Here is a 57,165-nt window from a genome sequence, read left to right as displayed (position 1 = left end):
TACCGCGAATGCGATCGGACTATTATTGTACAGCGAATCGAGCAGCTCCGACTGGTAAGAAGGCGCTGCCGTTTGCCGCGGGCCGCGTCTTCTCGACCAAGCCCAGCCTCCGTACGCGGCTCCCGCGCAGAGAGCCGCCGAGGCGGTCCAAAGCGCCCAAACCTCCAAAGCGGACCATTCGTTCAAAAGGCGGACGTCCTTCCTCCCGCTCGGGAAATTTTATTCGCTTTACAGCCATTATATCGAAAACGGTTTCAATTGGTAAATAAAAATCCATATTTCGGCAGGTTCCGCTGTTCACGATTTTTTCGCGGCCAGCGCCAGGCAAATCCAACCGGCCAAAAAAGCGACGCCGCCGATCGGCGTAATGGCTCCCAAGACGTCGATTCCGCCGAGGGCGAGCGCGTACAGGCTGCCCGAAAACAGAACGATGCCGGCCAGCAGCAGGCGGCAAGCCCAGACGGCGAGTTTTCGGGAGATCAGCTTGTCCGCCAGCGCGGCGACGAGCAGAATGCCGGCAGCGTGGAACATTTGGTACTGGACGCCGGTGTGGTAGATATCCATTTCATGCTCGGTAATCCGGCCTTCCAGGATATGGGCGCCGAACGCGCCGATGGCGACGGCGAGAAAGGCGAAGACGGCTCCGATTTTCACGTAGGCGGTCATGATCAGTCACGCTCCTCATGCAGGATAATAGTCACGCTCCTCTCAGCATAGTGCATCTTGTCGCCGTCTTCAACGCCGCTAAACTTCAAGCGCTTCCAATTCCCGGCAGGATTCGGGAAGGTCCGTGTGGAAATGCTTTCACTCAGAAGGAGGGAGAGCGCAGGTGTACAAAGCCATCATCGTCGACGACGAAGCCGTCGTGCGGAACGGACTCAAGCGGACGATCGACTGGAACGCGCACGGGTTCGAGTTGATCGGGGATTACGAGAACGGCCGCGAGGCCTGGGAAGGGATCGAGCGGGCCAAACCCGATCTCGTCATCTCCGACATCAGCATGCCGTTCATGGACGGACTCGAGCTGACCGGGCTGATCTCCTCGCAGTTCCCTTACATCAAAGTGATCATTCTGACCGGTTACGACGAATTCGAATATGCTAGGCAAGCGATCCGGCTCAAAGTTTCCGACTTTATCCTCAAACCGATCACGGCCGGCGAAATCCGCCTGCTTCTGGACAAGGTCCGTCGGGAGATGGACGAAGAGGCGCGGCGGCACGATGACATCAGCCGTTTGAAGGCCCAGCTGAACCAAAGCCTTCCGCTGCTGAAAGAGAGATTCCTAGAGCGGATGGTCGTGCTGGGCATGGGCAAGTCCCAGATCGAAGAACGTTTCGCCTTCTTCGGCCTCCCGCCGATCCGGCCCGGCTACCTGGTCTTGATCGCCGACGTCGACGATTTCGGAGACCGCATGCAGCAAGGAATCGGGGATTGGGACGGGCTTGACGCCGAGTTCCTCCGCTTCGCCGCGTTCAACATTTTCGGGGAGGTGGCGGCGCGAGAGTCCCTGCTGCTGTTCCGGACGCGGGAAGACCGGATGGCGGCCCTGCTGTCCGGGACGGAAGACGAGGGCGCTCTTTACGAGAAAGCGTACCGCATCGCCGAGGAGGTGAAGCGGCTGATCGAGAAGTACCTCAAATTCACCGTCTCCTTCGGCGTCGGCCGCGCCTGCCGTTCCACCGAACAGCTTCCGGCCGCGTATAAAAGCGCGCTGGCCGCATTGGACTACCGGTTCTTGCTGGGCAAAAACCGCGTACACGGCATATTAGATCTGGAAGGACAATCCCCATCCCCCGCGCCGAGCCCCGACTGGGATCGACGGCTTTCCGCCGCCGTCAAGACGGGCACGGCCGAAGAGGCCGCCCGGCTGATCGAAGAAGGCGTGGCCGAAATGAAAGCGGCGAGAATCCCGATCGATGCCTGCTTCCTGCAGATGCAGAATGCCGTGCTGTCTCTTTTGAAAACGCTTCAGGAACTGCCTGCGGACGCCCAAGGGGACGGGCTCGATCCCCTGACGGTCATGGATGTCTATCGGTTCAAGACGGTGGACGAGGTCAAGGAATGGCTGCAGCAGGCCGTCCGGCAAATCATGTCCGCGATCGCCGCGGGCCGCGGCCACCTCGTCGCCGCGCAAATGCGCCGGGCCGTGGAATACATCGAGTCCCATTACGCCGACGAAAACCTCTCCCTGCAGGATATGTGCCGACACGCGCTGATGAGCACCAGCTATTTCAGCTCCTTGTTCAAGCAGCACACCGGGGAGACGTTCGTGGAATATTTGACCGGCGTCCGGATGGCGAAAGCCAAGGAGCTTCTGCTGCACTCGTCCCTCAAATTCTATGAAATCGCGGAGAAGGTCGGATACGCCGATCCCAACTATTTCAGCTTCCTGTTCAAGAAGAGGACCGGCCGGTCGCCGAAAGAATACCGGGAACAGCAAGGGAAGGAGCCGACCTGACATGCCGGGCCTCCGACTGCTGCACAGTCCGTTGTTTCCGTTCAAAAGCATCCGTTCCAGCATTTCCTTCGCGTTTTCCTGCCTGATCCTCGCTTCCATCGCCGCGACCGCCCTGTTCAGCTACCGCCTCGCGGTAGACGCCGTGCAGCGCAATTCGCAAAGCTACGTGGAGGGGATCATCCAGCAGGTGGGCGCCCGAATCCAGTCCTACGTCGACAACATGGAAAACATCTCGCTTCTCGCCATGTCCAACAAAGACGTGAAGTACTACATTTCCGACAACACCTTCATCGGGCCGGAAGAGCGGCTGCCTTACGAGAAACGGATCTCCGACCTGTTCCAATCGATCCTGTACACCCGCAAGGACATCGCCTCGATCATGGTGTTCGGCTACAACGGGCGATACGTCTCCGATCGCCGGATCACGACGCTGAACCCGAACGTCAAGCTCGAAGATCAAGCCTGGTACCGGAACGCGCGGGAAGCCGGGGGTAAATCCGTCCTGTCCGCTCCGCACGTGCAGAACCTGATCAAGGGCGAATACCGCTGGGTCGTCTCCTTGAGCCGCGAGCTGAAAAGCACCGACGGCATCACCGCCGAAGGGATTTTTCTCGTCGACCTCAACCTCAGCGTCATCGACGACATCTGCAGGCAGATCAATTTGGGCAAAAAAGGCTACGTGTTCATCGCGGATCCGGAAGGCAACATCGTCTACCACCCCCAGCAACAGCTGATCTACAGCAACCTGCTCAGCGAGCCGATCGACGACGTCGTCCGGGCGCCGAGCGGCTCCTCCTTCCTATCGGGCGGCCGCGGGGACAAGCGGATGTACTCCGTGCAGGATGCGGGCTTCGGCTGGAGAATCGTCGGCGTCGCCTATACCGACGAACTGATCGCGGACGCCGGAACGATCCGGCAGACCGTCACGGCTTACGCGCTGGTCGGCCTCGCGGTGTCCCTGCTGCTGTCTTTCCTGCTCTCCCACCGGCTGACGCGTCCGATCAAGAAGCTGCAGGCGGACATGCGATTGGTGGAAAAGGGCAATTTCGACATCCAGACGGAAATCGGGCAGCGCAACGAAATCGGCCAGCTCGGGCGCGCGTTCAACCTGATGGTGTCGCGGATCCGCGATCTGATGCAGGAGATCATCCGGACGCAAGAAAACAAAAGGAAAAACGAGCTCCAGCTGCTGCAAGCCCAGATTAACCCCCATTTCCTGTACAACACGCTGGACTCGATCGTCTGGATGGCCGAACAGAAGCAGCACGAGGAAGTCGTGCTCATGACCTCCGCGCTGGCCAAGCTGTTCCGGGCCGGCATCACGAAGGATCAGGAGCTGGTCCCGATCCGGGTGGAAGCCGAGCATATCTCGAACTATTTGCTGATCCAGAAAATGCGCTACCACGACAAGCTCGATTATTCCATCGACATCCAAGAATCCATCTACGCTTGCAAGACGCTCAAAATCCTGCTTCAGCCGTTCGTCGAGAACGCGATCTACCACGGCATCCGCAACCGGCCGGATATCGGGCACATCGCGATTCGCGGGCGCGAAGAGAACGGCCGCGTCGTCTTCGAAATCGAAGACGACGGCGTCGGCATGACGCCGGAGCAGCTGTCGCGGATCTGGACGCCCGAAGAGGAGATCCGGCGCCGGGGGATCGGGATCCAGAACGTCAATGAACGCATCCGGCTGTTCTTCGGCGGCGATTACGGCGTCCGGATCCGCAGCGAACCCGGCGCCGGCACGCTCGTCACCCTCACGATTCCGAAACTCGGCTGAGAAAGGAAGGATCGCATGCGCAAATCGCGCTATACCGCGGCCTTGATCGTCATCCTGCTCGCCGCGGTATTTTACGGCGCCTACCTGCTGAAGGCGTTCACCGTCTCGGTCCCGCCGACCCGAAACGTGACCGTCGTGCTCAAATCGCTGAACGTCCGTTCCGACTACTGGCAGACCGTGAACGGCGGAGCCCAGGCCGCGGCCAAACAGGCGGGCGCCGCGATCGAGCTGGCGGGACCTCTGCAAGAGACCGACGGGGACGCCCAGATCCAGGCGATCGAAGAAGCCATCCAGCGCAAGCCGCAAGCCATGGTGATCGCTCCCTTCAACGACGAACGCATGCCCGATCTGATCCGGAGAATCCGCCAAGCCGGCATCCGCTTGGTCATCATCGATACGCCGCTGGGCGTGGAACCGCACCCTCCGTTCGTCGGACACGACCATGTGGAGGCGGGGCGTTTGGCCGGACGGAAAGCCGCCGAGTTGACCGGCGGCCGGCCGCGCGTCGCCGTCATGACGGATTTCAGCGCCTCGGCCGTCTCGCTTCAGCGCAAACAAGGAGTCCTCCATGAGCTGTCCGAATATCCGGACAGCTTGTACGGCACGTATTCCGCCGACGATTCCGAGGAGCGGGCTTACGATATCGCCAAGTCCCTGCTCCGCGAGGAGCCGGACTTCAACGCGTTCATCGCGCTGAGCCAGAACACGACGCTGGGCGTCGCCAGAGCCCTCCAGGACACCGGGTACGAGGGGACGGTCAAGCTGGTCGGCTTCGACGGCTCCGTGAGCGAGATCCAGATGCTGGAGGACGGCGCGTTAAACGCGATGATCGTCCAGAAGCCGTTCAACATGGGCTACCTCGGCGTGAAAACCGCCTTGGACGAACTCGCCGGCAAGCGGGTTGAAGACGCGTACATCGAGTCGACGCTCGTGACCCGCGACAACCTGTACGAGCCCGAAATCCAAAAGCTGCTGTTTCCGTTCATCCAGAATCCGTAACGCCGGAAGAGGAGGTTTTGAACATGCGCTTACGTTCCGCCTGGAAGGCCGTTGCCGCCGCAACCGCCGTTGCCGGCGCCGTACTCGCGCTCGCGGGCTGCGCTTCGCCGCCAAGGGAATCCGCCCCGCCGCCACAGCCGAAACGGTCGCTGATCCGTTTCGTGGCTTCCGAATACAGCACGGAAACGAAACCGCTGCTGGAGCAGCTCGTCAAGGAGTTCGAGCTTCGCAACCCGCTCATCGACGTCGAGCTTCAAGTGGCGAACTGGGATATTCTCGACGGCATCTATACGAACATGATCAGCAAAAACCAGCCGCCGGATCTCCTGAACACGAACGTATACGCCCATTTCGCCGACGACGGGCTGCTGAACGATTTGGGCGGTATTTTGTCGCCGGAGCTGAAGGGCAAGCTGCTTCCCCACCTGCTCGACATGGACCGCATGGACGGCAAGCAATACGCGATCCCCTATGTGGCCACGGTCCGGAATCTCTATTACAGCCTCGATTTGTTCCGGCGGGCAGGCATCCGGAATCCGCCTTCCGATTGGTCGGAGCTTCGGGAGGACGCCCGCAAGATCAAAGACGCGACCGGCGCCTCCGGCTTCGGAGTGGATCTGACCGACAACGAAATCCAGGCGTATCTCTCCTACTTCTTCTTGGGAGCCGGCGGAGGGTGGCTGCGGGACGGGAAATGGGCGATCAATTCCCCGGAAAACGTGGAGGGGCTCGCCTATCTGAAGGATTTGCACGACCAAGGGTTAACCGATCCCGAACCGACGGTGACGACCCGCGACGAAAAGCAGCGGATTCTGGGCGAGGGGCAGCTCGGCATGATGATTTCCGGCAACTATTTCACGACGGTCGTGCCCCGGGAGTACCCGAACTTGCAGTGGGGCGTCGGACCGATTCCCGTCAAGGAAGGCCGCCCTCCCCTATCGTTCGGCGTGCACGACGTACTCGTCTCCTTCAAGACCGACCATACCGACCGCGAGGCGCTCTCCAAGTTTCTGGATTTCCTCTACGATGACGGTGCCTACCGGGAAATGGTCCAGCGGGAAGGCTTCCTCCCCGTGACGAAGACGGTGGGAATCGAATTGTCGGCCGGCGACGGCGGAATGAAAGCGAACCTCGAAGCCCTCTCCCGAGCGGAGTTTTACCCCGTGCAGCAGCCGGCTTGGCAAGCCGTGATGGACCGGGCGCGGAAAATGGGGGACGCCGTGCTGTACGGCCGGCTGTCCCCGAAGGAAGCTTTGGACCAGCTCCAACGGTTCGCGGTGGATCGAAGCGCGAAGTAGCTGGACGGAAATCGGAAAATAACCAAGAATTCCTGGAAAATATTCGATAGAGACGCGGAACCCTCCCGATTATGATGGACGCAGACGCCGCATTCGGCGTGAATCGATCCGATCTGGGAGGGTTTTCCGTTTCATGAGAAACCGTAGAAAAATCGGCGTCATCAGTCTCGCGATCCTGCTCGTCGCCATGCTGCTCGCCGCATGCGGACAGAAGAAAGGCGACACCGCCTCGCCGTCCGCCTCGCAGCCCGCGGCCTCGCCCCCCGCTTCGTCCGCTTCCGCGTCCGCATCTGCCCCTGCCGATTCCGGCACGAAGCTGACCGGCGACTTCGAAGTCCAATACTTCGTCGGCGGTTACGGCGACAAATGGTGGAACAAGGTCATCGACGACTTCGCCAAAGCCAACCCGGGCCTGAACGTCATCAAATCCGGCGGCCCGCAAATCAACGAACAGATGAAGCCCCGCTGGATCGGCGGCAACCCGCCCGATTTCATCTACATCGACGGCGCGGGCCTGAACGATCGCCAGATGGTCGAAGACGGCCAGCTCGAGGACTTGACCGATTGGTTCAAGACCGCCAAAAACGTCGACGGCGACTTGATCGGCGACATCCTCGCGCAAGCTCCCCAGCAATACGGCGGCAAAATCTACAACATCCCGCTCGTGCTGAACTCCTGGGGCATTTTCTGGGACAAAGCGCTGTTCAAGGAAAAAGGCTGGACCGAGCCGCAAGACTTCCAGCAGTTCCTGCAAGTCGGCGATCAGATCAAGGCGGCCGGCATCAACCCGTTCATCCACACCGGCAAATACCCGTACTACATCAACGGCGCGTTCCTGTACCCGGCGATCGTGTCGGCGAACAACAACGATCCGAGCATCCTGCAGGACATGGCCGCCAACAAGCCGGAGGCGTTCCGGAGCCCGGCCGTGCTCGCCGCGCTGAACAAAATCGTCCAGCTGCGCGACAAAGGCTTCATCGACAAGGCTTCGGTGCAGATCAACCACACCGATTCCCAAATGCTGTTCCTGCAGCATAAGGACGCGTTCATCCCGAACGGCCTCTGGCTGCCGAACGAGATGAGCAAAGATATCCCGAGCGGCTTCGATTTCGGTTTCATTCCGTCGATCACCCAGGATCCGGGCGGCAAAGTCGTCGCCAACACCTCCACGGCCACCGTCGCGGTAGCGGCGAAAGCCAAAAACAAGGAAGCGGCCAAAGCGTTCCTGCAATTCATCTTCTCGAAGGCGCAGGCTTCCCAGTGGGCCGAGCTGAGCGGCGCTCCTTCCAATATCAAAGGCGACATCAGCGCCTCGAACGCGCCGAACTACGTCAAAGACGCCGCGAAATACTTGACGGACCCGAACACGGTCGTCATCCCGACGATCACGTACAACGCGGACGTCGACAAGGCGATGATGGACGCGACCCTCGCGCTGACGATCGGCAAAATCACGCCGGAGGAATGGGTCAAACGCGTTTCGGACGCCGCGGCCAAAGTGAAGTAATCCGGACTTCGGCCGGCATGGGGATGGCGGACGCCCTTTGGGGCGCCGTCATCCTTTCTCCATCTTCCTTCAAGGGGCGATTCTAACGATGCGTACAGGGACAGCCAAGGCGCAGCGGTACGGGTTCATCGCCGCGTTCACCCTTCCCGCCTTCGCGTTTTTCTGCATTTTCACGATCTATCCGGTCCTTCAGGCGCTTTACTACTCCTTGTTCGATTGGTCGGGCATGTCCGAACACAAAACGTTCGTAGGGCTGGACAATTTCAAAGCGATGTTCCGGGATCCGATCGTGTGGCGTTCCGTCGGCAACGATTATTTCCTCGTGGCCGGCAAGGTGATCGGCATCATGGCGCTCGCCACCTTCTTCGCCGTCGCGCTGACGCGGTTCCGGTTCAAGCTGTCCGGCTTTTTCCGTTCGATCTTCTTCATCCCGAACGTCATCTCCGTCGTCGTCATCGGGGTGTTGTGGAACTTCATTTACAACCCGCAAATCGGCTTCTTGAACGCCTTCTTATCTCTGTTCACCAAGGAGAAGGTGGACATCGCGTGGCTCGGCTTTCCCGCCCACACGATCTGGATGCTGCTTCCTCCGGCGATCTGGGCGGGCATCGGCTTCTACATGATTCTCATCATCGCCGCGATCCAGAACATCCCTTCCTCCCTCTATGAGGCTTCCGACATGGAAGGCGCCGGGCAATGGAGCCAGTTCCGTTCGATCACGCTGCCGCTCGTGTGGGAACAGGTCAAAGTGTCGATCATCCATATCACCATGACGACCTTGAACGGCTCCTTCATCATCGTCTGGATCATGACGGAAGGCGGCCCCGACAACAGCACGCAGGTCATGGGCTCGTACATGTACCAGATGGCGTTCCGGCAATTCCATTTCGGCTTCGGCGCCGCGATCGGCGTGCTCATTCTCGTCGTTTCGCTGATCACGACGATCGTCCTGCAGCGGCTCATGCGCCAGGAAACGATCGAACTTGGGTAAAAGGAGGAAACCGCACGTGGAAACCGGCATCCGCAACCCCGTCCTGAAAGTCGTCTTTTACGCGATCCTCCTCCTGTGGAGCGTTTCCGTCATTTATCCGCTCATCTGGACCGTGCTCGACGCGCTGAAAGACAACGAGCAATTTTTCTTGAACGCGCCTTGGTCGCTGCCCCGCCTCCCGCTCCTGTGGGATAACTTCGCCTACGTGTGGAACCATTACCATTTCGACCGGTATTTCGTGAACTCCCTGGTCGTCACCGTCGGCTCGACCTTGCTCGGCTTGATCCTATCCGCGACGACGGCTTACGTGCTGGCCCGATATCCGTTCAGGGGAAGCGGCCTGCTATACCTGCTCTATATCTCGTCCATGATGGTTCCGTTCATCTTGGCTTTGATTCCGTTGTTTTTCCTAATGAACTCCTTCCATCTGATCAACAAACCGATCGGCCTTATTCTCGTCTACGCTTCGAGCCAGTTCGCTTTCGGCATTTTCGTGCTGGTCGGCTTCTTCAAATCTCTGCCCAAAGAGCTGGAGGAATCGTCCGTCATCGACGGCGCCTCGCATTTCGGCACGTTTTTCCGGGTCATGCTGCCGCTCTCGCAGCCCGGACTGATCACGATCGCCATCGTAAACGTATTGAATATCTGGAACGAATACATCATCGGGACGATTCTGATCAATGACCCGCAACAATATACGCTGCCGGTCGAAATCGCCGTCATGCAGAAAGAGATGCAGTACCGCACCGAATGGGGTCCCCTGTTCGCCGGGTTGCTCTTCACGATCGTGCCGGTCTTGATCGTCTATATCGCCTTCCAACGCAAAATCGCCAGCGGGATCACGGCCGGGGCGATCAAATAGGCGCCTTGTCGCGAAAAAACTCCTTGATCGCTCTATGGAAGCGAATCAAGGAGTTTTTCGTTAATCGGGATAACGAATGATTATTTCGCCGGGCAGCTATACACTTTTTTCGCGACGCTTCTCGCTTTGTCGGTCATCTTGACCGTAACTTCCTTCGTCGTTTCGTTGCCGGCTACGTCGAAGGCCGTGATCTTGTAAGTATCCCCGCAGGTATTGAGCTCGAGCGTTCCGGTCCATTTGCCGTCCTTGCCGACTTCCACGACGTTGCCGCCGATGGAAACCTTCACTTTATCGTTGTCCGATGCCGTTCCGCTAACGGTAAGCTTGGCTTCTTCCGAAATTTCGGGCAGCTTGGTGTCGACCGTCAGGGTCGGAGGCTTCGTGTCGATGTATGTGGTGTAGACCGATTTGCCGCCTTCGAGAATTTTGGAGGAGAATCCCATATCCGTGAAAAGGAATGTCTGGCCTCTCGTAGCCGGGATATTTTTGATCTTATTGAGGTAATCTCCGACTTCGGACGTGACCAGTCCGGCGTTCACCGCACCTTGGATATAGTTGTCCGGCCACTTGGGTCCCGCCTTCGGACTCACGCCGATGAATTTCATGATGAACGCTTCCGCTTCCGCTGCCGTCAGTAAGCCGTTCGGATCGAAGGTCGAGTTCGTCCTGCCGATGACCTGACCGTTCTCTTCCACCATCTGCTTGGCCACGGCGATATAACCGCTTGCCCAACTATTGGCCGAGACATCCTCGAATGACGGAGCCCCCTTCAGCAATGCGGCTTGCTGTTCCTTGCCGAATGCCCTGACGATCATCGTAACCATTTCTGCCCGTGTGATCGAGTCGCCCAGCGCGAGATCGCCGTCCGTCCTCCCCGACACAATTTTTAGCGCTTGCATCCGTTCCGCGGCTTCCTTCAATTGATCTTCCGTGAACGTACCGACAGCCGACGCCTGACGCGGCACGAACCAGGCCACTGCGATCGCCGCCGCAACGAGCACAACCAGCGACCCTTTCCAAAGAGCCTTTCTTTTCATGAGAACAACCTCTCCCCTGACCGTTGATTGAAATACTTTCCTTGTAACTTTATCGGAATTTTCCATTTCTTTTTGCAGTCCGGGAACGGGCTGTTACCGTACATCCTTCGGAACTCCGTGAATATACTGAATAACACGCTGCAATCCGCGCACAGGGAGGTGGCCGGTGATGAAGCAGTCCTCGTTTATTTTGTCGCGCGAAGATTGGTCCCTGCACCGCAAGGGTTACCAGGATCAGGCCCGGCATCAGCAGAAAGTCCGGGAAGCGATCAAGCAGAACCTGCCCGACCTGTTGTCCGAAGAAAGCATCATCTTATCGGACGGACGCCAGATCATCAAAATCCCCATCCGCAGCTTGGATGAGTATCGATTCGTATTCAACTACAACAAGAAGAAGCACGTCGGACAAGGCGACGGCGACAGCCGGGTCGGGGACGTCATCGGGACCGATCCCGCGCCGCAGAGCGGCAAGGGCGAAGGCGCCGGCGATCAGCCGGGCGACGACGTGGTGGAGGCGGAAATCTCCATCGCGGAGCTGGAAACCATGCTGTTCGAGGAGTTGGAGCTGCCGTACTTGAAGCGCAAGGACCAGGATCAGATCGAAATCCGTGACGTGCGGTTCAATGACGTCCGCAAGAAAGGCATCCTCTCCAACATCGACAAGAAGCGGACCATCCTCGAAAACCTGCGCCGCAACGCGCGGGAGGGCCATCCAGAAATCTCCGGCATCACGCCGGACGACCTCAGGTTCAAGACGTGGGAGGAAATCGTCAAACCCCAGAACAACGCGGTCATCCTGGCGATGATGGACACTTCGGGCAGCATGGGCTCGTTCGAAAAGTATTGCGCGCGCTCGTTCTTTTTCTGGATGAACCGTTTCTTGCGCCGCCAATACGAAAAAGTGGAGATCGTGTTCATCGCGCACCATACGGAAGCCAAAGAGGTGTCGGAGGAGGAGTTCTTCACGCGCGGCGAGAGCGGCGGCACGATCTGCTCGTCCGCCTATATTAAAGCGCTGGAGATCATCGATTCGCGGTACCCGCCTTCGCTGTACAATATTTATCCGTTCCATTTCTCGGACGGCGACAACCTGACAAGCGACAACGAGCGCTGCGTGAAGCTGATCCGGGAGCTGCTGACGCGGGCGAACATTTTCGGTTACGGGGAAGTGAACCAGTACAACCGTTCGAGCACGCTGATGTCGGCCTACAAGCACATCGAGCAGGAGCAGTTCCTGTACTACGTGATTAGGGATAAGGCGGAGATTTATAACGCGCTCAAGACGTTCTTCCGCAAGCGGGAGGCGGCGGGGTAAGTGATATAGGACCAAAGAAAACAACCCGTCCCCAATAAAAAACAGGTCAATTATGGTGATTTCTAACCATAATTGACCTGTTTCATGTAGGTAATGAGGTTCAACTATCTTTCCTCTCTACATAGATGAAGATATTGACCGAATTCAGGGAATGAATCCCAATTTCTCGAAAGGTCGTCCTTTTTATCATCCTTAACAAGAAAATCATAGTGTAATATTTGACCGCTTATCACAAAAGTAAATCTCCATCAATGTTACACCTTCCCGTCTCTTTCCTTTCTACATAAATACATGTATTCACCAAACTCGGGATACTTTTCCCAGTTTGATTCAACACCCCCATTTACCTCCACTTCCCGACTCTCGTTCGTTAAGAAGTTGTCCTCGGCTAATAAGCTATATCCATTTTCCTCAAACCTAAAAATTTTCCGACCCATTTCATTATCGGTATCCCCTTCATACTCCCAAAAGTAGCCGCCCCTCAGAAACAGTCTTCCTGGCTCAACTTCCTTGAAATCATACCGTAAATATTGACGCAACATATCATCCAAAAAAATAATAGACACCCATTCATTCGCTATATCAATAATATATATCGCATTTTCACCTTTGCTTATTATTGCGCTATACGGCTGACGCTTATGATGGCATTCTCTCGCTGTTTCCTCATCAATGATCTTCCACGGCTTTTTTTTAGCCAATGCCCATTTGGTGCAATAAGACAAAGATAATGGCATTTAATTATTCACCTTCGCTTATTCTGAACTGGTACTTCTCGCTATATTGGAACTATTAATTTATTGGAGAATTAGTGCATATACTCTCGTTTAAAATCTCTATAAATTAAAAACGCATCAGCTAATATTTCTTTCAATTCATCGTAGTTACGGAATATCGGCTTCCTCACTTTGTCATTTTCCAGACCATCTAGTTGTTCTTTTAATATTCCCCATGTCCCACCCATCTTAAGCTCAGAATTTTTCCATACAGACCATATAAATTCTGCTACACCATATTTCAAAGAGATTTTAAATTGAAACTTATAATCATCATGTACTTCCGTAATCTTAAAGAAATTTTCCTTCTTATTAAACGAAGCCTCGTACCCTAATTCATTAATAATAGTTGCTACTTGGTTACTTTCATAATTCTCAAAACTTTCACTAACATTAAATTGATATTTTGCGGCTAGACTCTTATATCTTTCAATAAATTTGATCTTCTCAAAAGCGTATTGAGTCTCTTTATCTAACATATTTACTCCTCCCTAAACCTGATTTCAATTCCATACTTATTTTTAGCCAAGTCTAGGCGGACAGGTATGACCTTGTCAGCCAATCATGGATCGATAATTTCTGCACTGAGCATCACCCATTATTGATATTCAACCGTACCTAAAAATCTCAAGTAATTCGATAGAATGATTGCTTCGGAAATTGCACCAGTATATTGAAAATTATACAGTAAAACTACTTCATTAAAATCATTCGGCAATCCTTGTTGCGCTATAACAGAAAATTTCGGAATAATCGGAAGACTGGACATTCCCAACCCAAAGAGATACGAATCCTTCTTTTTCCATGTTAAGCCTCCTCTAAGGCTTTTTATAAGCGTCCGCATTTCGGCGATTTGTTCGCTCGTTACCGGCAAGCATTGAATTGTCTCCGACACTATATCTATCGGTATTTAATCATAAAGTTGCGTTTGTTTTGAAAAATCCACAAGAAAACGAAGATAACAAAAAAACAGGTCAATCATGGTGGTATCTGACCATAATCGACCTGTTAAATGAACGGAAAAGCGCTATTTAGGTGATAAAATTCAAGCATTTTGATGGGTGTACAATCAAAATGACGAAATCTTTTATACGGGTATTACATGGGTTATATGTGTTATTGGTTGAATGATGGATTCATTCGGCACTGGGTAGCCGCCACTTATCATGTTATTAGAGAACTGGAATTTCCACCTCATCACCTGGCGACTTATCCAACTGAATACTAGGTGCACTAGGATTTGACTTCCTTAGGTTGAAGACTTGTACTTTTGTTAATGGCGGAGTAAAGAAATTTCCTTGTTAGAAAATCCATCTTCAAGTAATCTTTGATATAAATTACTAATAAATTCTTTCCATTCACGTAGGGTGGATTCGGACACAGCATCTTTTGATTGGAGGAGACGATAACCGTCTGCACGGTAGAACATTAGCAGACCAGTCCCAAAATCACAATTATCATTGCCCAATATAGCTTTTGGTACTTCTGTAATTCTGCGCCATCGAATGTTTTCTTATTCATCATCGATTTATCAGTTGGCTTATTTATTTTTTTAACCGTAAAGATAAAATTAATTGCTCAATGCCCTCTGAGATTACTTCAAATGAATTTCGTTCGTAGTCCTCAAGTTTTACAGAACCATCTTGGTTATCAACTACAACAATAAGCCCGTTGCCTTCTATGCCAATAGGAATTTTCTCGATTTTGTTATTGTGGTTGCTTTTGTAACCCGAAAGTAAGTTGCTGTAAGATTCTAAATCCGCTTTTGGCAGTACGGACTCTAGCTTTATATAGTGGTCTTTAATAAACCCATCTAAATCAGCAAACCAATATGAATTAAAATACTCAACGACAGACCCATGAATTTTAATACCTAATTTTTCTTCTAGTAAACTAAAATCATTAGTCACATTCTTTTCGACAGGTCTCCAAGAGATGTATTCATCCTCGTCAACTTCTCCAACATAAATAAGAGAATCAACTTCTACGTCGAATGGTGTTTTAAATAAAAAATCTAGCCCCTCGTCTGCGACAGTCTTCCTTACTGAAAAATATTGTTTCATAGCTTCCTTTATAGACAAAAATATCACCCTTTACTTGTTCGAAAATTTTTCTAGTAATTCAGCATTTTGGCTATCACTACCCCAAATTCCTGCTTCTTTTTCAGCATTGTGTATACCGCCCGAACCTGCGGAAAATGTTCTCTGAACTGCTTATCATTAATAGGTGAAAAGTCTAATTCTATCCTCTGCTTATTGGCTTTACTTATACTTTCAGGATACTTCTCTTGCACTTCTTTCCAGTAATAGTCCTTATCCCGTAACCATCCTTCTGAATTTGTACCGTTCTTTCCTTTACCTACGTATGGCATTTCCACGGTTAGTCTAGGGTCAGCAGTATATTTAGCTTCAAGTTTACTTAAATCAGCATCTCGGTATGTTCTAATGGGGTGGTCAGGATTACCCGTCCCCTTGGCTCGTACCTGGGCGGATTATTTTCGTGCGATCAGGAGATCAACTTCAGTCCCACTGCGGCGATCAAGATCATGGCCATGAACAGAATGCGGCGCCATTCCCTCGATTCGCCGAAAAACAGCATGCCGACCAGCGTTCCGCCAACGGTGCCGATCCCCGTCCAAATGGCGTAGGCCGTGCCCATCGGCAGGCTCCTCATGGCGAAGCTCAGACAAACGAAACTTAGAATGATACCCGCGCAGAAAAGAAAATAGGCCTTCGCATCGCGATCGCGCTTGATCCGGTTCATCCCGAGCACGCTCACGACTTCGAACACGCCGGCAACGAGCAACGAAATCCAAGCCATTACCGCGCCGCCTCCTTCGTTTCGGACGGCCCGCCGATGAACTTCAACCCGATGACCCCCGCAAGCAACATCGCGATCAACAGGATCTTCGCCAATTGAACCGGTTCGTCGAATAGGATCATTTCGGCAAGCACCGTGCCTGCCGTCCCAAGACCGGTAAATACGGCATAAACCGTACCTACGGGCAAACGGGCCGAAGCGGAAATGATCAGGTAAAACGATATCACAAGGGCGGCAACCGTTGCCCCCCACGACACCGCATCGTCTGCATGCTTGAATCCGATGACCCAAAGCACTTCGAAAAACGCGCCGACGAAAATGGAAATCCAACTGCGGTTCATGTTGCGTACCTCCTCTAGCTGTTCCTTATCCCTCGCCAGTAGACGTACCAAGATGCGTCGAGCCTCTTGAGGGAACGTTCCATGTCTCCGTACAGCATTTCGACGAACATGCCGTCCAGGACGGCCGTAAAAGCGACGGTAGCACGCTCTGCCGAAACGTCGGGATGCATTTCGCCGGCGCTTGCCGCGGACTCGAAGAACGGTTCGAGCAGAGTGCCCATGGCGTCGAGATGATGATTGCAATACTCCACGATCTCCTGCCTCAGATGACGGGGGGGAAAGAAGGCCATCCGCAGAAAAAACTTCGTGTCGTCTTCCCGCTCGTACCGCTTTCGGTAACCGTCCAAAAAACCGTACAGCACCTTTTCCAACGGCAACGGATTCTGCTTCAAATACTCCTCGACGAAAAGCATCTCCCTCGCGGCAACGTCCCGGAATACGGCGAAAAACAACTCGTCTTTTCCCGTGAAATAATTGTAAAGCGATTGTTTTTTAATCCCAACCTCGGCGGAGATGTCGGCGAGTGAAGCACCCTCGTACCCGCCTCGGGTAAAGTGTCTAAGCGCTACTTCTCGAATTTTATCTGAAGTCAATCCAATCAACCCCTTACGAACGTTCGTCAGTTTATTAAACCACAATAGATCGCAATCTTCAAGGGGGTTCGTTCAACCGATCTTGGGACTCCGAGCCGTGAAAAAAGCGATCGCTCAGGGGAAGGGCGATCGCTTTCCGTTCTTTAGGATTCTCGCGCGGCGGCTCAGTGATACGCGGGCGTCTCGATGCCGCACGGCCCCCCGTCCGGGTTGCTTTCCAGCGTAAGCTCCGCGCCGTCCGCCCGGTACAGCGGATTGTACCAGTGGGAAATGCGGAAAGCCGACGCGTTGGCATAGTGCGAGATGAACGAGCGGCGGAAGCGGTCCTGCGATTTGTTGCGGTATGAGCCATGAATCAGGTTGCCGTTGAAAAACAAAACGTCTCCCGGCTCCATGAGAGCCGGTACCGGCTTCTCGTCTCTCGGAGGTTTTACGTAGTGGGTCGTGAACGATTCCGCGGCGTCCGACAGCTCGGGACAGACGATCTCGTACGCGTTCGTCTTGGGGACGAGCAGCATGCAGCCGTTCTCCTCGTCGCAGCGGTCCACCGCGGTCCAGGCGGCGATGCAGTTGCCCGGCTCGACCTTCAGATAGAAGTTGTCTTGGTGCAGAGCCTGGCCCCGCGACCCGGGAGGCTTGTAATAGAACATGCTTTGCGCCGCCAGCGCTTCTTCGCCGTACAAATCCTCGACGATCGCGAAGATCCCCGGATGCAGCATGTACTTCATGCCGACAGGATGAAAGCGATGGGGATGCATGACGCGCGGATAACGCTTGAGCGGATCGGAACGTTCCCCGTCCCGCATCGGCTCGAAATGGCCCGGCACCGTGGTATGGCTGATCTCCTCGAACGCCGATTTGATTTCATCCAGCTCTTCGGAGCAAAGAACGCCCCTGACGATCAAGTAACCTTCCGTCTCGAATCGCGTGCGCTGCTCGGGGCTAAGCGCCCTCAACGCGCGGTGGCTCATGGCGGCAGCCTCCCTTGTCTGGTTTCAACCCGATTGTAAAGGGGGGAAGCGGTCCCGGGGAAGTCGCGTTTCGGTCGAAAAGTGTTTGAATTCTGCTATCCGGGTAGCGGTCCTCGCTTCGATCGGCTACGATGGGAGTATGCTCATACGGCGAATGGGATGGAGGCCGAATACGGTGGACCTGGGGAAACCTGACTTGAACCGTATCATCGCGGGCCATTTCGACGAAAACGAATCGTATGAAATCCGTCGTCCGAACGGGATGGACGAATGGCTCATCGCGTTTACGCTGGACGGCGAAGGCTTCTTCCGGACCCCGTCCGGCACGCAGGTTTGCGGCGCCGGCGAGTTCGTTCTGCTCCGGCGGGAAGTTCCCCATGTCTACGGCACGGGCCGCACCGGGCGGTGGCATTTCCTGTGGGCTCATTTCTCCCGAATCCGGGAAACCTCGCTTTTTCCCGAAGGCGACGCCCTCATCGTTTCCATCATGGAAGGAATGCGCGCTCGGATGGCGCAATCGTTTCACGACCTGGTCCGGGATGTTCGCGGAGGGGGCGCCTATAGGCAGGAACGCTGCGAAAACTTGATCGTCGGCATTCTGCTGCTGGCCGCGGAGGAGTTGGCGGATGGCCGGGATCCCAGGGTGCGGCAGGTCGCCCGCATGCTGTCGGCCCGGCTCGCCGACGCCCCGTCGATCAACGAGCTCGCGTCCGCCGTCGGCTTGTCCGCATCCCGCCTGTCCCACCTTTTCAAGGCGGAGACGGGGCAGTCCATCGTGGAAATGCTGAACGGCATCCGACTGCAGCAAGCCGCTCTCCTGATGCTGCATGCCGGACGCACCGCCGGGGAAGCGGCCTTCAACGTCGGCTTCGGCAGCTACAACCATTTTGCCGCGCTTTTCAAAAAACGCTACGGCATGAGCCCGGCCGCGTACCGCCGCCGCGGCGGCACCGCGTGAAGTTGACCGTGCAACGCTACGCTTAAAATGGGAATCAAGAGGTGGGAATGAATGGTGCAGTGGCTGATCGGTTTGGCCGGCAGTACGGGGATCGCGGGGATCGCCTACGCCAAACGGTCGCTCTCCGGCTCCGGCTTTTTTGCGGCGGTCGTCCTGGGCACGGCGATGTACGCGCTCGGAAGCGCGGTCTGGTTCGGCTCCCTCATTACCTTCTTCATTTCGTCCACGTTATGGTCCAAGTGGAAAAAACGCGCGAAAGAACGAGCCGAAAGCGGTTATGAGAAATCCGGAAGGCGCGACGCCGGCCAGGTATTCGCGAACGGAGGGCTGGGTTTGCTGCTCTGCGCGGCCCATTGGGCGTGGCCGCATCCGCTCTGGTGGTACGCCTTTCTCGGCGTCATGGCATCGGTCAACGCCGATACTTGGGCCACGGAAATCGGCGGCTTAAGCCGGACGCCGCCGAGATCGATCAAGACGGGCCGGCGCGTCCCGCCCGGAACGTCCGGAGGCGTCACTGGCCTCGGCTTCGGCGCTTCGCTGGCCGGGGGCCTGTTCATCGGCGCCGTCGCCTGGGCGTTGTGGCTGGCGGTGCCCGGCCCATCCGCGCCGGATGCGGCAGCGGCGCCGTTTCGACCGGCCGCCTGGATCGGAATCGCCGGGCTGGCCGGCATCATCGGGTCGTTGGCCGATTCGTGGATCGGCGCGACGTGGCAACAGATGTACCGCTGCGCCGAATGCGGCCGCGAAATCGAACAAGCCCGCCACTGCGGCAAGCCGGCAATGCGAATCCGCGGCCGCGCCGGCTGGAACAACGACGCCGTCAACGTCGCCAGTTCGCTGGCGGGCGGCTTATCCGCCGCCCTGCTGGCGCTGGCCTTCGGTTGAGCCTGATCCTTTCGCCCGAGATTCCCCTATCGTACGGTCGGAATCGGAGCGATTGCGAATGGCGATTCCGGGCGTTCGCGAATTCCTTCTCCAGTTCCATGCCGAGGCGAATGGCCACCTTCCTTGAAGCCGCTTGGTGAACCGGCATATTGGCGCAAATCCGCGGCAATTTCAGCGTATCCAATCCGGATTTCAATACCGCCTCGGCTGCTTCCGCTCCGCAACCTTGTTCCCAGCAGTCCGCATGAATGATGTATCCCAGATCGTATTCCGGTTCCCCGTCGATCTCCGAAATTCGGATATAAAAAATAAGAAGATGGCTTCCGTCTTCACGGAAGTCATCTTTTCGATTCGGGAATTTGTGTATACTACAATCAAAACCATCGTGGAAGAAGGATGAAAGAAGGTTCGTTCTCGTGAATATTTTCATTTTAGGCGCTACTGGACGAGTTGGAAGTCAAATCGTTGCTTATGCCTTGCAGGACAGACATCATGTTACGGCATTGGTTCGCACTCCGGAAAAGATTCAAATCAACAATGAAAATTTATCAATTCTTCAAGGAAATGTTTTAAATAAAGAGGATATCGTACTCGCCATGCATGGGATTGATGTCGTGATTAGTGCGCTGAATACGGAAGGGACAACCACTCTATCAGAGAGTATGCCCTTTATTATCGAAGCAATGGAACACGAACGTATACAACGAATTATAACGATAGGAACTGCAGGCATTCTGCAAAGCAGAACGACCCCGAATTCACTGCGTTATCAATCAAGCGAATCCAAGCGCAAATCAGTCCGTGCAGCGACGGAGCATCATAAAGTTTACGATATGCTTAAACAATCGATGCTAAAATGGACGATTGTCTGTCCTACGTATTTGCCTGACGGAGAACGATTAGGCAAATATCGCGTGGAGCGTGATTATTTACCTGAGGGTGGAGTCGAAATATCCGTGTCGGATACAGCGGAATTTACGTTTAGTCAGATAAATGCTAGCGATTATATAGAGTCACGAGTAGGTATCGCTTACTAATATAGAGACGGCCTGTGATTTAAATGATGCAATGGAATGAATTGTTTTAGATGTAGGGAATCGCGTCTTTCAACCTATCGAGCGGAGAAGTCAGGCGATCCCCGGGCGTCAGGACGCGATCGAGGATGCGTTTCTCGAAATGGGCGAATCCGCTGTCCCGCTCTCTCGGCCGGGCGAGCGTAATGGGAACGTCCAGCCCGATACGCCCCTCCTCGATCAGGATGACGCGGTCGGCCAAGGCGACGGCTTCGCTGACCTCATGCGTGACCAGCAGCGCGGTGAAACGCTGCCGTTCCCACAATCGTTCGATCAGCTGCTGCATTTCGATGCGCGTCAGCGCGTCGAGCGCGCCAAGCGGTTCATCGAACAGCAGAATCCGCGGCTGGCCGGCTAAAGCCCGGGCCAGGGCGACCCTCTGCCGCTGTCCGCCGGACAACGCCTGGGGCCATTCGCCCGCGCGATCCTCCAAACCGACGAGCCGCAAGGCTTCGCGGGCCTTATGTTCGGCGTCTTTGGAGGATAAGCCGCGGATCCCGATTTTGACGTTGTCCAGCACCGACTTCCACGGCAGCAGCCGGGCATCCTGGAACATGACGCGGATCGCCGGGTCGATGCCGTCCGCCTCCCGGCCTCCCCGCAGCAGCTTGCCGCCGCTGACGGTCTCGAGTCCGGCGACCAGGCGAAGCAGCGTGCTCTTGCCGCATCCGCTGCGTCCGACGATGGCGACGAACTCTCCTTCGCCGACGTTCAACCGAATATCCCGGAGCACGGTCCGATCATCGAAACGTTTGACGACGCCTTCCAGCCGAATGGCTTCCGGTCCGCGCCCGCCGGATTCGGGGGAAGACGCCTCCCCGGTTCCGTCCGCGGCTGCCGGAAATCCTCGGCGAAGGCCGCTTATGCCGCTTGGCGCGCGCCCGATGGGGTCCGGAAATGCGGATGCCATTGCAGCCACCTCCTCTCCAGCCATTTGGCGATCATGTCGGACAATTTGCCCAGCAGCGCGTATAGGATGATGCTGAGCACGACGACGTCCATTTGGAAAAACTCCCGCGCGTTCATCGCCAGATAGCCGATCCCTTCATCGGCGGAAATCGTCTCGGAAACGATCAGCGTGAGCCACATGATGCCGAGCGCGAAACGGAACCCGACGAGGATGGAGGGCAAAGCTCCCGGGAGAATGACTTTGCGGTACAGTTCGCCTCGGCCGAGTCCGTACACCTTCCCCATTTCGACCAGCCCCGGGTCGATGGACCGGATGCCGTGCAGGGTATTCAGGTACATCGGGAACGAAACGCCCAGCGCCACCAGAAAGATTTTCCCTTCCTCGCCGATGCCGAACCAGACGATCACCAGCGGAATCAAGGCGAGATGCGGGACGTTGCGGATCATCTGGATCGACGAATCGGTCAGCTTCTCCGCAAGCGACGCCACGCCGTTCAATAAGCCGAGCGCGAAACCGATGCCGCCGCCGATGGCGAATCCGATCAAAGCGCGGCCGGTGCTGACGCCAAGCGCGCGAGCGAGCTCTCCGCTCCCGATCAGCCGGATGCCGGCTTCCAGCACTTGCACCGGCGTCGGCAGGACGCGGCTCGAAATCCACCCCGCGCTGCCCGCCAGCTGCCATACCGCCAAGGCCAAGAGGGGTACGATCCAAGGCAGCCAAACTTCCCCGGAAAGCCTTCCCCGTATTTTCCGTCCGGATAACAAACGCATCGAACCGCCTCCTTAATGCGCCGAAGCTCTAGGGGTCGGCAGCACCTCGTTCGCGATCAGTTCCCCGAAAGGGCTGATGGAGCTGGGGCCGGCCGGAGCGGAGCGTTCCAGGTCCAGACGGGGGAACAGCAGATCGGCGACGCGGTATGCTTCCTCGAGATGCGGGTAACCGGAGAAGATGAACGTCTCGATCCCGAGCGCCTCATACTCCCGCATCCGTTCGGCGACCGTTGCCGGATCGCCGACGAGCGCCGTGCCGGCGCCGCCCCGGACCAAGCCGATGCCGGCCCATAGGTTGGGGCTGATCTCCAGCGCCGAGCGGTTGCCGAGGTGCAGGCGGCTCATCCGCTGCTGGCCGACGGAATCGAAACGGGCGAAAATTTTCTGCGCTTCCGCCACCGTGCGGTCGTCCAGATGCCGGATCAGCTCGTCGGCCGCCCGCCAGGCGGCTTCTTCCGTCTCCCGTACGATCACGTGAAGCCGGATGCCGAATCGGACCTGGCGGCCGCGTTCGGCGGCGAGCTTGCGCACTTGGGCGATTTTCTCCGCGACGTCGCGGGGCGGTTCGCCCCAAGTCAAGTACACGTCCACGTGATCGGCTGCCACTTTCTGGGCAGCCGGGGAAGAGCCGCCGAACCATAGGGGAGGATGCGGTTTCTGGATGGCGGGGTACAGCACGCGGCCGCCCTCGATTCGCAGGTGTTTCCCTTCGTGACGGACCGTCTCGCCCGCAAGCTCGCGGCGCCATACGTCCAGGAATTCGTCCGTCAGGTCATAGCGGGCGTCATGGCCCAGGAAGAGACCGTCCCCCGCGAGCTCGACCGGGTCTCCTCCGGCGACGACATTGATGAGCAGCCGTCCGCCGGAAATCCGGTCGAACGTCGCCGACATGCGGGCGGCAACCGTCGGCGACATCAAGCCGGGTCGGACGGCGACGAGGAATTTCAGCCGCTTGGTCTCATGGATCAGCGATGCCGCCGCCACCCAGGGGTCCTCGCAAGAGCTGCCCGTCGGGATCAGCACGCCTTCGAAGCCGAGCCGGTCGGCCGCCGCGGCGATTTGCCGCATGTAATCTCCGTCGACCGCCCGGGCTCCGTCCGAAGTTCCGAGATAGCGGCCGTCCCCATGGGTCGGAATGAACCAGAATACTTTCATGTCGCACCCTCCTTGGATATCCGATCGGTATGAACGGGCATTACTTCTTCGCCGCAATCACGGCTTCATTGATGTTGATCGCCGTCGGAATCAGCTTCAGGTCATGGAACGCATCCGCGATTTTTTGCTGCGCGTCGATGACCGGCTGATCGATCGGCAGCACGCCGTACTGGCGTCGGCCTGCCGCAAGCTCCAGCGACGGGACGTCGATGCCGAGCTGCGGCGACAGCAGTTCGGCCAGTTCCTTCTGGTTCGCTTTCGCCCATGCATCGATCGTGTCCGCTTCCTTCAGCAGCGTGTCGATCACGTCCGGGTATTTCTCGGCGAAGGATCGCGACGCCAAATAATACTCATGGTTGGATACGAGGTCGGTGCCGTCCGCCAGCAAGCGGCCTCCGGTCGCCGTCTGCGCCGCGGCGAGGAACGGATCCCAGATGACCCAGGCATCCACGTTGCCGCTCTCGAACGCGGCGCGCCCGTCAGCCGGGGGAAGGAAGACGGTATCGATATCCTTGTAGTCCACGCCGGCTTTTTCCAACAGTTTCACGAGCAAATAATGCACGTTAGAGCCTTTGTTAAGAGCGACCTTCTTGCCTTTCAAGTCCGCCACGGACTGGATCGGAGAGTCTTTCGGCACCAGAATGCCTTCCGATTTCGGGCTTGCCGGCTCATGGGCCAGGTACACGAGCGGGGCGCCGGCCGCTTGCGCGAATACCGGCGGCGCTTCTCCGGTATGGCCGATGTCGATGCTGCCGACGTTCAGCGCCTCGAGCAATTGCGGGCCGCCGGGAAATTCGGTCCATTCGATCTTGATGCCCTGTTCGGCCAGCTTTTTGTCCAGGGCGCCGTCGGCTTTCAGAATATTGATCGTTCCGTATTTCTGGTAGCCGATCCGGACGGTAATGTCCCGCGTCTGCGTCTGAGCGGAGGAAGCCGGGCTGGACGCGGCGCCTCCGGATCCGCCGGAAGACGGAGGATCCCCCGCGGCTTTCCCGTCCGCGGAGGCGCCGCATGCCGATGCGACCAGCGCCAGCGCGATCAAGACGGCCGCCAGCCAGAAACTTCGGGGATGGGAATGAGATTGGCTTGCGGTTTTCCCCCGCGTAAAAGAACGAATCGTCACGTGCGAACACTCCTTTTCTCAGTCGATCGGAGCCGGAAATAAAGACAAAAGCTTCCCAACGCCCGCATGACGATTGCGTCAGCGAGGATCGGGAAGCCTCCGGTGAACCGGTCGCGCCTTAAATTCCTTAATTCCGATCAAATAACTATGATTAATGGCCTTATATTACCATCCGAACTTATTCCGCGTCAATGGCCTAACTCAGAAAAATGTCGGGATTCAGCGACGGAATCTTCATACGGAGATCCGTCCGCAACCAGCAGCCCGGCGATCCGTTCGGCTTCCGCCAGCGCTTCGTTCCGTCTGGCGTCGGCCCGGGATTTATCTTGATCCATGCCTTCCATGCGGATCGTCCGGATCCAGTCCACGCCGATGAAGGACAATACGGCGGACAAATACCGGCTGCCGTGCTCGAACTCCTTCAGCGGCCCCTCGCTGTACACGTCCCCGCTGGATTGGATCAAAACCGCCTTTTTGCCGGACAACAACGGGATCGGTCCTTCCGGCGTGTAGCGGAACGTTTTGCGGGCGACTTTGATCGTGTCCACGTAGGCTTTCAGCAGGGGAGGAATCCCGAAGTTCCATAACGGATAGGCGAAAACGTACGTGTCGGCGGCGATGAATTGATCGGTGAACCGAAACACGTTCCGGACGATCTCCTGCTCCTCCGCCGGCAATTCCGAGACATCGGCTCCTGCGGCCAACCGGCTCCTCGCCTGCAGAAAATGCCCGTCGATCAGCGGGATCGGCTCGCGATAAACGTCGATTTCGGCAATCTGCGCCTGCGGGTTCAATTTCCGCACCGCCTCCATCAGAGCGCGGCCGACACGCAGGCTATTCGATGCTTCCTCCTTCTTGGGATTCGCGGAGATGTACAGAAAGCTTCTCATTCGTACCACCTCATATACGGGATTTTGACGGATGGAATCAACCTTGCGATACGATCGCGATGCCGATGAACGTCAGCGCGATGCCTCCCCATTGGTGAAGGGCGGGACGTTCCTTCGCGATCAGGACTCCCCATAACAGCGTAAACACCGCAAAAAGGGACGCGGCGGTGATGACGATCGATGTCTGAGCCTCCCGCAATCCGACGTTGTAGCAGACGATCGCCAGAGCGTCGAGAACGCCGACGGCGCAGAGAAGGCCCCATACGTTCCCCCGGGGACGGTTGAATCGCCGTTTCGCGAGGAACGCGGCCAGCGGCAGCAACACGGACGCTTGGAGACGCCCGATCCATACGGTCGCCATTCCTCCGATCGCCAGGGCGGGATCCCGCATGCCGTAAAAGGCGACTCCGAGCAGCAAAGCGGCGCCTGCCGCCCATAAGGCTCCCCGCGTTGGAGAAACGCGCGGGTTCCGTTCGCCTGCGGAGGCGGACCCCGCCAACGTCACGCCGATCACGCCGGCCAGCGTCAGGAGAATGCCGCACAACACCAATGGACTTACGCGTTCGCCGAACATCAGGGCGATCGCCGCCGTAACGGCCGAAAAGCTGGACGCGACCGGAGCGACCACGACCGTCAGCCCGACCTGCAAGCCTCGATAGAGAAACAGTATGCCGGCCAAGTCTAACAGCATCCACACGCTGGCGGAAAGGACGTGGGATCCGGAGTCGATCCATCGCCATTCCTGAAAGGCAATCATCATGACGGTTAGCAGAACGAACCCGGTCAACTGCATCACCCATAACGTCGTGTACGCGCCGACCCGTTTGCTCGATCGGGCCGCCATGAAGTCCGCGGTTCCGAACAGCAAGCCGGAGACCAGCCCCCACAGCACGCCTCCCATAGCATCTCCCTCCATTTTATTTGCGGATTCAAATATTGCTAACACAATAAATACCAATTTTTATTTGCGCAGTCAAGTACTTTTTCCTATAATGGGGTCATCCACATCGAACGGGGGAATCGCGATTGAGCAAGCTCCGGGAAGATCAACTGGCGGTTTGGAGGGCGTTCGTCAACGCGCATGCCGGGGTCATACGGCGGATCGAGAAAGATTTGGCGGAGCGGCATCAGGTTCCGCTCATCTGGTATGACGTGCTCGTCGCTCTGTATCAATCGCCGGGGAAGAAGCTTCGGATGACCGAGCTCGCGGACAAAGTGGTGCTGACGCCCAGCGGATTGACCCGGCTCGTGGAAAGGCTGGAGAAGGAAGGGCTCGTTCGGCGGGAAAGAACGGAAGAAGACCGGCGGGGTTCGTACACGGTGCTGACCCGCGAAGGGAAGCGGGCGTTCCTGAAAGCTTGGCCGACGTACGAACAGGGCATCCGGGAGTACTTCATCCAAGTATTGACGGAAGAGGAGTGCCGAATCATCGGAGACGGCTTGTCCCGAATCTATCAATCCAGCCGATTATAAGCCAGCGCCAGAGGCTTTTCGATAGTTTCCGGCCTTGAATCCCATCGCCGATAGCCGAATACTTTTCCTGATAGAGGAAAAAATGATGCAAGGTGGTGAATTCGGCGATGGCGTTCCTGCTGATTTCCGTTGCGATTTTCAATGGCGTCGCGTTTTTGATGCCGAAGCGTTTGAGGCGCACCGACATGTTCGTCGTTGCTTTGTTCGGGCTCACGTTCCAGAACTTTGTCGATATGTTCGTCAACGTGAAGTATGATTTGTACGGCTTTTTTCAAAAAGGAGTAGACTGGCCCTCCCTTATCCCCATGTTAGGCTTGTTCCCCTCCGCGATCCTGATCTTTTTCAACTATTATCCTTGGAATCATAGGATACGTTCCGTCCTTTATGTCGGTATGGCGACGGCGTTTCTGGTTGGCTTCGAATATTTGTCGCTGCTGACGGATTATTTTTACTACAACGGGTGGAAGCTTTGGTGGTCCGTTATCGAATATCCATTGCTGCTGTATATCAATATCGCGTTTTATAAGATATACAGAACCTTGACGAGGCCTGACGACGCGCGCTGAGCTCCCGCGCTTAGAACAAAATAACTGCATTTCAGCTCTTAGCCCTCGCCTTAAGCAACTAAGCAGCTTTAACATTTTGCCGTGTCGAAAAAAAAACGGCGGACGAGGAACGGATCCTCGCCGCCGCATTGTTCGGCAGGCGCATCGGTTATGCCTTGCGCATATACGCCCTTACGGTGAGCGGAGCGAACACCGCCACGATGATCGCGGCCCCGGCCAAGGAGATGGCCACGTCTTGGCCGAACGTGCCGGCTCCCGTCAGTTCGCGAACGGCCGAGACGAGATGGGAAATCGGATTAATGTTCACGAACCACTGAAGCCAGTCCGGCATCGTGTCGACCGGCACGAAGGCGTTGGAGAGAAACGTCAGCGGAAACAAGATGATCATCGAGATGCCTTGCACGCTCGAAGCCGAACGCGCCAGCACGCCGAAGAAAGCGAAAATCCAGCTGACCCCCCAGGAGCAGACGATGACGAGAAGACCTGCGATCGCCACGCTCCCGAGGCCGCCTTCCGCCCGGAAGCCCATGAGGTATCCCATGATGAACGTCAGCACGGTCGCGATGGCATAGCGGACCGTATCGGCGAGCAACGCCCCCGCCAGCGGAGCGATGCGCGCGATCGGCAGCGACTTGAAGCGGTCGAATACGCCTTTGTCCATGTCTTCGCGAAGCTGGACGCCGGTCACGATCGATGTTCCGATGACCGTTTGCACGAGAATGCCGGGAATGATGACCGGCAAATAGCTGTGCACGTCGCCGGAGATCGCGCCTCCGAAGATATAGGTAAACATTAAGGTGAACAGGATCGGCTGCAGCGTAACGTCGAACAATTGCTCGGGCGTATGCCGGATTTTCAGCAGCCCGCGATAAGCCATCGTGAGCGAGTTGCGGATCGTCTGGTAGAAGCTCGGCCGGTTTTTAAGCCTCATCGTCGCGGCGGATGGGATTCCTGCATGATTCATGCCAATACCTCCTCGGGTTCGGCTTCGTGAGACGCCGAATTCTCGTTCTCTTTCACGCCATGGCCGGTGATCGTCAGGAACACTTCGTCAAGCGTCGGTTTCAACACGCTGATCTCGGCCAGATGGATGCCTGCCGTACGCAGGGCGATCAGCAAATCGGTGACTTTGTCGGCGTCCGACATCGGAGCGGTGATTTTCCCCGCTTCCGCGGACAGGGCGGCCTTCACGCCGAGCGTGTGCTCCACCAGCCTTTTGGCGCCGTCGACTTCGTGTGCCCGCTGCACCCTCAGGTGAAGCGACGAAGTGCCGACGGACGCTTTCAGTTCATCCGCCGTGCCTTCGGCCACGACGTGCCCGCGGTCGATCACGGCGATCCGGTCGGCCAGTTGGTCCGCTTCATCAAGGTACTGCGTAGTCAGCAAGACGGTGGAGCCCGTCTTCACCAGCCGGCGGATCGTCTCCCACATCTGCGCCCGCGTGCGCGGGTCGAGCCCGGTCGTCGGTTCGTCCAGGAAGATCAGCGGAGGCTGCGCGATCAGGCTCGCCGCCAAGTCCAGCCGCCGGCGCATGCCGCCGGAGAAGTTTTTGAGCGGCCGTTTGGCCGCTTCCGTGAGGCCGAATTCCTCGAGCAGCTCGGAGGCTTTCCGCCGCGCCTCGCCGCGTCCCAGCCCGAGCAGCCGGGAGAAGATGATCAGGTTCTCCGTTGCGCTGAGCGATTCGTCCACCGAAGCGTACTGCCCGGTGACCCCGATCAATTGGCGGACGATTTGCGGCTCCTTCTTCACGTCGTATCCGAAAATGCTCGCCGAACCCGCGTCCGGCCGCAGCAGCGTAGCCAACATCCGGATGGTCGTCGTTTTGCCGGCGCCGTTCGGGCCCAGCACCGCGTAAATCGTCCCGGCGCGGACCTGCAAATCCACGCCGTCCACCGCCCGGTTGTCGCCGAACGTTTTGACGAGCCCGCGCGCTTCGACGGCCCACTCTCCTCGGCCCAGGGTTTTGTTTTCTTTCACCATGGTTTCCTCCCTCGTTTCATTTCACAAGGGAATCCTAACAAGCGATTGTGAATGGAATATGAATTGGACGGCATGATCCAATTCCGTCATGAAGGAGGACTGCGGTGAGCGGTCTAAGCGCGGAAGTAAAAGATGCATTGGTTCGATACTTGAGAGAGGAAATGCAAGCTTGCGCCATCATCCTGTTCGGTTCGGCTGCGCAGGAGCGTCTGCGCGCGGACAGCGACGTCGATCTCGCCTTTCTCGGCGACCGCTCCTACGCCCCCTGCGATCTTTTTATGGCCGCAGGCGATCTGGCGTCGATTACGGGACGGGATGTCGATTTGATCGACTTTCGGCAAGGCAGTACGGTCCTGCTTGCCTATAAAAACAAAAAAGGAACGGGCCTTAAACGGGGCCGTTCCTGATTTTCTTCCGTTGTCCGATTCGCTTCCGTCGCTCAAGAGGGGCATGAGGCGGCTAAGGGACACAGCGGACGCTACTGGGGTCAATCCGCGAATATTCGTTTTCTAACGGACACCGTTGCGCTTATTTGGGGCAAATTACCGAACTTGGACGCGATTCGTTGCCAATAAGGGCTGCGGTGTCCGTTACGATTCGAGATTGACCGTTTCTCGTAAAATAACGGCTCCGGTGTCCGTTAGGTTCAGCGCCAGCCGCTCCAGTGCCACAACGGTTGCAGAATCATCGTTCTCCGTCTCTCGCCATATGGCTATAAAGCTCCCCGGTTGCCATGTTCATGTCGGTCTCCGGCTTCAGCCGGTTCTCGAAACCTGCAATCCGCCGGCTCCAGATCTTTTCGGCGTCCATTCACTCGGCAGGACGTACGACATATTGTTTTCCAGCCGCCGCTTGCCATTCCGCGCCGCTCGCGCCATATGCCGCCGTCTTCACGGCGGCGCCGCCTTCGGACACGCGGACCGGAACGCCGGCTTCCACGCGACAGCGTGCATCCGTACCATCCTGAGCGCGGATGACCGCCTCCGTCAGCTTACCCTCCGACCACCGGAGGTCGACCTCGTATCCCCCTCTGGCCCGGAGCCCGGTCGCCTCGCCGGCCGGCCAAGCTTTCGGAAGCGCCGGCAGCAGCCGGATGGCGCCCGCATGGCTCTGCAGCAGCATCTCCGCGATGCCGGCTGTCGCGCCGAAGTTGCCGTCGATCTGGAAAGGCGGGTGGTTGTCGAACAGATTGGGCAGCGTGGAGTGGGCAAGCAGCGCCCGGATATTCTCGTACGCGGTGTCCCCGTTTTCCAGCCGGGCCCAGAAATTGATGATCCAAGCCCGGCTCCAGCCGGTATGCCCGCCGCCGTTCGCCAGCCGCCGCTCCAAGGTAACCTGCGCGGCGGCCGCCCATTCGGGCGTGCCGCTCACCGTGATCCGGCTGCCCGGGTGCAGCGCGAACAGATGGGAAATATGGCGATGCCCGGGCTCCGCCTCCTCGTAGTCCTCCATCCATTCCATCAGCTGCCCGTGACGCCCGATCGAAGGCTCGGGCAGCCGGCTCCTCGCTTCCGCCAGCGCTCCCCGGAAATCGGCGTCCTCCTGCAGCAGCTCGGACGCGCCGATGCAAGCCGAGAACAGTTCGAACAGGATCTGGCTATCCATCGACGGCCCCATGCAGAGGGTTCCGGATTGTCCGTTCGGCAATACGTACGTATTCTCCGGCGAAACGGAAGGGTTCGTGACGAGCCGGCCGTCCGGCGTCTCCACGAGGAAATCCAGGAAAAACTCCGCCGCTTCCTTCATGACTGGATATGCCCGCTTCAAGAACGCGGTGTCCCGGCTGAAAGCGTAATGCTCCCACAGGTGCAGGCACAGCCAGGCGGCGCCCATCGGCCAGTACGTCGCGGGCAGCCAAATATCCTGCGGGGCGGTATCGCCCCAGAGATCCGTATTGTGATGGGCGACGAAGCCGCGGCAGCCGTACATCGCCCGCGCCGTCCGCCGTCCGGGTTCCCGCATCCGCTCGATCAGGTCGAACAGCGGCTCGTGGCACTCGGCCAGATTGCACGTTTCGGCAGGCCAATAGTTCATCTGCGTGTTGATATTGATCGTGAATTTGCTGTCCCAAGGCGGCAGCATCGACTCGTTCCATATCCCTTGCAAATTGGCGGGGAGCGAACCCGGTCGGCTGCTGGATTGGAGCAAATACCGGCCGAAATGGAACAGCAGCGCCGCCAGCCCCGGATCGTCGTGCCCTTGCTTCACCCGTTCCAGCCGAGCGTCGACCGGCAGGGCCTCCAACGATTCCTCGCAATCCAAACGGAAAGCGACCCGGCCCGAAAGAGAAGCGAAGTCCCGGACGTGGCGGTCTCTCAGGTTTTCATAATCTGATGAACTCGCGGCGTCCAAAACTTCCAGAACGGCGCGTTCCGGATCGGCATGACGGAACGTCGTGGCTGCCGCCGCGAGCAGCAGCACGCTGTCCGCCTGCTCGACCGACAGGAACTCCCCGAGGATCCGAATCCGGCCGCCTTGCGGGATGGCCCGCACGCCGAGCCGGAAGTCCACGCCGCCCCCGCCTCCTGCGTTCCCCCGCATGATCAGCGTATCCGATCCCGAACGGACCAGTTCGTCGAAATAACGGTCATTAGGGCCTCGTGTCAGCCGGAGTTTAAACGAGATGCTGCCGGGCCGATCCGCTGCATACCGGAATGCCACGACGGCATCCGGCTCGCTGGCGAACGCCTCCCGTTCAAAGCGGACATCGCCGCGCCGATAGCGGACTCGCGCCACGCCGTCCGTGAGGTCCAGTTCTCTGCGATAATCGGTTGCCTCGCTTTGGTCGGCGAAGGTGAGGTTCAGATCGGCGAGCGGCAAATAGTGCCGCTGCGACTCCGGTACGCCGGACAATGCCAGGGCGGTCAGCTCGTGCGCTTCGTCCAGCCGCCCTTGGGCGATCGCTTGCCGGATTTCTTCCAAATGAGACAACGCGTCCGGGTTATTGCGGTCCCGGGGGCCGCCATACCAGAGGCTGTCTTCGTTCAACGCGATCCTATCCTGCGACGGATGCCCGAATACCATGGCGCCCAGCTTGCCGTTGCCGATCGGCAGCGCTTCTTCCCATTCGCCCGCCGGTTTGTCGAACCACAGCTCCGTTTTCCGAATACCCAAACTTATCGCCCCCTGTAGACAACGTTGCCTAAGATTCGCCTTTCCGTTCAACGATCCTTAGCTCTTGGCTTACAGCTCCAAGATCGCTTTGATCACGCCGGTCTCCGGCTCCAGCCAGCTCTCGAAATCCGCGATCATATGCGCCAGATCCGATCGGTGCGTGACGTAACGGCCGATGTCGATCAAGCCCGAGCGCACGGTTTCGATCACGTGCCGGAAATCCTCGCGGGTCGCGTTCCGGCTGCCCATCAGCGTCAATTCGCGCTTGTGGAACTCCGGATCGCGGAACGTCAGGTCCGCCTTCACCAGGCCGACGAATACCAGCCTGCCTCCGTGCGCGACCCGTTCGAACGCACCCTCCATCGAACGGACGTTGCCCGTGGCGTCGAACGCGGCCGTCGGCAGCTCTCCCCCGGTCAGTTCGGCCAACCGATCCTGACCTTCCCGCAAGGCATGGACGGTTTCGTCCGCCCCGGCCCAAGAACGGCAAAACGCCAGCCGCTCGTCATTTATATCCATGGCGATCACCCGGGCGCCTGCCGCTTTGGCGAAGGCCATGACGCCCAGCCCGATCGGGCCCGCCCCGATGACCAAGACATCCTCTCCCGGCAACAGCCCGGCGCGGCGAACCGCGTGGGCTCCGATCGCCAGCGGCTCCAGCATCGCGGCTTGATCCCAAGTCAAACCTTCCGTCTTGACGAGATGGGTCGCCGGGACGGCGATCCGCTCCCGCATGCCGCCGTCTGCGTGTACCCCGAGCACCTTCATCCGGGTGCAGCAGTTCGTCTTCCCGTTCCGGCAGGCGACGCAGCTCCCGCAATGGAGATAAGGAATGACGCTGACGGGATCTCCCGCGCGCAAGCCTTCGCCGTTCTCGCCGATCCGCTCGATCACGCCGGCGAGCTCGTGCCCGAGAATTCGCGGATACTCGAAGAAAGGCTGGTTTCCTTGATACGCGTGCAAGTCCGTGCCGCAAATCCCGACCCGGCGAATGCGCACGATCGCCTCGCCAAGACCCGCTTCCGGCTCCGGCAAGTCATCGCGGAGACGGAACGACCCGATTTCCTCGCAGACGATCCCTCTCATTCCGCACGCTCCTTCCGGACTCCGGCGGAAGCGTCATGATATTCCGGACGGCCGCTGGGCCAACTCATGTTATGGATAGGCGCCAGGATACCCAGTACATTCGCAAGCAAATCTTCGTCTAGCGGCTCTTCCGTCCATTGCGCGTTACGAACGATATGGTCCGGGTTCGCCGTGCTGACGAGCGTGGTCGGAATCCGCTCGTTCGAGGTGGAGAACTGCACGGCCAGCTTGGCGATGTCGGCGCCTTGGGACGCGCAGAATTCCGCGGCTTTCCGGCAAATCTCCTTCACTTCCGGTGCGGCGGGATGCCAATCCGGCGCGCCCCGCGTGCCGAGCAGCCCCATCGACAACGGCGACGCGTTGACCAGGCCGATGCCGCGTTCTTCCAACATCGGCAGCAAACCGAGCAGCGAAGTATCGTTCAGCGAATAGTGGCAGTACGAGAGGATGGCGTCCGCGTCCGCCCGGGACAGCATCGTCTCGAACAACCGCAGCGGCAGCCCGCTGATGCCGCCGAACCGGATTTTCCCCTGCTCCTTCAAACGGTCCAAAGCGGGAATCGCTTCCTCCAGCACGATGTCCCCCGGCACGAATTCGATGTCGTGCAGGAATAGGAGATCGACGTATTCCACGTGCAGTCTCTGCAAGCTTTCCTCGACGCTGCTCAAAATCCGTTTCGCGGAAAAATCGAACTCGTCGGTTCCGTAGCGTCCCGCCTTGGTGGACAGCAAATAGCGGTCGCGCGGGATACCCTTGAGCGCCTGGCCCAACACGGTTTCGGCTTTCGTCAGCCCGTAATACGGGGACACGTCGATGTAGTTGATGCCGGCGTCGATCGCCGCATGCACCGCGCGGATGCCTTCCCCGTCGTCCGTTTCCCGGAACACCGAGCCGAGCGAAGAAGCGCCGAAGCTAAGTGCGGAAACCTCCAGTCCCGTACGTCCCAGCTTGCGGGTTTTCATTAGAGGATCACCCCGTCTTTGAAAATGGCGATTTCGCGGAAACCGTTCGTTTCATTATGCGTCCGTACTTCACCCGAAGCCAGCCGAAGCAGGTATGTCCACAACTCGTCGGTCAACTCCGGCATGGCGGCGCCTTCCAGCAGCCGGCCGGCGTTGAAATCGATCCAACCCTTCTTCCGCTGCGCCAGCTCGGAATTCGTGGAAATTTTCACCGTCGGAACGGGTCCGCCGAACGGCGTGCCGCGGCCGGTCGTGAACAGCACGATTTGCGCGCCGGCCGCGGTCAGCGCGGTCACCGACACGAGATCGTTGCCCGGCGCCTCCAGCAGGTTCAGTCCGGGACGGCTCACCCGCTCGCCGTAAGCGACGACGTCCGTGACGATCGCATGGCCGCCTTTCTGCGTGCAGCCGAGCGACTTCTCCTCCAGCGTGCTGATGCCGCCCGCTTTGTTGCCCGGAGAAGGATTCTCGTAGATTTCCTGGTTGTGGCGGATGAAATATTGCTTGAAGCCGTTAATAAGCGACACGATGCCGCCGAACACCCGCTCGTCGGCGGCGCGGTTCATCAGAATGGTCTCGGCGCCGAACATTTCGGGCACTTCCGTCAGGATCGCCGTGCCCCCTCCGGCGGTCACGCGGTCGGCGATCGTGCCGACGAGCGGATTGGCCGTAATGCCCGAGAAACCGTCCGAGCCTCCGCATTTCAGCCCGATTTTCAGTTTGGAGACGGGAACGGGTTGACGCTTGAATGTCTCCGCGTATTCCGCGAGCTCCTCGAGGAGCTCGAGCCCGCGGCCCAGCTCGTCTTCCTCTTCCTGCGACTTCATGAATTTGATCCGACTCGGATCGTAATCCCCGATCGCCTGCTTGAACGAATCGATCTGGTTGTTCTCGCAGCCGAGCCCTACGACCAGCACGCCGGCCGCGTTCGGGTGATTAACCAGGGAGGCCAGCAGCTTCTGGGTGTAGGTCAGGTCGTCTCCCAACTGGGAGCACCCGAACGGATGGGCGAAATGGTACACCCCGTCGACCCGGCATTGGAAGGCGGAATCCCCCCGTTTGGCCAAAATCTCGCACGTCTTGTTGATGCACCCGACCGTGTTCAAGATCCAGATCTCGTTGCGGATGCCGACGTCCCCGTTCTCCCGGACGTATCCCATGAAAGTTTGGCCGCCCTTCGGCTCCGCGGCCGGCGGATGGGCGGAAGGTTCATAGCGGTACTCCAGGATCCCGCTGAGCCCGGTTCCCAAGTTATGCGTATGCACCCAGGTTCCCGGCTTCAGATCTTCCTTGGCCTTGCCGATGGAATAACCGAACTTCCTCACGTCCTCGCCGCGTTTCACCGCCGCCGTCAATACTTTATGGCCTTTCGGCACCTCATCGGCCACGGTCAGCGCCGTGCCGTCCTCCAGCGTCAACGTTTCCCCCGGCGCGAACGGCCGCAAGGCGACCACGACCTGGTCCTGCGGCGACAATCTGATCCAATCGCTCATCTGCCGATCCTCCCGTCAGTTCCATTCCCGGATGATGCCCGCCAACGCTTCCGCCGCACCGTTCCAAACGTTCAAATCCCGTCCCCACAGCGCTTCGTCCGCCAGAAGCCCGCGAATCGCCTGCTCCTCCGAGGCGGATTCCTCCCAGACGGAGGCGATCCGCTCGAGCGCGGCGGCGTCATCCCGAACCTTGTACGGCACACCGCCGAGCGAAGTTCCTTCGAAGCTCCCGTCTTCGCGCCGTTTCACCCGGTAGTAACGCAGCAGTCCCGCCCAGCCGCGGAGCAGCAAGTCCGGGAGCGGCTCGCCGCGGTCGGCGTACGAAGCGAGCGTCGGCAGCAGCCGCGTTTTGAATTTGCTCAGGCTGTTCATCGCGATATCGGCCAGGCGGTGGCGGATAAACGGATTGGCGAAACGCTCGAACACCGAATCGGCGTAAGCCGTCACTTCAGCCGACGGACCCGGGAGCGATGGAACGATCGATCGGTACACCGCGTCCCGCACGGCCGCTCCAAGCTCCGGGTGCTGCAGCAGCTCCCCGACGGTCTCGACTCCGTGCAGCAAGCCAAGCGGAGTCATCCACGTGTGGGCCCCGTTCAATATCCGGACCTTGCGCAGCTGGAACGCGGACAAATCGTTCGTCCAATGGACGTTCAGCCCGGCCTTGCGGAACGGGAGCACGTCCTCCCATTCCGGCCCGCCTTCGATCGCCCACAAGTGATAGGGCTCGGCGGTCACGAGCAAGTCGTCGCGGTACCCCCATTCCGAGAACCACGCCTCGGCCTGCTCTTCCGGCGGGTACCCGGTCACGATCCGGTCCACGAGGGAGTTCAGGAAGCGATTCCGTTTCACGACCCAATCCTTGAACGCCTGGGAATATCCCCAGTCATCCGCATAGCGGAGCACCGCGTCCCGAAGCGCATCCCCGTTCCGGTCCAGCAGCTCGCAAGGCAGGAATAGCAGACCGCTGCCCGCTGCATCCCTAAGCGCTTCGAACCGGGCGTGCAGCAGGAACGCGATTTTCCCGGGAAACGATTCGATCGCGCCGCCCGCCGCGGGAAGCGGCTCCGGACGATAGACGAGTCCGGCTTCGGTCGTGTTGGAGAATACGATCTTCAGATCGGGACTTACGGCGATTCGGACCAGCTTCTCCCATTCGGAATAAGGATCGAACGCCTCCGAGAACACGGAAACGATTTCTTTGCGCTCCACCGTTTTCCCGTCTTCCAAACCGCGGGTCACCAGCGTATATACGCCGTCTTGCCCGGCGAGTTTATCGATTTTGGCTTTACCGGAGGGCCGGGGCTGAACGACGGCGATCGCCCCGTCGAACAAGCCTTGGTTCCGGCACGTCTGGATCATCCAATCCGCGAACCCGCGGAGGAAATTGCCCTCCCCGATTTGCAGAACCCGGATGGGGCTTTGCAGCGCTTCATCGCTCCGGACCTTGTCATCTCCCGTAAGCAAGGATCGATTCAATGCTTTCATAGACGATAGAACTCCTTCGCGTTTAATCCGAACAGCTTGGCTTTCTCTTCCTCTCCCCAGGCGTCCGGCAGCGACCGAAGCAGCACGTCCATCGCTTCGTCGTATTCCGCGGCCATGAGGCAGACCGGCCAGTCGCTTCCGAACATCACTCTGTCCGGGCCGAAAGCCTCCGCCGCAAGCCGCACGTAAGGCACGAAATCTTCCGGACGCCAGCGCTCGGGATCGGCTTCCGTCACCATGCCGGACAGCTTGCAAAACAACCCGGGAAACCTTGCGAGCTCCCGGATTTGCTCGCTCCACGGCGTGAAGACGCCCGAGCGGATGTCCGGCTTGGCGATATGGTCGATCACCGCACGCAGTCCCGGCACCTGGCGCAGCAAATTCAAAGTCGGTTCCAATTGGCTGCTTCGCACGAGCAGGTCGATCGGAACGCCTTCCTCCGCGTAGCCGCGCAGCGCGTTTACGAATTCGGGCGCGAGGATGCGGTTCGCGTCGGGCATCTCCTGGATCATGATCCGGAATCCGACGAATTTCGGACGGCTCCGAAAACTTTCGAAGTGCTCGCGATGGCGCGGATCGAACAAGTCCAGCCAGCCGACGACCCCCAGAATCGCCGGTTCGGCTTCCGCCAGCGTCAGGATATAATCCGTCTCCTCCAGCGTCGGCGCCGCCTGAACGACGACGCTGCCGTCGATGTCATGGTCCCGTAAATGAGGGGCCAAATGCTCCGGCAAAAAGTCGCGGTACAGCACCGGAATGTCGGGCGTGATCCACCCGTAGTCGCCGCGGCTGATTTTCCAGTAATGCTGATGGGCGTCGATCCTCATGGACCAAGACCTCTCTTCCGAATCGGAATGGAAAACGCTCTCCCTTTCATTGTAGCAACCGAAAATGCTATTCAAATAACGGATCATTGCCACTTTGTATCTTTTTTTGATATTCTGAAAGCGAAAAGCCGAGAGAGGAAGCGACTTCGATGACCGCCTACAGAAAACCGTTTTTCGGGGATCCGCTGTTTCCTTTCCAGATCGTGCACAAAGACAAAAAAAGCCCGGAAAAAGAGCTGCCGGACCATTTGCACGACCGTTATGAACTCGTTTACGTTTACGCGGGCCAAGGAACGTTCTTTATCGATAAAACCCTCTACGAGAAAAAGCCCGGAGACCTGTTTCTGATCCCGGGCAACACGATCCACCGTTCTTTCCCCGATCCGGAGGACCCGATCGTCTCCACCGCTTTGTTCTTCGCGCCGGGGATGGCGCTCGCCGAATCGTTCGACGACGGGTACTCCAACTTGCGCTGCTTCGAGGCCGCCAGAACCCGGAAACGTTATAAAATGGCGCTGCCCGCTGAAATGCGGGAGACCGCGGAAAAGCTGCTCGACGAAATCGAAGAGGAGCTACGGCAAGCGCGGCTCGGTTACCGGCAGGCGGTCCGCATCCAGCTGCAGCGGCTGCTGCTTTTGTTGAACCGGCACGCGGCGGAGGGTTGGCCGGACGAAGGGAGCGACCGCCGGCTCGGCCCCTCCTGGCTGCGCGAAGCGCTTCGGGAGATCGACGACGGATTGGGCCGCGACCTCGGACTGTCCAAGCTCGCGAAGGCCGCATCCGTCGCCCCTTCGCATTTTTCCCGCGTCTTCAAGCAGTACACCGGCATGAACGTGACGGATTACGTGAACGCGAAGCGGATCGTCCGCGCCAAAGACTTGCTCTTGCGGTCGGAGGCGGGCGTCGGCGAGATCGCCGAAGCGTGCGGCTTCGAAAGCCTGCCCCACTTCCACCGCGTGTTCAAGTCGCTGACTGGCGTTACGCCTAAAACCTACCGGCGCGAGAAAACAATGCACTAATCGCGGTAGAACGGCGGGCGCAGGAAGGTCGAACGGCGCCCGCCGCTCCCGATCGCGGGAACCCGCGACGCTCAATAATACGTGCGCAAGTCGATTTTGCGGCCCGACTTCGCGCTGTCGATGGCGCCGAACACCATGGCCAGGCTTTTGATGTTGTCGCGGCAGTCGGTTTCGGCCTTGCGGCCTTCCGAGAGCGCGGCGAACATTTCGTCGAGGCACCCTTCGTGGCCGGCCCGGCCTTTCCATTCCATGGGAGCTTCCACCCGTTTGTAGTCCCGAATGAATTTTTCCGTTTGATCGCCGGGCGCCACCACTTCCGCGTATGGAACGCCGGTGCCGTCCCAGATCGCCGTGCCCGTCTCGCCGTTCAAGCGCCAAGCCGCGTCCCAGGAGGTCGGAGCGCCTTCCGCGCACCAGGAACCGCGATACGAGAAGACGGAACCGTCCGACATTTCGAAAATGCAGACGGCGGACGCGTTCCCGGCGTACCAGGAACCCGGCGGGTTGAACTCATGGCAATACACCGACACGGGATCGGCGCCCGTCAGAAACCGCGCCTCGTCGAACGTATGGATCGCCATGTCCAGGATGAGCGGGCTGTCCATCGCGTCGCGGAAGCCGCCGAAATGCGCCCCGATGAAAAACTCGGCGCCGATGTAACCGACCCTGCCGATCGCGCCCCGCGCGACCAAATCCCGCAACGCGCGGATCGGGGCCGAGTAACGGCGGTTCTGCATGACCGAGTAAGACCGCCCGGTCCGGTCGGAGATCGCGATCAGCTCGCGCGCCTCGGCCATCGACTCGGCCATCGGCTTTTCCCCGAACACGTCGGCCCCCGTCTGCATCGCCGTCGAGCAGACCGTGTAGTGGCTGGCCGGAATCGTCACGTCGAAGACGAGATTGGCTCCGGTGTCCGCCAGCGCCTCTTTCAAATCCTTGTATACTCCGCACTCAAGTCCGTGTCGCTCGGCCATCGCCCTGGCGTTTTCCGGCACGATGTCCACCAGTCCGACGATCCGCGCATCCTCCCGCGACAGCGCCGTTTTTACCCAGGCGTTGGCCATGCCTCCGCATCCGGCTACAACAATCCGATAGTCACTCATTGGTTAAGCGGCCTCCTCTCAACGTCTCCACTTTAGTGCAAGCCGCTTCCGGGCGCAAGTCGGAATCTCATTCGCCTCCGCGTAGGCTTAACCTTCGTCGACGCTGCGTTGTGGTCCCGTTAAGTCGGCCGCACCGACTTAAACCCGCGCAACGCCCCCCTACCGGAAATACAGCGACAGCGGCTGAATGCCGAGCTTCTTGAGCGCCTCCGCCGCCAGCTTCGCCAGCCCGATCGCCCCCCGCTCCTGAAAATGCGTGTTGTCCTCCACGCCGTTCGGGAACCGGATGAATTCGCCCGGCGCGCCCCACATGAACACGGACTTCGTCGCCTCCGGGCCCAGCTTCTCGAACCATTCCCGCGACACCTCCGCCATGTCCAGCAGCGGCACCTCCTCCTCCGCGGCCAGCTCCCGCATGGCCGTCAAGTAGTCGCCGTGCGTGTCGGCCAAGCTGCCGTCCTCCGCGAAGAAGCGCCGGTGGATCGACGTCGCGAGAATCGGGATGGCCTTTCTCTCCTTCGCCGCCTCGATATATTTCCGCAAATGGTCCTTATAGGCGGTAAAAGGCTCCGTCCGCCGTTCTTCGTCCTTTTTCTGGTCGTTGTGCCCGAACTGCACGATCAAATAGTCATAGGGCTTGATCGTGGCCAAGATGGCGTCCAGCCGACCTTCGGCGATGAAGCTTTTCGAGCTCCGGCCCGACGCCGCATGGTTCCACACGGCCGCGTCCGCCTTGAATACGTGCGGCAGCATCTGCCCCCAGCCGCTGTACGGATACCCGTCGGCCGGCTGGTTCGTCGCGGTGGAATCGCCCGCGATATAGACGGTGCATACCTGCTGCGCAGGCGCGACTTCCAACGCATTCAGCCGCGGCGCCAACCCGCTGAACGCAAGCCGCAGCGTCCCGTCCGTTACGGGGACGGAGAACCGGATCCACTCGAAATGGCCGGCCGGCGTCCGCTGCCGATGGACGAGCAGCTGCCCTGCCGACCCCTTGATCGTCGTGTCCGTCTCGAACGCGGCGTCTCCGATCAGCGCGCCGACGGTATAAATTCCGTCCGGCACTTGGACCGCGAACGCCGCGCCGAACGGAATGCAGAAATCCCGGCTCAGCGCCGCAGGCTCTCCCCGGTCCCGGAACGATACCGCGCCCGAGCCGGCCTCGTAGAACCCGTATCCCCGACCGCGCTCGAACGCGGCTCCGTCCGCGACTTTGACATACCCTTCCGTCTCCGGCCCCGCGCCGAAATCGAATTTCCAACTTTCCGCCATTTCGACTCTCTCCTCTGCCTTGTCGATCCTCGAATTTTTCAGACCCGCTTGTTCGCAACTTCCATTATCGTACCGCAAACGTCCCGCCATATAGCGAGAAGATTCCGTGTTTCTTGTTCAAAATTCCGGTATTTCGCGGTTGACGGCGCTTACATAGGGTGACATAATTTGTTCACCTTCAATTCTATTTTCTAAACCGACATGGGAGAAACCGGACATGCCGCTGCGGACCTTCGATTTCAAACATTTGAAAATCCGAAACAAGCTGTCCCTGCTGATCGCGTTCGTGGTGGCCGTGTCGTTCGCGTTCGCCGCCATCGTGCAGCAATATGCCTTCTCGATTTACGACCGCCAGCTGTACGGGAAATCGTCCCAAGTGCTGAATCTCTCCTCGAGCGCCATCGAGACGGAGCTTCGGCGCATCGAGCAAATTTCCTACAATATCATCGCGGACGCCCAAATGCAGTCCTTGCTCAAATCGATCAAAGACAGCGAGGTCGATTACGACCGTCTCGTGCTCCGCCAGAAAGTCACGGATCGGCTGATCTCCTATGCGGGGTCGGAGTTCTCCATCTTTTCGATGATCCTGTTCGACGCCGAAGGCGGGGAAAACCAAGCCGGCAACGTGAGCCCGATCTCCGCCGAGAAGAAGATCAGGATGCAGCAGATCGCCAAGGAAGGCGAAGGACAGACGCGCTGGATGTTCCCCGACGCTTCGGATCCCGCGCTTATCCTGACCCGGGAAATCCGCTCGCACCAGAACACGCAGTTCGATCTGAAGGATCTGGGCACCATCGTCATCCGGATCAATATCCAGGAAATCGTGCGCACGATGGCGGAGGAGAACGGCGACCTCCTCATCCTGTCAGGCAAAGACCTGATCTACCCGCCCTCCCCCCTGCTCAGCCCGGCGGAGCTGCAAAACGAGCTGGGCCGCGCCAGCGGTTATTTCTCGCGCTCCGTCGATTCCGAGGAATATTTCGTCTCCTTCAGCCGCTCGTCGCGTTCGGGCTGGACCTATGTCAACTTGACTCCGTATCGGGAAATTTTCGAAGGGGTCTTGTTCCTGAAGCGGCTCGTCATCGGGGTATTCGCGGGCATTTTCGTGCTCGTCTTCCTGATCGGGATCCGGTTTTCCCGCAGCCTGACCCGCCCGATCGATAATTTGATGGGCCGGATGAAGCTGGCGGAGAAAGGCAATTTCGAGGAAGCTTATCTCCCCCAGCCCGAACCCGCGCCGTTGGCCATGGATGAAATCGGTCTGCTGCACCGGACGTTCCGCCTCATGATGGAACGGATCAATACGCTGATCACCGAGAACTATTCCAACCGCCTGCTGTTGAAGGAAACCGAATTCAAGGCGCTGCAAGCGCAGATCAATCCCCATTTTCTCTATAACACGCTGGAATCGATCAATTGGCTGGCCAAAATGAACCGGCAAACGCAAATCTCCCGAATGGTCGAAGCGCTCGGGTACCTGTTCCGCCATTCGATCGGCATGAAAGAGCCGATGCTTGCGGTGGCCGACGAAATCGAAATCGTCCAGCACTACGTCACGATCCAGAAATACCGCTTCGAGGAGCGGCTGGTCTTCTCGCTCGACGTGCCGGTGAAATACCGCTCCGCCTCCATCCCGAAGCTGACCCTGCAGCCTCTGATCGAGAACGCGATCCACTACGCCTTGGAGCCGAGCGTCGAGCCCGTCCATATTGCCGTAGGCGCTTTCGAGACGGAGGACGGATTCGCCCTATACGTGGAGGACGACGGGCCGGGTCTGCCGGCGGATACGCTGGATCGGCTGCGAAGCGGAGAGCTCAAGACCAAAGGCAAAGGAATCGGCCTGCTGAACATCGACGAAAGGATCAAGCTCGCTTACGGAGAATCTTACGGCCTGCGCATCGACGGCCGGCCGGGCTCCGGCGCCCGGATCGTCGCGCTGCTGCCCTGGGCCAGGGAGGATAACCCATGAACCGAGTGCTGCTCGTTGACGACGAAAGAATCATCCTGGAAGGCATTTCCCAAATGGTCGACTGGCAGGCGCACGGCGCCGTGCTGGAAGGAACGGCGAAAAACGGGACGGAAGCCTATGCGCGCATCCAAGCCACGAACCCCGACATCGTGATCAGCGATATCCGCATGCCGGGCATGGACGGTCTGGAGCTCGTTGCCCGCGCCAGCGAGTCCCATCCGCACATCAAGTTCATCATCCTCTCCGGCTTCGGGGAGTTCGAATACGCCTCCAAGGCGATGCAATACGGCGTCAAGCACTATTTGCTGAAGCCGACCAACGAAGCCAAAATCGCGGAGGCGCTGACCGAGGTTGGCGAGGAGCTGGATCGCGAGCGCCATCGCCAATCGTTCGTCGCGGGCATGAAGCACCGTTTCGAGAAAGTGCTTCCCCATGTCAAAGAACAGGTATTGAAAGAATTCGTGACCAACAAAACCTACGGCAAACGCGACTGGGACTATTACAGCGAGCTGTTCGAATTCGGCATGGACCTGCAGGTGCGCCTGCTGCTGTTCCAGCTGGAAGGAGACTACGATCATGAGCACCTGTTCGCGGTCAAGAACATCGCGCAGGACATTTTGCGAACGACCCTGCTCGGCACGACGATCGGCCACCATGCACTCATCCTCATCGAAGACGCCATGCCGCCGGATGAACTGCAAGCCAAAATCGGCGAGATCCGGCACGTTTTCCAGGGCTATTACCGCATGGACGCGACGATCGCGTTAAGCGAGGCCGGTCCGATCTCCCGCGCCCGGGCGTTGTATAGGGAAACGCTCCATTCCCTCAAATACCGTTTCTACCTGGACGAAGGCGGGCTGATTACGCCCCGGGACACCGGCTGGTATGCGGAGAGCGGATCGCGCGCGCCCGAGTTCGACGAAGAACGCCTCATCCTGCCCGTCCGATCCGGCAACGTGGAGGACGCCATGGCGGCGCTGTCGGAATTTTTCCACGAGCTGAAACAAGCGCAGCTCGAAACCGAAGTCACCTTGTCCTACGTCATCGGAACGTACATGTCCTTGATCCGGCTGGCCGAGCCCGAGCGCGTCAACGCTTGCTACCAGCGGATTCCCGAGCTTGTCCAAGCCAAATCCCTGCAGGCGGCGCAAGCTTTCCTCGAGGAGACGGTGCGCGAAATCGCGGAAACCCGTTACGATCGCAACAAAGCCAAGTATACCGCCATCGTGCGCAAAATGATCGGGATCGTCGAGGAGAACCTGCATAACGCCGCGTTGTCCCTCCAAATGGTCGCCGGCGAGATGCTCTACATGAATCCCGATTATCTCGGCAAGTTGTTCAAGAAAGAAACGGGCGAGAAATTTTCCAATTACGTGATGAAAACGAGGATCCGGCTGGCCGAGGAACGGATGGCGGAGAATCCGGACCTGAAGGTGTTCGAACTGGCCGAAAGTTTGGGCTTCGGCGACAATCCGCAGTACTTCAGCCAAGTGTTCAAGAAATTCACGGGCCGAACCCCTTCCGAATACCTCAAGTCCTGACATCACACCTCGATCTGGGAGGGCATGGCACATGAGACGCTCGCTTCTCGCATCGGCTGCCTTGATGATGACGGCGGGTCAACTCGCCGCTTGCGGATGGTTGGGCGCGGGACAGCCGGATTCCTCCGCTTCGTCCGGCCGGTACGAGCCATCCGCCTTGATTCCGGTCAGCCGGGATCCCGTCACGCTGCGCGTCGCCTGGTGGGGCGGCCAAAACCGCAACGAATACACCCTGAAGGTCATCGAACGGTACGAGTCGGAGCACCCGAACGTCAAAATCCAGGCGGAGTACGCTTCCTTCGACGACCAATGGAAGAAGCTCGCCCCTCAAGCCGCGGCGGGCGTATTGCCCGATGTCATCCAGATGGACATCTCGTATTTGACGCAGTACGCGGAACATGGGCAATTGGCGGACTTGTCGCCCTATGCGGAGAACGGGTTGATCGATCTTCGGGACATCGGCGAGAACACGCTGTCCGGCGGCAGGGTAGACGGCAGATTGTATGCCCTGCCGATCGGCTCCAACGCTTTGATGGCCGCGGCGGACATCGGCATGCTGGAAAAGGCCGGCGTTGCCGTGCCGCAATCGGATTGGTCCTGGGACGACTTCTCCCGGCTCGGATCTGCGCTCGGATCCCAAGGAAAGCTGCTGACGTCCGACCTTCGGCACGACGTGTTTTTTCCGTTCTATCTGAGAAGCCAAGGCCAGCATATGTACGCGGCCGACGGCAAGGCGCTCGGCTATGCGGACGACAAGTACTTCGTCGATTTCTACCGGATGTACGCCGACTGGTACGATCGCGGATTCCTGCTTTCCCTCGACAAGCTCGCTCACAAGAAAGGCATGCCGGAAGACGGGGAGATGGAGCTCGGAAAAGCAGCCTTCGCGTTCGAATGGTCCAACCAGTATATTTTGTCGTCCGCGGTCGCGGGGCGCCCGCTTCGGATCCTTCCCGTGCCGGGATGGAACGAGAACCGGGCGCTATACCTGAAACCCAGCATGTATTTATCCATTGCCGCGAATTCCAAGGCGAAAGAAGAAGCGGCCGAATTCATCGATTTCTGGGTGAACGACATCGAAGCGAACAAAATCATCTTGGGCGAGCGCGGCGTTCCGGTGTCCTTCAAGGTGAAAGAAGCTTTGAAACCGTACCTGCCCCCGGAGCAAACCGAGGTGTTCGATTTCGTATCGTGGGCCGAGCGGCAAGGCAGTCCGATGGATCCGCCGTCACCGGCGGGCGCGGTGGAGGTGGACAAGCTGCTCAACTCGACGGTCGAAGAAATGCTGTTCGGCAAATCGACGGTCGAGGAAGCCGCGAAACGGTTCCGCGAGGAAGCGAATGCGATTCTTGCGGGGAACGGGGAGTAATTCGCCGTTGCTCATTGCGAAGGCTCTATATTTAAAGCCTGCTTATACCCGGCCAGTGCCATGAAGTGCCGAAATACACCTGATGAATACGTGACAGGAATTTTGTCCGTCTTGAAACACGAATGGCGGTGCAGGGATCGTCTCCCCTAAGCACCGCCATTTCTTCGTCGTCGGCAGGTTTAAGCGGTGGTCGGCCGCCATTCCGGCGCCGCGGCGACCGCCGCACGTTCATATTGCTCCAACAGCCGATCGAAGATGGCGTCCCAAGATTGGGTGAGCGCATACCGCCTGCCGTTCCGTCCCATGGCGGCAAGCGTGTCGGCAGCCCCCAGCAGCTCCCGAATGCCGCTGGCCAGCGCCTCCGCGCAACGCGGCGCGCATAGTCTCCCCGTCACGCCGTCGCGCACGATCTCCTGCACGCCTCCCGAACGCACGCTCAGCACGGGCAGCCCCGAAGCGTGCGCCTCCAGCACGACGTTGCCGAACGTTTCCGTTCCGGACGGAAACACGAGCAGATCCGAGGATGCATAGGCCTCCGCCAACGATTCCCCCGCTAGGAATCCCGCGAACGTCGTGTTTTTCGGCATGCGCTGACGAAGCATCTCCTCCAACGGACCTTCTCCGACAATGAGCCAACGGATGCGGCCGGCGAGATCCTCCGGCAGCATGGCGGCGGCATCGGGCAGCAGGTCCAGGTCTTTCTCGGGCGCGAGTCGCCCCGCATAGAGGAGAACGTAAGGCTCCCGTATCCCGTACCGGCCGCGCAGCCCGGCGTTTCGTCTGCCCGGGTGGAACAGCGCGTTGTCCACGCCGCGCTTCCACAACTCCACGGGCCCGATCCCGTGCCGGAGCAGGTGCTGCCGCGTTTCCTCCGAAGGCGCGAACGTCAGCCGGCAGGTACGGTGAAACCAACGAAGGTACCGCCAGATCCACCTGCCGGCGAATCCCAGACGGTAATAGGACAAGTAACGGTCGAAGTGGGTATGGTAGGAGGCGACGCGGGGGATGCCCAGCTTCTTGCCGTAATGCAGGCCGCACAGGCCCATGTTGAACGGAGTCGCGAGATGGAGCAGATCGGGGCGGAATTGCCGGAGCCGCTTGCCGACGGCATGCGGGAAAGGAAACGCCATCCGGCAATCCGGATAGAGGAAAAAAGGAAGGCTCGCGAAACGGTGGATCGGGTCGGCGTCCGCCGCTTCGCCTTCGCCATCCGGAACGAACACCTCGAAAGGAACGCTTCTCCGTTCCAGATGGCGCGTCAGCCGCCCCAACGTCATCGCGACCCCATTGACTTGAGGCAGGTAAGTGTCGGAAAACAGGGCAATCCGCACGGTTACCACTCCCTCTAACCCAGGCTGCCTCCATGCTATCCTACCGGCGTCAGCGCAAGATTAACGGAGCTTTCGGGGAAATTCAAATCCATGCGGTCCGGGCCGGCCGGGGCGAGGCTATCCGACCATTTTCAGCAAATAGATGACGACGGCCATCGTGAACATGCTGAACACCGTCGAGGAAAAGACGGCTTGCGACGCGAACTGGGGCTGGTTGTCGTATTCGACGGCCAGCAGCACGCTGCTCACCGACGTCGGTACGGCGCAGGACAGCACGAGCGCCTGGGCCATCGTTCCGTGGTACCCCATCGCGAGGACGAGCAAGTACCCGATGACCGGACCCGCGCATAGGCGCAGAACGTTGGACAGGAGCACGTCCGAGAAATCGAACTTCCATTTCATGCTGCCTAACTGAATCCCCAGCGTGACCAAAGCGATCGCGACGTACGCGTCCGCGACATAGCCGATCGGAATCGACAACGCCTGGGGCACGGGGACGCGGAACCCTTTCATCAGGAAGGCGGCCGGGATGACGTACAGAGAAGGAAGCGTCAGCACCGACCGAAGCGAATCCCGGAGCGTCCCCCTCCCTGAAGCCGCGTTCATGACGCCGTACGTATTGCCCAAAATGTTCTGCGCGATCATGACGATCACCTGGATCGACATCGAAAACGGATCGTTGCCGAAATAGAGCTGGTTGAGCGGAATCGCGTAATTCCCGCTGTTGTACAGCAGAACGCTGTTTCTCATCGCCTGCTTTCTCCCGTCTCCCTGTTTTCGGATCCGGCTTGCCGCTTCGACCGCGAGCAGCAGGCAGGCGAGGAACAGGACGAGAAACAGCAGCACTTGCCCGGCCACGGCCGGCGAAAGATGCGACTCGTAAATCAGCTTGAAAATGACGACCGGGGTAAACAGATGGAAGGTGAGTTTCGACAGCGTCTTCAGATCCAGCGGGAAGATCCGGCCCAGCAGCATGCCGACCCCGATGATCAGCGCCAGCGGCAAAATATTGCGTGTCAGGATGAATTCGAATTCGCGCATGGAAGGCACTTCACTTTCGGTTCGGAGTCGCCAATAATCCGGAGTGGCGCTGCAATTCCGCGTAATACCCATCCTGCCGAAGCAGATCGCCGTGCGTTCCCTGCTCGACGATGCGGCCGTCCCGCATGACGAGAATCCGGTCGGCATGCCGGATGGTCGAAAGCCGGTGGGCGATGATGAGCGTCGTTCTTCCTTCGGACGCTTTGTCCAGCGCTTGCTTGATCAGCCGTTCCGTATAGGAGTCCATGTGGGCCGTCGCCTCGTCGAGCACGAGGATTTTCGGCTGGAACACCAGCACGCGGGCGAACGAAATCAGCTGGCGCTCCCCGGCGGACAAGCCGCTGCCGCGTTCGGACAGCCTCGTGTCGTACCCGTGGCTGAGCCGGGAAATCAGCCCGTCGGCCCCGACCTCGCGGCACGCTTCGATGACGGTTTCCCTAGAAATCTCCTCGCGGAACAGCCGTACGTTGTCCAACACCGTTCCGGAGAACAGGAACGGATCCTGCTGGACCAGCCCGACCGCCCGGTGCAGCTGCTCCTGCGGGATCTGACGGATATCCATGCCGTCGATCCGCACGCTGCCTTGGCTGACGTCGTAAAACCGCAGCAGCAGGCTGACCAGCGAGCTTTTGCCCGCGCCCGTCGTCCCGACGATGCCGATGAATTCCCCGGGACGGATATGCAGATCCACGTCTTCCAGCACGTACCGTCCCTCGGCGTATCCGAAGCGGATCCGGTCGAAGTCGACTCGTCCTTTCATCGTTTCGGGTCTGAGCTCAAGCGCGTCGGCCGGCGCCGGATCCCGGATTTCCGGCTGCACCGAGAACAGCCGCCACAGCCGATCCAAGGACACGAGCGTCGACTGCAGCGTGTTCCATTGCTGCGTGATCTGGTTGATCGGCTGGAAAAACTGCCGGACGTAGCTGATGAAAGCGTACAACACCCCGAATTCGATCTCCCGGTGCAGTACGGCGCGTCCGCCCAGCCAAACCATGAATGCCACGGATACGTTGCCCAGCACGTCGAACGTCCGGTTGAACAAGATGGTGGAACGGACTTCCTTCAGGTTGGCGCGTAAATACTGGTCGTTTTGATCCTGGAATCGCCCGCTCTGCTCCTTCTGCTGGTGGAACGCCTGGATGAGCCCCATGCCGGCCAAGTTCTCCGCCGTGAAGGCGATCAGGCGGGACAATTGGGCGCGGCTTCGCTGATAGGCGGTCCGGAGAAACTTGCGGTACACGACGGCGATGCCGGCGATGATCGGACACAGGATCAGGCAGAACAGCGCGAGCCGGACGTCCAAAGCGAACATGAGGGCGAAAATCATCACGATGGACAAGCCGTCCCGGACGAGGCTAAGCAGCACCTGCGTGAAAAACTGGTTGATCGTCTCCGTGTCGCTCGATTCGTTCGTCACGAGGCTGCCGATCGGATGGCGGTCGAAGAACGACATGCCTTGCCGCGTGATATGGCGGAACAAATCTTTGCGCAGCTGCGCCACGACGCCTTGCCCGGCCCGCTGGAACAAATTCGCCTGCAGGAAGCTGAACACGAAGCCGACGACGGAGAGCAAGGCGTAGGACACCCCGATCCAGATCAGCGTGCGGACCGCCGCTTCGCCCCGGGGAAGCGTGTCGTCGATCGCGTACTTCACCAGCCAAGGCTGAAGCAGGTCCGCTCCGATCGCCAGGAACGTGCAGAGAAAACCCGTCAGGAAAACGAACCGGTAAGGCCGCGCATACCGCAGCAAAGTCCGGAAAGCTTGCTGCCGGCCGGCGGCCGGTTGTTCTCGGTCAGCCATGGGCCTCCTCCTCCCCCTGCATCGCGTACAGCGAAGCATATAGGCCTTGCCGCTTCAGCAGCTCTTCGTGGCTGCCCCGTTCCGCGATCCGCCCTTCGTCCAGCACGATGATCTCGTCGGCATGGCGGACGGCGCTGATCCGGTGGGCGATAATGAGCGTCGTCCGGCCCTTGCGGTGCTGCCGCAGGTTCCGGATGATCGTGCTCTCGGTGATCGTATCCACGGCGCTCACGCTGTCGTCCAGGATCAGGATCGGCGCGTCCTTGAACAGGCCGCGGGCCAGGCTCGTTCGCTGCCGCTGCCCGCCGGACAAGGTGAGGCCCCGCTCCCCGAGAGCGGTTTCGAACCGGTCCGGGAACGCCTCGATATTCCGGTATACGTCCGCGATTTTGGCCGCTTCTTCCACATCGGCGATGTCCGCGCGCCGGTCATGGAAAGCGATGTTTTCGCGGATCGTCGTGCTGAACAGAAATCCGTCCTGCGGCACGTAAGCGACGTTGGTCCGCAGGCTCTCGACCGTGACGCCGCGGATGTCGCGGCCTTCGATGAACACCGTGCCCGAAGGCGGGTCGTAAATGCGCAGCAGCAGCTTCACCAGCGTCGTTTTGCCGCTGCCGGTTTTCCCTACGATGCCGAGCGTCGCGCCCGGACGGACGCACAGCGAAACGTTTTTCAGGACGGGCGTCTCCGAGCCGGGATAGGCGAACGTCAGGTCCCTCACTTCGATCTCCCCGGCCTCCGGCGGCAGCGGCTTCGCTCCGGGAGCCTCCCGGATTTCCGGCTCCTCGGACAGCAGGCGGTTCAGCCGTTCGAGCGAAGCGCGCGCGCGCTGAAAGTTGTTGATGACGTTGCCGATCTGCTGCAGCGGCGTCACGATCATTTTCAAATAAAACGCCAAAGCGACGAAATCGCCGAGCGACATCGTCTTGTGGGCGACCATCACGCCCCCGTATCCAAGTGCTAATGCGAGCGACAACGCGCCGGAGAACGGCAGGGCGGATTGGAACAGCGACGTGACTTTCACGAGCCGCAGCTGGTTTTCCCGGATGCGGTCCACGGTTTCGCCGAACCGCCGCCGCGCGACGTCTTCGGCCGCGAACGTTTTGGTGATTTTGACGCCGCCGAACTGTTCTTCCGCCGACTCCGTCATCGCCGCCAGCGACTCCTGGACTTTCCCCGAACGTTTGCGGATCCGGGGACCGAAGTACACGACCAGGAAAGGGATGGCGAGCAGCGGCAGCAGGCAGATGCCCGCCGCTTGCAGCGGGATCCGGCTGGCCGACATCACGATCAGCGTCGTGACCAGCAGCACGCTCGCGTTCGTCAGTTGGTTCAAGCTGTTGGCGATGGCTTCCCGGACCGCCGTGACGTCGTTCATCATGTAGCTGAGCAGCTTGCCGGTGCTGTTCCCGGAGAAGTAGGTTTCTCCCAAGCCCGTGAATTGCCGGAAAAGTCTCTGTCTAGCGGAGTGTTCGAATTTTCGGCCCAACCGGTGGTTGATATACTGGCCGACGCCGAACGCCGCTCCGTAGAAGACGCCGATGCCCAGCAGCACCAAGCTGTAGTCGGACACGCCGGCGAACGACAGCTCTTCGGCTTGCATATGGTCGGCGAATTCCCCCAGCACTTTCGGAAAAAAAGCCTGGGCTACGTTCGCGACGCCGATGAATGCCGCCGCTAACGCATACCACCCGGCGTGGGCTTGGACGTGGCGAAGCAATAAGGCGCCGGTCTGCAATTTGCGCACGGGTACCCGGCCCTCCCCTCGAAAGAAACTTTGACCATGGCCCATGGTACTCCTGTAAACGCTCTCGCGCAAGACAATGAATGCCATTTGCATAAAAAGGAAAAAGCGATCCTCCCCGCGGGGAGATCGCTCTGATGGGCCGTGCGGCCCGGATTATTTCGCGAAAACGTGATGGCCGATTTCTTTGACGACCGTCACCTTTTTCAATTTGCCCGGCTCCCGTTTCGGATTGAAGAAATAGACGGCTCCGGGAACGTTGTTTTCTCCGGACAATGCAGCTTTGGCCGCTTGAAGGCTCTCCTTGGAAGGAGTCGTCTTGTCCAACTGCCCGTTCCCCGCGGGAGAGAATTGGCTGGGCGCGTAGATGACGCCTTTCACCGTGTCCGGGTAGTCGTCGGAATGGACCCGGTTCAATACGACGGAGGCGACGGCCAGCTTCCCTTCGTAGGGCTCGTCTCCGGCTTCTGCCTCCACCAGCTTGGCCAGCAGGGCGAGTTCGGCCGGATCGACGGAGACTTCCGGTTCGGCTTTCGGCGCTGCGGCTTCCTGGATTTCGCCGGCGGCCTTAAACTCCGGCACCACGACTTTCAGGCGCTGTCCGATTTGCAGCTCGTCGCCGGTCAACCCGTTCAGGGCTTGAAGGGCTTCCGCCGTCGTTCCGTAAGTCTGCGCCAAGCTCCAGAGCGAGTCTCCGCCGGCTACGACATGCTCCGGCACGGGTTCGATGTCGGCGAGCCGCTCGTCCGCCCGCCATCCGACCTTTGCATGCATGGCCTCGGCGAGGATGCGAAGCGGAAAATAGGCGTTCCCGTCCTTCTCCCGGACGGCTCCCGGCAGGACGTACGGCTTCCCGTTAAACGTGACGGCCGCGGAACCGACCCGGAAACCGATCGAATCCCCGATCGCGTCGGAGACGGTAATTTGCCTGGATTCTGGGTCGTATGCGAGCTCCCATCCCATTCGATCCGAGAGCTCCCGGACGGGCGCGTACGTCCATCCGTCCACGATTTCGAGCGCTTGCTCCAATTCCGTTACGCTGCCCGCGATGGACAGCCGGTTCGTCTGATCCGCCGAGGCGGCTGCCGTGCCGGCCGTCAGGAAGATCCCCAACGCCGCGGCTGCGATTCCCACTTTGAAGCGGAGCATTCGTTGTCCCCTTTCGGAAGGATTCTCCAAGTCTCGTTCGACTTGAATTATACAAGGCCCGAAAAAGGGATGTACGGATTATGAGGAAATTTTTACCCAATCCGCGGATTTCTCATTCGTAAACCGGTCGTAGCGGGTCGGCCCGTTCCGTGCGAGTTAGAGGATCTTATCTTCTATCTTTTGAGGAAATTGCCGCGCTACGCCCCCAGTACCGCCATGAACTCCTCGCCGCTGATCGTTTCTTTCTCGAACAAATACTTCGCCAGCTCGTGCAGCTTCTGCTTGTTCTCCTCCAAAATCCGGGAAGCCCGCTCGTGGGCGGATTTGATGATCCGCAGCACTTCCTCGTCGATTTTGGCGGACGTCACGGCCGATACGAGCAGCGAGGTATCGCCGCCTAAATAAGGGTTGTTCACCGTTTCCAGCGCCATCATGTCGAATTGCTCGCTCATGCCGAAACGGGTGACCATGGCCCGGGCGATCTTGGTCGCCTGTTCGATGTCGTTGGATGCCCCCGACGTTACGGTCTGGAACACCAACTCCTCCGCCGCGCGGCCGCCCATGTACGTGGAAATTTTGTCGAACGCCTGCTCTTTCGTCATGAGAACCTGCTCACCCTCGTCGATTTGCATCGTGTAACCCAATGCGCCGGACGTCCGGGGGACGATCGTGATTTTGTGCACGGGCGCGGAATGGCTCTGCTTCGCCGCCACCAAGGCATGCCCCACTTCGTGGTAAGCGATCGTCAGCTTGTCCTTCATGGAAATGACCGCGTTCTTCCGCTGGTAACCGGCGATGACGACCTCCACGGATTCCTCCAGGTCGCTCTGCAGCACGTGGCTGCGACCCAGCTTGACCGCCCGAAGAGCCGCCTCGTTGACGATATTCGCCAAGTCGGCGCCGGAAGCGCCCGGCGTCGCCCGGGCGATCGCGTTAAAGTCGATCCCCTCTCCCATCTTGACCTTGCGGGCATGCACCCTGAGAATCGCTTCGCGGCCGGCGAGGTCGGGCAGCTCGACCGGCACGCGTCGATCGAAGCGGCCCGGACGGAGCAGCGCTTTGTCCAGCGTCTCGGGACGGTTCGTTGCCGCGAGAATCACGACGCCTTTGTCCGCGTCGAAGCCGTCCATCTCCGTAAGCAGCTGGTTTAACGTCTGTTCCCGCTCGTCGTTGCCGCCGATCCCTCCGCCGCTTGCGTTGCGGCTTTTCCCGATCGTGTCGATCTCGTCGATGAAGACGATGCACGGCGCTTTGGCCGTAGCCTGTTTGAACAAGTCCCGGACCCTGGCCGCGCCCATGCCCACGAACATTTCGACGAATTCGGAGCCGGAAATCGAGAAAAACGGAACTTTGGATTCCCCCGCCACCGCTTTCGCCAGCAGCGTCTTTCCCGTTCCCGGAGGACCGACGAGCAGCACCCCTTTCGGGATTTTCGCGCCGATCTCCCGGTATTTCTGCGGATTGTGGAGGAAGTCCACGACCTCCTGCAATGCTTCTTTCGCTTCGTCCTGCCCGGCCACGTCGCCGAACGTCTTGCCGGTCTGGGCTTCGACGTAGATTTTGGCGTTGCTTTTGCCGAATTTCATCGGACCGGCGCCCCCGCCCAACTTTTTCAGCAGGCGGCCGGACAGCAGCTGCACGATGGCGATAAAAACGAGAAAAGGCAGAACCCACGTCAGCAAAAGGTTGACCAGCGGCGAGTTTTCCCGGGGGATGACTTTGGAGAACTCCACCTTCGCCTGGTACAGCCGGTCCACCAGCTCCGGATCGTCCAATCGTCCGGTGACGTACAGCTTGTCGTTCCCTTTCTCGTCTTTGACCGTGAATCCGATCTCGTCTTCCCGGATCTCTACGGACTTGACATGGCCTTGCTCCACTTGGGTCAGGAAGGTTCCGTAATCTGCCTCGGTAATTTGCGGTCTCAAGAAGGCCGGGAAAATGAAAGCGTTGAGCAGCACGACGATCCCTACCGAGATCAGGAGATAAATCAGGGTCGTTTTCTGGGGGTTTTTTTCCGTCTTCATCCGGTATCCCTGCCTTCGCGTGGGCGTAAGCCGCCGATATGCTGACTAAAGTATGGGCAATCCAGTTTGTCCCAATACCAAAGCCGCGAATCAAAATCGCCGGCAGACGCGTCTATATTCTCGAAAGGAGGGGGCGGGATGCGTTTGAGAATCGGTTTGACGGCGGTGCTGTTGGCGGCGGCGTGCTTTTGTTGGGCAGGGATCGCCGCAGCCAGCTGGGCTTTTGCGTTCGTTGCTTATGACGGGAAATTATACGAAGCGTCCAATGAGCAGGTGGCACCGGATCGGATCGGGCCCAAAATCGGGCAAGTCACGATGTATTCCACGGAGGAAACCGCCGTTTTCTCCGGCAACTACTCCAATCGCTATCCGAAAGGCACGAAGTACTTCAAGATCAAAGGGGTCGATATTGGGGAAGCCATCGCCGTACAGGAAAGCGAAGGCATCTATGTGAATGCGAAATATCGCGGCGTAGCTGCCGGAGGCCGGGAGGACAGCGGGGCTCCGACTCCGGACGACGGGTACGGACCGGCGGACGGCCGGCTGCGCGCGGGATGGGTCCCGTACGTGCTGTTCGTGCCGATCCTTCTCGTCATCGCGGGATACGGGCTCGTACGGAGAAGGAACAGCCGTGCGGGCGAATAGCGCACCTCATGCGCGATTTCAGCCGGGTTGCGGCTGTTGCGGGCGAATAGCGTATTTCATACGCTATTTCGCCGAAGTCAGGCCATACGCTGGCAAATAGCGTATCTCATACGCTATTTCTGCGAAGGCGGGCCGTATGCGGGAGATTAGCGTAACTCATACGCTATTTCGCCGAAGTCAGGCCATACGCTGGCAAATAGCGTATCTCATACGCTATTTCTGCGAAGGCGGGCCGTATGCGGGAGATTAGCGTAACTCATACGCTATTTCGCCGAAGTCGGGCCGTACGCGGGAGAATAGCGTATCTCATACGTTATTGGGGCCAAGTCGGGCCATACGTTGGCAAATAGCGTATCTCATACGTTATTTCGCCGAAGTCGGGCCATACCCTAGCGAATAGCGTATATCATACGTTATTTCGCCCCAGTCGGGCCATACGCCTAGCGAATAGCGTATCTCATCCGCTATTTCGCCGAAGTCAGGCCATACGCTGGCAAATAGCGTATCTCATACGTTATTTCGCCGAAGTCGGGCCATACCCTAGCGAATAGCGTATATCATACGTTATTTCGCCCAAGTCGGGCCATACGCCTAGCGAATAGCGTATCTCATACGCTATTTCGCCGAAGTCAGGCCATACGCTGGCAAATAGC

At 58.7% G+C, this 57,165-nt stretch carries 55 protein-coding genes (1 of these 55 only partly in view); 19 read left to right on the top strand and 36 right to left on the bottom strand.

Annotated elements, in window-relative coordinates:
• Together PTZ19_RS20830 and PTZ19_RS20825 are read right to left on the bottom strand one after the other, a co-directional pair.
• Positions 1–186: the 5' portion of a putative bifunctional diguanylate cyclase/phosphodiesterase gene (locus tag PTZ19_RS20830; protein WP_276357460.1), read on the bottom strand. It extends 1,656 nt beyond the left edge of the window; the window shows 186 of its 1,842 coding nt (coding positions 1–186); it begins with the start codon at positions 184–186; its stop codon lies off the left edge, out of view.
• Between the two features lie 111 nt (positions 187–297).
• Positions 298–666 carry a DUF423 domain-containing protein gene (locus tag PTZ19_RS20825; protein WP_276357459.1) on the bottom strand — a complete coding sequence of 123 codons (369 nt, stop codon included), beginning with the start codon at positions 664–666 and terminating at the stop codon, positions 298–300.
• Between the two features lie 163 nt (positions 667–829).
• On the opposite strand from PTZ19_RS20825, the gene PTZ19_RS20820 reads away from it, so the two are divergent.
• From PTZ19_RS20820 to PTZ19_RS20790, 7 genes are all read left to right on the top strand, one after another.
• On the top strand, positions 830–2,458 hold the full coding sequence (locus PTZ19_RS20820) for a response regulator transcription factor (protein WP_276357456.1): 1,629 nt from the start codon (positions 830–832) through the stop codon (positions 2,456–2,458).
• Between the two features lies 1 nt (position 2,459).
• A complete protein-coding gene (locus PTZ19_RS20815) occupies positions 2,460–4,241 on the top strand; it encodes a cache domain-containing sensor histidine kinase (RefSeq protein ID WP_276357451.1) in 1,782 nt (593 codons plus the stop codon).
• A 15-nt stretch (positions 4,242–4,256) separates the two neighbouring features.
• Positions 4,257–5,240, top strand: a complete 984-nt coding sequence (locus PTZ19_RS20810; protein WP_276357448.1) for a substrate-binding domain-containing protein — start codon at positions 4,257–4,259, stop codon at positions 5,238–5,240.
• 23 nt (positions 5,241–5,263) lie between these two features.
• The gene (locus PTZ19_RS20805; RefSeq protein ID WP_276357446.1) at positions 5,264–6,538 is read left to right on the top strand and encodes an extracellular solute-binding protein; all 1,275 of its coding nucleotides are present in this window, start codon (positions 5,264–5,266) and stop codon (positions 6,536–6,538) included.
• Between the two features lie 133 nt (positions 6,539–6,671).
• The gene (locus PTZ19_RS20800; protein ID WP_276357443.1) at positions 6,672–8,045 is read left to right on the top strand and encodes an ABC transporter substrate-binding protein; all 1,374 of its coding nucleotides are present in this window, start codon (positions 6,672–6,674) and stop codon (positions 8,043–8,045) included.
• 88 nt (positions 8,046–8,133) lie between these two features.
• Positions 8,134–9,036, top strand: a complete 903-nt coding sequence (locus tag PTZ19_RS20795; RefSeq protein ID WP_276357441.1) for a carbohydrate ABC transporter permease — start codon at positions 8,134–8,136, stop codon at positions 9,034–9,036.
• Positions 9,037–9,052: 16 nt separating this feature from the next.
• Positions 9,053–9,898: a carbohydrate ABC transporter permease gene (locus PTZ19_RS20790; protein ID WP_276357438.1), complete on the top strand. Its 846-nt coding sequence runs from the start codon at positions 9,053–9,055 to the stop codon at positions 9,896–9,898.
• Between the two features lie 80 nt (positions 9,899–9,978).
• Here the strand turns inward: PTZ19_RS20790 and PTZ19_RS20785 are convergent, their stop codons facing one another.
• A complete protein-coding gene (locus PTZ19_RS20785) occupies positions 9,979–10,935 on the bottom strand; it encodes a hypothetical protein (RefSeq protein WP_276357436.1) in 957 nt (318 codons plus the stop codon).
• 169 nt (positions 10,936–11,104) lie between these two features.
• Between PTZ19_RS20785 and yhbH the strand changes: the two genes are divergently transcribed.
• A complete protein-coding gene (gene yhbH / locus PTZ19_RS20780) occupies positions 11,105–12,250 on the top strand; it encodes a sporulation protein YhbH (RefSeq protein ID WP_276357577.1) in 1,146 nt (381 codons plus the stop codon).
• Between the two features lie 254 nt (positions 12,251–12,504).
• Here the strand turns inward: yhbH and PTZ19_RS20775 are convergent, their stop codons facing one another.
• From PTZ19_RS20775 to PTZ19_RS20735, 10 genes are all read right to left on the bottom strand, one after another.
• Positions 12,505–12,987, bottom strand: coding sequence for a hypothetical protein (locus tag PTZ19_RS20775; protein ID WP_276357434.1), 483 nt, complete (start codon positions 12,985–12,987; stop codon positions 12,505–12,507).
• A gap of 71 nt (positions 12,988–13,058) precedes the next feature.
• The gene (locus PTZ19_RS20770; RefSeq protein ID WP_276357432.1) at positions 13,059–13,505 is read right to left on the bottom strand and encodes a hypothetical protein; all 447 of its coding nucleotides are present in this window, start codon (positions 13,503–13,505) and stop codon (positions 13,059–13,061) included.
• Positions 13,506–13,624: 119 nt separating this feature from the next.
• Positions 13,625–13,900, bottom strand: coding sequence for a hypothetical protein (locus PTZ19_RS20765; protein WP_276357430.1), 276 nt, complete (start codon positions 13,898–13,900; stop codon positions 13,625–13,627).
• 399 nt (positions 13,901–14,299) lie between these two features.
• The gene (locus tag PTZ19_RS25475) at positions 14,300–14,518 is read right to left on the bottom strand and encodes a DUF4274 domain-containing protein (RefSeq protein WP_422615026.1); all 219 of its coding nucleotides are present in this window, start codon (positions 14,516–14,518) and stop codon (positions 14,300–14,302) included.
• Positions 14,519–14,570: 52 nt separating this feature from the next.
• Positions 14,571–15,089: a SecY-interacting protein Syd gene (locus PTZ19_RS20760; RefSeq protein ID WP_276357574.1), complete on the bottom strand. Its 519-nt coding sequence runs from the start codon at positions 15,087–15,089 to the stop codon at positions 14,571–14,573.
• A 50-nt stretch (positions 15,090–15,139) separates the two neighbouring features.
• Positions 15,140–15,397 carry a hypothetical protein gene (locus tag PTZ19_RS20755; RefSeq protein ID WP_276357426.1) on the bottom strand — a complete coding sequence of 86 codons (258 nt, stop codon included), beginning with the start codon at positions 15,395–15,397 and terminating at the stop codon, positions 15,140–15,142.
• Positions 15,398–15,531: 134 nt separating this feature from the next.
• On the bottom strand, positions 15,532–15,846 hold the full coding sequence (locus PTZ19_RS20750; protein WP_276357422.1) for a DMT family transporter: 315 nt from the start codon (positions 15,844–15,846) through the stop codon (positions 15,532–15,534).
• A complete protein-coding gene (locus PTZ19_RS20745; RefSeq protein ID WP_276357419.1) occupies positions 15,846–16,187 on the bottom strand; it encodes a DMT family transporter in 342 nt (113 codons plus the stop codon). The genes PTZ19_RS20750 and PTZ19_RS20745 overlap by 1 nt, the downstream gene beginning before the upstream one ends.
• A 14-nt stretch (positions 16,188–16,201) precedes the next feature.
• Entirely contained in the window at positions 16,202–16,780 is a 579-nt protein-coding gene (locus PTZ19_RS20740) for a TetR/AcrR family transcriptional regulator (protein WP_276357417.1), read from the bottom strand.
• Positions 16,781–16,944: 164 nt separating this feature from the next.
• The gene (locus PTZ19_RS20735) at positions 16,945–17,751 is read right to left on the bottom strand and encodes a phytanoyl-CoA dioxygenase family protein (protein ID WP_276357414.1); all 807 of its coding nucleotides are present in this window, start codon (positions 17,749–17,751) and stop codon (positions 16,945–16,947) included.
• A gap of 196 nt (positions 17,752–17,947) precedes the next feature.
• On the opposite strand from PTZ19_RS20735, the gene PTZ19_RS20730 reads away from it, so the two are divergent.
• On the top strand, positions 17,948–18,709 hold the full coding sequence (locus PTZ19_RS20730; RefSeq protein WP_276357411.1) for a helix-turn-helix domain-containing protein: 762 nt from the start codon (positions 17,948–17,950) through the stop codon (positions 18,707–18,709).
• Between the two features lie 51 nt (positions 18,710–18,760).
• Complete coding sequence (locus PTZ19_RS20725; RefSeq protein ID WP_276357408.1) at positions 18,761–19,594, top strand: DUF92 domain-containing protein; 834 nt, start codon at positions 18,761–18,763, stop codon at positions 19,592–19,594.
• Here PTZ19_RS20725 and PTZ19_RS25470 read toward each other — a convergent pair.
• Complete coding sequence (locus PTZ19_RS25470; protein WP_422615025.1) at positions 19,530–20,024, bottom strand: GNAT family N-acetyltransferase; 495 nt, start codon at positions 20,022–20,024, stop codon at positions 19,530–19,532. The genes PTZ19_RS20725 and PTZ19_RS25470 overlap by 65 nt on opposite strands.
• Here PTZ19_RS25470 and PTZ19_RS20720 point away from each other — a divergent pair.
• Positions 20,011–20,631, top strand: coding sequence for an NAD(P)-dependent oxidoreductase (locus PTZ19_RS20720; protein WP_276357405.1), 621 nt, complete (start codon positions 20,011–20,013; stop codon positions 20,629–20,631). The two genes, PTZ19_RS25470 and PTZ19_RS20720, sit on opposite strands and share 14 nt — an antisense overlap.
• 46 nt (positions 20,632–20,677) lie before the next feature.
• On the opposite strand, the gene PTZ19_RS20715 is transcribed toward PTZ19_RS20720, so the two are convergent.
• The 6 genes from PTZ19_RS20715 to PTZ19_RS20690 form a co-directional block, all read right to left on the bottom strand.
• Positions 20,678–21,577: an ATP-binding cassette domain-containing protein gene (locus PTZ19_RS20715; RefSeq protein WP_276357403.1), complete on the bottom strand. Its 900-nt coding sequence runs from the start codon at positions 21,575–21,577 to the stop codon at positions 20,678–20,680.
• Positions 21,529–22,347, bottom strand: a complete 819-nt coding sequence (gene ssuC / locus PTZ19_RS20710; protein WP_276357400.1) for an aliphatic sulfonate ABC transporter permease SsuC — start codon at positions 22,345–22,347, stop codon at positions 21,529–21,531. Before ssuC ends, PTZ19_RS20715 begins: the two co-directional genes overlap by 49 nt.
• A gap of 12 nt (positions 22,348–22,359) precedes the next feature.
• A complete protein-coding gene (gene ssuD / locus PTZ19_RS20705) occupies positions 22,360–23,502 on the bottom strand; it encodes an FMNH2-dependent alkanesulfonate monooxygenase (RefSeq protein ID WP_276357396.1) in 1,143 nt (380 codons plus the stop codon).
• Positions 23,503–23,542: 40 nt separating this feature from the next.
• A complete protein-coding gene (locus PTZ19_RS20700) occupies positions 23,543–24,556 on the bottom strand; it encodes a sulfonate ABC transporter substrate-binding protein (RefSeq protein ID WP_276357571.1) in 1,014 nt (337 codons plus the stop codon).
• Positions 24,557–24,813: 257 nt separating this feature from the next.
• On the bottom strand, positions 24,814–25,515 hold the full coding sequence (locus tag PTZ19_RS20695) for an FMN-dependent NADH-azoreductase (RefSeq protein WP_276357392.1): 702 nt from the start codon (positions 25,513–25,515) through the stop codon (positions 24,814–24,816).
• A gap of 37 nt (positions 25,516–25,552) precedes the next feature.
• On the bottom strand, positions 25,553–26,416 hold the full coding sequence (locus PTZ19_RS20690) for a DMT family transporter (RefSeq protein ID WP_276357388.1): 864 nt from the start codon (positions 26,414–26,416) through the stop codon (positions 25,553–25,555).
• A 125-nt stretch (positions 26,417–26,541) separates the two neighbouring features.
• On the opposite strand from PTZ19_RS20690, the gene PTZ19_RS20685 reads away from it, so the two are divergent.
• Together PTZ19_RS20685 and PTZ19_RS20680 are read left to right on the top strand one after the other, a co-directional pair.
• Entirely contained in the window at positions 26,542–26,988 is a 447-nt protein-coding gene (locus tag PTZ19_RS20685; RefSeq protein ID WP_276357384.1) for a MarR family winged helix-turn-helix transcriptional regulator, read from the top strand.
• Positions 26,989–27,080: 92 nt separating this feature from the next.
• Entirely contained in the window at positions 27,081–27,554 is a 474-nt protein-coding gene (locus tag PTZ19_RS20680; protein ID WP_276357380.1) for a CBO0543 family protein, read from the top strand.
• Between the two features lie 148 nt (positions 27,555–27,702).
• Here the strand turns inward: PTZ19_RS20680 and PTZ19_RS20675 are convergent, their stop codons facing one another.
• A complete protein-coding gene (locus tag PTZ19_RS20675) occupies positions 27,703–28,518 on the bottom strand; it encodes an ABC transporter permease (protein WP_276357378.1) in 816 nt (271 codons plus the stop codon).
• A complete protein-coding gene (locus PTZ19_RS20670) occupies positions 28,515–29,531 on the bottom strand; it encodes an ATP-binding cassette domain-containing protein (RefSeq protein ID WP_276357375.1) in 1,017 nt (338 codons plus the stop codon). Before PTZ19_RS20670 ends, PTZ19_RS20675 begins: the two co-directional genes overlap by 4 nt.
• 107 nt (positions 29,532–29,638) lie before the next feature.
• Here PTZ19_RS20670 and mntA point away from each other — a divergent pair, with 107 nt between their 5' ends.
• Entirely contained in the window at positions 29,639–29,941 is a 303-nt protein-coding gene (mntA, locus tag PTZ19_RS20665) for a type VII toxin-antitoxin system MntA family adenylyltransferase antitoxin (protein WP_276357372.1), read from the top strand.
• Between the two features lie 403 nt (positions 29,942–30,344).
• On the opposite strand, the gene PTZ19_RS20660 is transcribed toward mntA, so the two are convergent.
• From PTZ19_RS20660 to PTZ19_RS20635, 6 genes are all read right to left on the bottom strand, one after another.
• Positions 30,345–32,642 (bottom strand): glycoside hydrolase family 95 protein, encoded by a 2,298-nt coding sequence (locus PTZ19_RS20660; protein WP_276357567.1) that lies wholly within the window; start codon positions 32,640–32,642, stop codon positions 30,345–30,347.
• Positions 32,643–32,717: 75 nt separating this feature from the next.
• On the bottom strand, positions 32,718–33,734 hold the full coding sequence (locus PTZ19_RS20655) for a zinc-binding alcohol dehydrogenase family protein (RefSeq protein ID WP_276357369.1): 1,017 nt from the start codon (positions 33,732–33,734) through the stop codon (positions 32,718–32,720).
• Positions 33,731–34,696 carry an aldo/keto reductase gene (locus PTZ19_RS20650; RefSeq protein WP_276357367.1) on the bottom strand — a complete coding sequence of 322 codons (966 nt, stop codon included), beginning with the start codon at positions 34,694–34,696 and terminating at the stop codon, positions 33,731–33,733. Before PTZ19_RS20650 ends, PTZ19_RS20655 begins: the two co-directional genes overlap by 4 nt.
• Complete coding sequence (locus PTZ19_RS20645; RefSeq protein ID WP_276357365.1) at positions 34,696–36,189, bottom strand: UxaA family hydrolase; 1,494 nt, start codon at positions 36,187–36,189, stop codon at positions 34,696–34,698. Before PTZ19_RS20645 ends, PTZ19_RS20650 begins: the two co-directional genes overlap by 1 nt.
• Before the next feature lie 15 nt (positions 36,190–36,204).
• The gene (locus tag PTZ19_RS20640) at positions 36,205–37,677 is read right to left on the bottom strand and encodes a tagaturonate reductase (protein WP_276357362.1); all 1,473 of its coding nucleotides are present in this window, start codon (positions 37,675–37,677) and stop codon (positions 36,205–36,207) included.
• Positions 37,674–38,504, bottom strand: a complete 831-nt coding sequence (locus tag PTZ19_RS20635) for an amidohydrolase family protein (protein ID WP_276357360.1) — start codon at positions 38,502–38,504, stop codon at positions 37,674–37,676. Before PTZ19_RS20635 ends, PTZ19_RS20640 begins: the two co-directional genes overlap by 4 nt.
• 149 nt (positions 38,505–38,653) lie before the next feature.
• Here PTZ19_RS20635 and PTZ19_RS20630 point away from each other — a divergent pair, with 149 nt between their 5' ends.
• Complete coding sequence (locus PTZ19_RS20630; protein ID WP_276357357.1) at positions 38,654–39,523, top strand: AraC family transcriptional regulator; 870 nt, start codon at positions 38,654–38,656, stop codon at positions 39,521–39,523.
• Positions 39,524–39,594: 71 nt separating this feature from the next.
• Here the strand turns inward: PTZ19_RS20630 and PTZ19_RS20625 are convergent, their stop codons facing one another.
• On the bottom strand, positions 39,595–40,626 hold the full coding sequence (locus PTZ19_RS20625; protein WP_276357353.1) for a Gfo/Idh/MocA family protein: 1,032 nt from the start codon (positions 40,624–40,626) through the stop codon (positions 39,595–39,597).
• A 159-nt stretch (positions 40,627–40,785) separates the two neighbouring features.
• A complete protein-coding gene (locus tag PTZ19_RS20620) occupies positions 40,786–41,898 on the bottom strand; it encodes a rhamnogalacturonan acetylesterase (protein ID WP_276357350.1) in 1,113 nt (370 codons plus the stop codon).
• Positions 41,899–42,115: 217 nt separating this feature from the next.
• Here PTZ19_RS20620 and PTZ19_RS20615 point away from each other — a divergent pair, with 217 nt between their 5' ends.
• The 3 genes from PTZ19_RS20615 to PTZ19_RS20605 are packed head-to-tail and all read left to right on the top strand — an operon-like array spanning position 42,116 to position 46,777.
• Entirely contained in the window at positions 42,116–43,867 is a 1,752-nt protein-coding gene (locus PTZ19_RS20615) for a cache domain-containing sensor histidine kinase (protein ID WP_276357347.1), read from the top strand.
• Positions 43,864–45,408, top strand: coding sequence for a response regulator (locus PTZ19_RS20610; RefSeq protein ID WP_276357344.1), 1,545 nt, complete (start codon positions 43,864–43,866; stop codon positions 45,406–45,408). The genes PTZ19_RS20615 and PTZ19_RS20610 overlap by 4 nt, the downstream gene beginning before the upstream one ends.
• 31 nt (positions 45,409–45,439) lie before the next feature.
• Positions 45,440–46,777, top strand: a complete 1,338-nt coding sequence (locus PTZ19_RS20605) for an ABC transporter substrate-binding protein (protein WP_276357342.1) — start codon at positions 45,440–45,442, stop codon at positions 46,775–46,777.
• 179 nt (positions 46,778–46,956) lie between these two features.
• On the opposite strand, the gene PTZ19_RS20600 is transcribed toward PTZ19_RS20605, so the two are convergent.
• From PTZ19_RS20600 to ftsH, 6 genes are all read right to left on the bottom strand, one after another.
• The gene (locus PTZ19_RS20600) at positions 46,957–48,108 is read right to left on the bottom strand and encodes a glycosyltransferase family 4 protein (protein ID WP_276357341.1); all 1,152 of its coding nucleotides are present in this window, start codon (positions 48,106–48,108) and stop codon (positions 46,957–46,959) included.
• A gap of 117 nt (positions 48,109–48,225) precedes the next feature.
• Positions 48,226–49,149 carry an AEC family transporter gene (locus PTZ19_RS20595; protein ID WP_276357338.1) on the bottom strand — a complete coding sequence of 308 codons (924 nt, stop codon included), beginning with the start codon at positions 49,147–49,149 and terminating at the stop codon, positions 48,226–48,228.
• Between the two features lie 10 nt (positions 49,150–49,159).
• Positions 49,160–50,950, bottom strand: a complete 1,791-nt coding sequence (locus PTZ19_RS20590) for an ABC transporter ATP-binding protein (protein ID WP_276357336.1) — start codon at positions 50,948–50,950, stop codon at positions 49,160–49,162.
• Positions 50,943–52,688: an ABC transporter ATP-binding protein gene (locus PTZ19_RS20585; RefSeq protein ID WP_276357564.1), complete on the bottom strand. Its 1,746-nt coding sequence runs from the start codon at positions 52,686–52,688 to the stop codon at positions 50,943–50,945. The genes PTZ19_RS20590 and PTZ19_RS20585 overlap by 8 nt, the downstream gene beginning before the upstream one ends.
• Positions 52,689–52,850: 162 nt before the next feature.
• Entirely contained in the window at positions 52,851–53,843 is a 993-nt protein-coding gene (locus tag PTZ19_RS20580) for a cell wall hydrolase (RefSeq protein ID WP_276357333.1), read from the bottom strand.
• A gap of 197 nt (positions 53,844–54,040) precedes the next feature.
• Positions 54,041–55,867, bottom strand: a complete 1,827-nt coding sequence (ftsH, locus tag PTZ19_RS20575; protein ID WP_276357330.1) for an ATP-dependent zinc metalloprotease FtsH — start codon at positions 55,865–55,867, stop codon at positions 54,041–54,043.
• A gap of 138 nt (positions 55,868–56,005) precedes the next feature.
• On the opposite strand from ftsH, the gene PTZ19_RS20570 reads away from it, so the two are divergent.
• Positions 56,006–56,512, top strand: coding sequence for a hypothetical protein (locus tag PTZ19_RS20570; RefSeq protein ID WP_276357327.1), 507 nt, complete (start codon positions 56,006–56,008; stop codon positions 56,510–56,512).
• Positions 56,513–57,165: the final 653 nt, after the last annotated feature.

Origin of the sequence: Cohnella caldifontis (assembly GCF_029360585.1) — a bacterium.
Classification (GTDB): Bacteria; Bacillota; Bacilli; order Paenibacillales; family Paenibacillaceae; genus Cohnella; species Cohnella caldifontis.
The sequence above is the reverse complement of the archived record's forward strand: the minus strand, read 5'-3'. Positions and strand labels throughout refer to the sequence as shown.

Excerpts from the sequence above, each read along its gene's own strand:
- PTZ19_RS20690 (WP_276357388.1), bottom strand. The coding sequence starts at position 26,416 with ATGGGAGGCGTGCTGTGGGGGCTGGTCTCCGGCTTGCTGTTCGGAACC.
- PTZ19_RS20815 (WP_276357451.1), top strand. The coding sequence starts at position 2,460 with ATGCCGGGCCTCCGACTGCTGCACAGTCCGTTGTTTCCGTTCAAAAGC.
- PTZ19_RS20715 (WP_276357403.1), bottom strand. The coding sequence starts at position 21,577 with ATGGCATCCGCATTTCCGGACCCCATCGGGCGCGCGCCAAGCGGCATA.
- PTZ19_RS20620 (WP_276357350.1), bottom strand. The coding sequence starts at position 41,898 with ATGGCGGAAAGTTGGAAATTCGATTTCGGCGCGGGGCCGGAGACGGAA.
- PTZ19_RS20810 (WP_276357448.1), top strand. The coding sequence starts at position 4,257 with ATGCGCAAATCGCGCTATACCGCGGCCTTGATCGTCATCCTGCTCGCC.
- PTZ19_RS20760 (WP_276357574.1), bottom strand. The coding sequence starts at position 15,089 with ATGAAACAATATTTTTCAGTAAGGAAGACTGTCGCAGACGAGGGGCTA.
- ftsH (WP_276357330.1), bottom strand. The coding sequence starts at position 55,867 with ATGAAGACGGAAAAAAACCCCCAGAAAACGACCCTGATTTATCTCCTG.
- PTZ19_RS20775 (WP_276357434.1), bottom strand. The coding sequence starts at position 12,987 with ATGCCATTATCTTTGTCTTATTGCACCAAATGGGCATTGGCTAAAAAA.
- PTZ19_RS20805 (WP_276357446.1), top strand. The coding sequence starts at position 5,264 with ATGCGCTTACGTTCCGCCTGGAAGGCCGTTGCCGCCGCAACCGCCGTT.
- PTZ19_RS20695 (WP_276357392.1), bottom strand. The coding sequence starts at position 25,515 with ATGAGAAGCTTTCTGTACATCTCCGCGAATCCCAAGAAGGAGGAAGCA.
- PTZ19_RS20725 (WP_276357408.1), top strand. The coding sequence starts at position 18,761 with ATGGTGCAGTGGCTGATCGGTTTGGCCGGCAGTACGGGGATCGCGGGG.
- PTZ19_RS20630 (WP_276357357.1), top strand. The coding sequence starts at position 38,654 with ATGACCGCCTACAGAAAACCGTTTTTCGGGGATCCGCTGTTTCCTTTC.
- PTZ19_RS20640 (WP_276357362.1), bottom strand. The coding sequence starts at position 37,677 with ATGAAAGCATTGAATCGATCCTTGCTTACGGGAGATGACAAGGTCCGG.
- PTZ19_RS20785 (WP_276357436.1), bottom strand. The coding sequence starts at position 10,935 with ATGAAAAGAAAGGCTCTTTGGAAAGGGTCGCTGGTTGTGCTCGTTGCG.
- PTZ19_RS20595 (WP_276357338.1), bottom strand. The coding sequence starts at position 49,149 with ATGCGCGAATTCGAATTCATCCTGACACGCAATATTTTGCCGCTGGCG.
- PTZ19_RS20590 (WP_276357336.1), bottom strand. The coding sequence starts at position 50,950 with ATGGCTGACCGAGAACAACCGGCCGCCGGCCGGCAGCAAGCTTTCCGG.
- PTZ19_RS20615 (WP_276357347.1), top strand. The coding sequence starts at position 42,116 with ATGCCGCTGCGGACCTTCGATTTCAAACATTTGAAAATCCGAAACAAG.
- PTZ19_RS20570 (WP_276357327.1), top strand. The coding sequence starts at position 56,006 with ATGCGTTTGAGAATCGGTTTGACGGCGGTGCTGTTGGCGGCGGCGTGC.
- PTZ19_RS20770 (WP_276357432.1), bottom strand. The coding sequence starts at position 13,505 with ATGTTAGATAAAGAGACTCAATACGCTTTTGAGAAGATCAAATTTATT.
- PTZ19_RS20795 (WP_276357441.1), top strand. The coding sequence starts at position 8,134 with ATGCGTACAGGGACAGCCAAGGCGCAGCGGTACGGGTTCATCGCCGCG.
- PTZ19_RS20635 (WP_276357360.1), bottom strand. The coding sequence starts at position 38,504 with ATGAGGATCGACGCCCATCAGCATTACTGGAAAATCAGCCGCGGCGAC.
- PTZ19_RS20675 (WP_276357378.1), bottom strand. The coding sequence starts at position 28,518 with ATGAATCATGCAGGAATCCCATCCGCCGCGACGATGAGGCTTAAAAAC.
- PTZ19_RS20655 (WP_276357369.1), bottom strand. The coding sequence starts at position 33,734 with ATGAGAGGGATCGTCTGCGAGGAAATCGGGTCGTTCCGTCTCCGCGAT.
- PTZ19_RS20645 (WP_276357365.1), bottom strand. The coding sequence starts at position 36,189 with ATGAGCGATTGGATCAGATTGTCGCCGCAGGACCAGGTCGTGGTCGCC.
- PTZ19_RS20735 (WP_276357414.1), bottom strand. The coding sequence starts at position 17,751 with ATGAGCCACCGCGCGTTGAGGGCGCTTAGCCCCGAGCAGCGCACGCGA.
- PTZ19_RS20580 (WP_276357333.1), bottom strand. The coding sequence starts at position 53,843 with ATGCTCCGCTTCAAAGTGGGAATCGCAGCCGCGGCGTTGGGGATCTTC.
- PTZ19_RS20605 (WP_276357342.1), top strand. The coding sequence starts at position 45,440 with ATGAGACGCTCGCTTCTCGCATCGGCTGCCTTGATGATGACGGCGGGT.
- PTZ19_RS20745 (WP_276357419.1), bottom strand. The coding sequence starts at position 16,187 with ATGAACCGCAGTTGGATTTCCATTTTCGTCGGCGCGTTTTTCGAAGTG.
- PTZ19_RS20755 (WP_276357426.1), bottom strand. The coding sequence starts at position 15,397 with ATGCCATACGTAGGTAAAGGAAAGAACGGTACAAATTCAGAAGGATGG.
- PTZ19_RS20610 (WP_276357344.1), top strand. The coding sequence starts at position 43,864 with ATGAACCGAGTGCTGCTCGTTGACGACGAAAGAATCATCCTGGAAGGC.
- ssuD (WP_276357396.1), bottom strand. The coding sequence starts at position 23,502 with ATGAAAGTATTCTGGTTCATTCCGACCCATGGGGACGGCCGCTATCTC.
- PTZ19_RS20750 (WP_276357422.1), bottom strand. The coding sequence starts at position 15,846 with ATGGCTTGGATTTCGTTGCTCGTTGCCGGCGTGTTCGAAGTCGTGAGC.
- PTZ19_RS20825 (WP_276357459.1), bottom strand. The coding sequence starts at position 666 with ATGACCGCCTACGTGAAAATCGGAGCCGTCTTCGCCTTTCTCGCCGTC.
- PTZ19_RS20650 (WP_276357367.1), bottom strand. The coding sequence starts at position 34,696 with ATGAAAACCCGCAAGCTGGGACGTACGGGACTGGAGGTTTCCGCACTT.
- PTZ19_RS20625 (WP_276357353.1), bottom strand. The coding sequence starts at position 40,626 with ATGAGTGACTATCGGATTGTTGTAGCCGGATGCGGAGGCATGGCCAAC.
- yhbH (WP_276357577.1), top strand. The coding sequence starts at position 11,105 with ATGAAGCAGTCCTCGTTTATTTTGTCGCGCGAAGATTGGTCCCTGCAC.
- PTZ19_RS20800 (WP_276357443.1), top strand. The coding sequence starts at position 6,672 with ATGAGAAACCGTAGAAAAATCGGCGTCATCAGTCTCGCGATCCTGCTC.
- PTZ19_RS25470 (WP_422615025.1), bottom strand. The coding sequence starts at position 20,024 with ATGAAAATATTCACGAGAACGAACCTTCTTTCATCCTTCTTCCACGAT.
- ssuC (WP_276357400.1), bottom strand. The coding sequence starts at position 22,347 with ATGCGTTTGTTATCCGGACGGAAAATACGGGGAAGGCTTTCCGGGGAA.